This window comes from Acinetobacter sp. 25-47-122 (assembly GCF_056779695.1).
In genome coordinates this window covers 1-57,671 of the sequence record NZ_JBWYIJ010000015.1, presented here as the reverse complement: position 1 = coordinate 57,671, position 57,671 = coordinate 1, and the positions used below count along the sequence as shown (strand labels likewise).

The window sequence follows — 57,671 nt, the reverse complement described above, 5'->3', positions numbered from 1 at the left end:
GATATCTTCAGTCTGGAGGTCAGATACTCTAACCCGCGCTGTTTTAGGTTGTAAGCCAATCAGATGTTGTATCGCTGCGGAAGTTCGACCTTTAGCTCGTGCTTCTAGATATTTGCCTAACAAAATGAATGTAATAATGAGTGTTGCAGGTTCGTAATAGACATGCACTGACTGTTGTGGCAATAAACTTGGAAAGAACGTAGCAACAATAGAATATAAATAGGCAGCTCCTGATCCTAAACTCACCAAAGAATTCATGTCAGGATGTAAATTTATCAGTGACTTGATACCTTGTGTGAAAAAATGCCGTCCAGGTACAAAAATAACTAAAGTCGCAAGGATAAATTGGAATAACCAACTCTGATTTTGACTGATGTAAGTACCCATAAAATGATGAAATGAAGGCAAGAGGTGCGACCCCATTTCAATGATAAATATAGGTAAACTGAGTACGAGTGCGATAATAAAATGCTTGAGAATTTTTTTTGATTGAAGTTCGCGATCTGGAAGTGCTGTGATTGCTTTTTGTTCAAGTACAGCTTCAAACCCTGATCTTTCAATTCGCTCAATAACTTGATAAACAGGAACTTGATAAAGTAGATCAATGCTTGCTGTCTCAGTCGCCAAACTTACTTGTGCTGCCAATACACCTGGTACTTTTAGTAAAGAACTTTCAACTCGGCTCACACATGCAGCACAAGTCATGCCTAAAATTTTTAATTTTATTGTTGCCCATTTTTTAGTGTTAAAACCTGTTTTATTTACGGCTTGAATGATTTGTTGATCTTGTACATCTGTTGTTAACTCAATTTGAGCTATTTCAGTCGCGAGGTTCACACTGGCATCTTGAATACCATCGACTTTTTTCAATGAGTTTTCAACTCGGCTTACACAAGCAGCACAGGTCATTCCTTCAATGTTGATTTGAATAGATTTAGTTGAAGTAGAAGACATACTTAACTCCATATGCTGATTGAAATAAGGTCATGGTCATTCTAAACCTTCCCATTGTGGTAAGGTCAATAAGATTTGTTTCCTGTTTTATTATTACTGAATGGAATTCAAAATAGGCGTACGTTCTTTCCTCACTTAAATTAAAAACAATATTCCAAAAATCCATTTAAATTGAATAAATTTTCTTAAATAAAAAATCATCAAAACAAATCAGAATAAAAAATAACCATCAAAAAGAATTATCGATATGATCTAAAGCATTCAATTCAATTGATTAACAATCTTCAAAATTTCAGATATTTATAAAAAATGGGTAATGATATGAATGATAAATTAACTTTTGGTTTATTCGCGATTTTATTGAGTACCGTGGCATTAAGTTCTAATGCGCACAGCGCAGATTATAAATGGAAGATAAGAGGTGCGATTAGCAATATTGATCCCACATCTTCTCCAGGTAGTATTTTTAATCGAACATCACCAGTTACAATAGATGATGCTTGGGGAGTCACTGGTACGATCTCTTATTTTTATACACCAAATATCGCATTTGATGTGTTAGTCGGTTTGCCACCTGAACATAAAATTAATGTTGCTGGTAATGAAGTCGCAAAAACAAAACATTTACCTCCAATTTTCAGTGTGCAATATCACTTCTTGCCCAATGAAAAGTTACAACCTTATGTGGGTCTTGGCTTAAATTACACCTATTTTTTTAATGACCGATTATATAGTGGTGATAAGTTTGATCTCTCAGATTCTTTTGGCTTAGCAGGTCAAATAGGCGTAGATTACCAATTGAACCCTCAATGGAGTGTTGGTGCTGATATCCGATATGCGGATATCAAAACTGATGTAAAAGTAAATGGAGAAAAGGTAGGAAGTGTGGACGTAGATCCAACGGTGTATAGTTTAAATATCGGATATAGATTCTAAATATTAGGGTTTAAAAAAAGGAGTCAATGCCAAGACTCCTTTTTTATAAATATCAACAACAACCTTCAATTAGCCATTGATGATCCCAGTAACACCAGTCACGATCATATCGATGGCAATCGTACCGATAAGCAATGCAGCAACACGACCCACGATATCTACATATAAGTCGATATAATTAGAATATTTATGTTGTAAATTATCATGCAAATATTTCATTAATATCAAAAGACTACAAGTTAAGAATAAGGTCATAAAGATGACTGTAATCGTCTGCCATAAACTTAATTGAATGCCTGTAATCACAGATGCAGAAATCGTTCCTGGACCGATCATAAATGGCATGGCGATTGTACCAGCCAAATGATTTGGTGCTCCACGCATGACTCCAATCGTATCAGCACCTTCAAATACATAACGATAACCAATCACCAAGAAAATGATCCCACCAAAAATTTGGAAAGATTCAAATCGTGCATGAAGTACATCATTAAAAAAGGCTTCACCTGTTTTAGCAAAAATGACAAAAACCACAAAGCTAATCAAACTACCTTGGATCAGCGCCATATTAAAAACTTTTGCATCTGAATTTCGAATAATCCCAAGCATATAAATGCTCATTAAAAAGGGATTGAGCAACGAAAAAAATAGAGCAAAGGCGTTTAGACTTTCTGACATAGTCATTTTCCTTGTTTAGATGAGCTACTACTAACTAAATGTCACGATCAGGAAATTGTGGACGTTTACCTGGACTGATTCGGTTAATATGAAGGTACATCATATGACGTTCATATTTGTCCAAAATATCGTTAATCACTTGTTCTTTGTTGTAACCGACCAAATCATTACCTTGCGAACCTTCAAACAAGTAACTTTCTAAACGATAGTAATAACGCTTTGTTCGTTTAGCACGGGTACTAAAGTTAGGGGTGTCATAACGAACGGGCCAAATCTCATATACGAAATTTTCTTCTTCATTCAAGTGGATAATGAGGTCCAAATGATAAAGTTCAGCATTATCTTCAAGACGCTTAGTATTCACATCGACTTTGACACCTTTGGATAAAAGTTCCTGTGCCACGGCATCCATTGCAGGTTTACACACATCATCTAACATTTTTAATGTTTGTTCATGGCTGGGATGCAGCATTACGCGACTGAGTCGCTTTTTCCAATTGAGAATATCCACATTGCCCACGACTGGCGCGGCATTCAAGCTAGTACTGGCTTGTCTGAAATCTTCCAATCTCAAGGATTTGTATAAACCCGCCATCACAAAGAATATGACAAAGCTAAAAGGCAGACCCATGATGATGGTTGTGTTCTGTAAGGCAGTAATACCATTTGCCATCAGCATCGCCAAGGTGAGTAAACCAATGGCTATAGCCCAAAATACGCTGAGCCATCTTGGAGAGTCATGCTCGATATTGGTGAATTTTGTTGTGAAATTACCCAAAACAAGAGCGCCTGAGTCTGCAGAAGTAACGTAAAATAATAATCCTGTAATTGTTGCTATACCGGCTAAGAACGTAAAACCAGGATATTGTGCAAGTAGGTCATAGAAACCATGCGCTGGATTTTCTAAAACGGTTGTTGCAAGTTGTGCATTGCCATCAAACATTACATTGTGGAGCGCACTATTTCCAAATATGGATAGCCAAGTCAATGTAAATAGTAGAGGAATAATCAACGTACCAAATACAAATTCACGAATGGTACGACCACGAGAAATACGTGCTAAAAACAGACCGACAAATGGCGACCATGCAATCCACCAAGCCCAAAAGAAAAGCGTCCAACTGTTCATCCATTCTTTAGGTTGCTCGAAGGGAAAACTCATCAAACTCAATTTCGGAAATTGACTGAGGTAATCGCCTAAATTTTGGATTAAGCCCGCGAGTAAGAATTCTGTATTACCAATCAAAAGAATAAAGAGGAGTAACCCAATCGAGACATAGATATTGATTTCAGAAAGTACGCGAATCCCTTTATTCACACCTGCCGTTACTGAGATGACAGTAATAACCACTGCGATCCCGATCAGACCAGCTTGAATCCACAAATTTTCAGGTAGATCGAAGAGAACATGAAGACCATAATTGAGTTGTACGACACCAATACCACAGGTAGTCGCGATACCAAAAATCGTACCTAAGACGGCAGCTGTATCTACAGTGTGACCTATAGGACCGTTAATTTTTTTTCCAAAAATAGGGTAGAGAGCTGAACGGATCGTAAGGGGAAGGTTATAACGATAACTGAAGTAACCTAAGGCTACACCAACCAATGCATACATACTCCAACCAGTTAAACCATAATGAAACAAGGTCCATACCATGGACTGACGTGCTGCTTCAAAGGTTTGTCCTTCACCCACAGGTGGGTTCATGTAATGCGATAAAGGTTCAGCCACGGAAAAGAACATGAGATCAATACCAATACCCGCAGAAAAGAGCATTGCAGACCAACTCAGTAAACTAAATTCAGGCTTAGAGTGTTTAGGTCCTAATTTAATTTCGCCATATCGAGAGCATGCGATAAATACAATAAAGACAAAATAGAGTGTCGCAGCCAACAGGTAATACCAACTAAAGGTTCTGCTTACCCAATTGAGGGTTTGTGTAATGACGTTATTTGCAGCTTCATTAAACAAAATTGTGGTGATCGAAAACAAAAGTATCAATGATGCTGATACATAGAACACGACCTTATTCAAACTATCCTGCGTTTGATCATTTTTGTTATGCATAAATCAGTGACCATTCAATGAGTAATAAAATGATCTACAGCGCAGTTCGATTTATATCCTGATAGAAGCTTGCTTGATCCACAATTACAAACTTTTGCAAATACAAAACAAACTGAGCTGTACATCATGGAAGTAATAGCACTATAATTTTTATTGATTGAACGTTCAATTAAAAAAACGTTTACTAATGTTACAGCGTTCTTATTGATAAACGCTAATTATAATCTCCTGTAAGTTTAGGTCATCTTATGCCAAAAGTTGGTATGCAACCCATTCGTCGTCAACAATTGATTGATGCCACTCTCTCCACTGTAAATGAGCTCGGTTTTGCTGATGCATCCATTCAACAGATCGCGCAAAGAGCAGGTGTCTCCACGGGTATTATTAGTCATTATTTTGGTGGCAAGAATGGATTGATTGAGGCAACCATGCGCTATTTACTACAGCAACTTGGAGAAAGTGTAAGGGATCTAAAATCAGAGGTTGGACATTCTCCAGAAGATCGTTTAATGGCGATTGTTAAAGCCAATTTTGCAACTCCTCAGACCAATCAAGCCGCGATGAAAGTATGGCTCGCGTTTTGGGCTATTAGTTTGCATCAACCCGATCTACACCGATTACAGCAAGTGAATCACTGTCGTCTACATTCAAATTTAAAACATGAGTTTTTAAAACGTTTAACCCCCCTAAAAGCTGAGCAAGCAGCTCAAGGGTTGGCTGCATTAATTGATGGGTTCTGGTTAAGGGGCGCGTTAACAAGAAGTGAGATTGATACTGATCTTTCTATCCGTCTTTGCCATGCCTTTATCCAGCAGCAACTTACACAATAATTTTTAATATTTACTATATCTGAGGCTAATCGTATGAATAAATTCCCATTACAACGTCCTTATATTCATGGACAATTCGTCGATGCTCAATCAGGTCAAACTTTTGATTCGATTAATCCAGCCACGGGGCAAGTTCTCGCGACCATTCAAGCATGTTCTCAACAGGATGTGGATCAAGCCATTCTATCTGCCAAACAAGGACAGAAAGTTTGGGCTGAAATGACTTATATGCAGCGTTCAAGAATTTTAAATAAAGCTGTAGCTATTTTACGTGAAAGAAATGATGAACTTGCCACCATTGAGTCCTTAGATAGTGGTAAAGCATATAGTGAAACATCGACTGTAGATATTGTGACAGGGGCTGATGTACTCGAATACTACGCTGGAATTTTACCTGTACTCGAGGGTCAACAGATTCCTTTAAGAACAGATTCATTTGTCTATACACGCCGTGAACCTTTGGGAATTGTAGCTGGTATAGGAGCATGGAATTATCCAATTCAAATTGCCTTATGGAAGTCAGCACCTGCTTTGGCGGCGGGGAATGCAATGATTTTCAAAGCCAGCGAGATTACCCCATTAACAGCCTTTAAATTGGCAGAAATTTATACCGAAGCTGGAGTGCCAGATGGGGTATTCAATGTTGTAACAGGGGGCGGTGATATTGGTGCCTATTTAAGCCAGCATGTAGATATTGCGAAAATTTCATTTACTGGTGGTGTGAGCACTGGAAAAAAAGTGATGGCTCAAGCTGCAGAATCGAGTCTTAAAGAAGTCACGATGGAGTTGGGGGGGAAGTCACCATTAATTATTTGTGAAGATGCTGATTTAGACTTAGCTGCAGATATTGCAATGATGGCAAATTTCTATAGCTCTGGACAGGTATGTACGAATGGGACACGAGTATTTATTCCAGAATCATTACAGTCAAAATTTGAAGAAAAGCTCTTAGAACGTATTCCTTATATCCGCTTAGGTGATCCACTTGATCCGAAAACAAATTTTGGACCAGTATCTAGCTTTGCGCATATGAATAAAATTTTGGCATTCATCGATTCTGCTAAAAGCGAGGGAGCACGTTTAGTGTGTGGTGGTTCTAGAGCAACAGATGATCATTTAAAACATGGTGCTTTTGTACTGCCTACAGTCTTCAGTGATTGTCGAGATGAGATGACCATTGTTCAAGAAGAAATCTTCGGTCCTGTGATGAGTATTTTGACATATACATCAGAAGAAGAAGTGATTCGTCGCGCTAATAATACTTCTTATGGATTGGCTGCTGGCGTGGTTACCCCTGATATTGTCAAAGCACATCGAATCATTCATCAGATTGAAGCAGGTATATGTTGGATCAATACGTGGGGGGAATCGCCAGCTGAAATGCCAGTCGGTGGCTATAAGCATTCTGGTGTAGGAAGAGAGAATGGTTTGACGACTTTACAACACTACACGCAAATCAAATCCGTACAAGTGGAATTAAGTCCATTTCAATCTGTATTTAAAGCCTAAGGAGAACACTATGACATATGATTACATTATCATAGGTGCAGGTTCTGCTGGGAATGTACTTGCAGCGAGACTCACCGAAGATCCAGATATTAAAGTTCTGCTCCTTGAAGCGGGTGGCCCTGACTACCGTTTAGATTTTAGAACTCAAATGCCTGCTGCTTTGGCTTATCCTTTACAAGGTCGACGTTATAATTGGGCATATTTGACCGATCCAGAACCACATATGAATAACCGCCGTATGGAATGTGGACGTGGTAAAGGTTTAGGTGGTTCATCATTAATTAACGGTATGTGTTATATCCGTGGGAATGCCATGGATTTAGAACAATGGTCTCAAATGAAAGGACTCAGTCATTGGCGCTATGCTGAATGTTTACCTTACTATAAAAAAGCAGAGTCTAGAGATATTGGTGCAAATGAATATCACGGTGATCAAGGCCCAGTAAGTGTTGCTACGCCAAAGTCAGACAATAATGAGTTATTTCATGCAATGGTTGAAGCGGGTGTGCAAGCTGGATATCCACGTACGGATGATTTAAATGGATACCAACAAGAAGGCTTTGGTCCAATGGATCGTACGGTGACACCTCAAGGCAGACGTTCCAGTACCGCTCGTGGCTATTTAGATATGGCTAAAGGTCGTCAGAATTTAACGATTATTACGCATGCCACAACCAATCGAATCTTATTTGAAAAAAAACAAGCTATCGGTGTTGAATACATTCTTGGTCAAGATGCAACTAATTTACACAAGGTCTATGCTGAGCGAGAAGTATTGCTGTGCGCAGGTGCTATTGCATCACCTCAAATTTTACAGCGTTCAGGGGTAGGAGCTAAGTCATTATTAGAGTCACTGGATGTAAAGGTTGTACAAGATTTACCGGGAGTGGGTGAAAATTTGCAAGATCATTTAGAAATGTATCTTCAATACCAATGTAAGAAGCCCGTCAGTCTTTACCCTGCATTAAAATGGTATAACCAACCTAAAATTGGCGCTGAATGGCTGTTTTTGGGTAAAGGAATTGGTGCAAGCAATCATTTTGAAGCAGGTGGATTCATTCGCTCTAGTGATGAGTTTGAGTGGCCAAATCTCCAGTATCACTTTTTACCTATTGCAATTAACTACAATGGTACCAATGCAATCAATGAACATGGTTTTCAAGCACATGTTGGATCTATGCGATCGCCGTCAAGAGGAAGAATTCGCTTAACCTCGAAAAATCCTTTTGATCATCCGAGCATTTTATTTAACTACATGAGCACTGAGCAAGATTGGCGCGAATTCCGTGATGCAGTGAGAATTACACGAGAAATTATGCATCAGCCTGCATTAGATCAGTATCGAGGTAGAGAAATTAGTCCAGGTTCAGCATTAAAAACAGATCAGCAAATTGATGAATTTGTAAAAAATCATGCAGAAACAGCGTATCATCCTTCGTGTAGCTGTAAAATGGGCGAAGATGATTTAGCTGTTGTGGATGGTTACGGTCGTGTCCATGAAATAGATGGGTTGCGGGTGGTCGATGCTTCTATCATGCCGCTGATTATTACTGGTAACCTCAATGCAACGACGATCATGATGGCCGAGAAGATTGCAGATCACATTCGTAATCGACCTGCTTTAACCCCTTCAGATGCACCATTTTATCGTGCAGAAACTTCACCCTCATTTTCTTAATTATAAATTTTATGATGATTAAAACGACTCAAGCAGTGCTGTTGAGCACTGCTAGCTTTATTATTTTACCCAGTTATGCAAATTCTACGAGTCAAGAAACAAATTCACCAATTCAATTTGATGGATATGTCACATTAACCTCCAAATACATTTCACGTGGTTTAACAAATGCACCAGAAAATGATGACCTCGCAATTCAAACAGGTCTAAACCTCAGTTATAACAACTTCTATGTCGGGTATTGGGGTTCTACACTTGGCTACTCTTATGCTGAACTTCATGGTGATAAGCGCCGTAAAACTGATAAATTAGAGCACGACTTTATTGTCGGCTACAGTTTTGATACTGGTAGGACAAATTGGAATATTTGGAATGCCACTTATTTCTATCCGAACGCGTCAAATACAACTTCCAATGAAATGGGGGTAACTGCCACACACCAATTCAATGATAAAAACTCTTTATCAACCAGTTTATCTGCATATACATATGATGTCGTGTATGCAAACCAAGGGGATACTTATCTAAACGTAATATATACCCACCAACTCAATGATAAATTATCTGCTACAGCAAGTGCTGCAGCGAGCTATTTTAATGATAATGGGAAATATGAAGGTCTAGAGCTCGGTGATACAAAACGAGAATTTGCTTATCGCTTCTCATCTATCGGGCTAGATTATGCCTTGACACCAGAACTCGGATTGAGTGGACAATATATTTTTGGTGGTAAGAACCGCTATAACGAAAAACAGAAAAATTTAGGTGTAGTGTCTTTCACCTATAGTTTCTAATTTAAGAAAATCCACAAATGCTTAGGCTTAAATTCTGAACACCAAAATAGCCTAAGGAAAATTGTAATTTTTAAATTAAACTCATCAATAAATAAAATCTCGACACATAAGATATTATTGAAGAAACTTATCAACTTAGTATTTATTTAATGAGTAATAGAAGTGAGGATTGACCAAAAATAGGTCATGAATGTGACGAGGAGAGTAAAATTTTACGCAATTTTTTTATTCAAGAATCTATTCAGAAATAGTTATTGTTAAAAAAGTTCAATAAGATTTTTTGAGGTTACATAGATGACTATGCTCAAGTACTAACTGATTTCAGCCAAATTCATAAATCAACTAGATACCCATATAATTTATAACTCATGAAGGGCAATGAATTAAAAAAATTAATCTATGAATATTCATATTAAACATGAGGTTAGAATTTGATTCTCTCCAATATTAAAAAAGGGCTTTTGATTGCAATCTTCAGAGATAAACAACTAAACGTCTAATCTCATTTATTAAGTTTTAATATTTTGAAGAATTTTTTATCATCCTTAACGGCGCTATCGGAAAAATAGCTGAGATTTATGCAGTATACTTTTAATTGATTTTATTTTTATTACGCCAATCAATACTACAACTGCAGCTTACACACTTGTTACTATCAAATTAATGAACCCATTTCGCTTTTTGTACCAGTAAATTGTATTAAAATTAGAAATAGTCACTAAAAAATTCAAAATTTCAGGATGGAACTTCAGAGCTTTATTACTCAAAGCTCTGAAGTTAATAAGTTAACGTGTAATTTTCCACGTTTGATATGAATTATTGCTTTGACATCCAATCATTTGTAAGCGTGCCATACTATTTGCACCATCTGCGGCATCAAGGCATAGACCTGTTTTTAAGTTGATATATTGGCTTGTATGGCGGCTATACAGCCATCGTTGACTACTATCATTATTGCACGGCGCAACTTTAACAAAATTATCTTTAACATCGCCCATCAAACACGCATCCCGATGAGTTAAATATAAGCGATGGGTGTGATCCGTACTCAGACGTTGATTGCCGTTGTTGGGATCGCATGAATACAATCCCATTTGTTGACCACCATTCAAGCTATCTGCACAAAAACCTCGTGCACCATTTTTCAAAATGAAAGGTTTTTGCTGGGTGTAATTGGCATTATTCACAGTAGAAATGCAAGTAGAATCATCCGTGCAATGCGCTGATGCCACTTGTACACAATTTCCATAAGTTTTAGTCGTTTGTGATTTAGACTTAATTGAAGAGTTTGCTATTGCAGAATAGGTGGCAGAAACAGATGTATGAACATCATTACAACTGTTATAGCCATAAATACCGTTGGGTTGTTGGTGCTGTCTGAAATTTTCGGTAAATGTAGCTAAACTATCAAAACCACCCCAGGTCTGAGGCACATTGATTTTTGCAATTTCAAGTTGTTTACCAGCACTCATGTCTTTAACAAAAGCTGAGACTGTACTGTCATTATTTTTCACAATCTTAAAATTATATTTCGTGCCTTCTTTCCATTCATAAGGTAAGTCACATTGAACGCCATCACCTTCATGATCAAATTGTCTGCAATACGCAGGGTATCCTGATTTCCAAGATGTCGTTTTCCAGATTGAGAAATTTAAATACTTCTCATCATTGCTTCGTTGCTGTAATCCAACATAACCGATATTTCCATTTTTTAATGAAAATTGATTGGCCCAAAATGTATTACCATCATTTCCTGGCTCATTGGTAATGATGATTTGATTTTCGAGTGTTGCAAAGCCATTTGCAGGAATATTGTTCCAATGGTAGTCAGTCGAAACCATTCCGCCTGCAACCACGGCATACGCATTTGAAACTACAAGTAACACAGAAGTACTTAAAGTGGTACGAATAATGAGATCGTTCAAATTCATTGTTATATGCTCATATGATTATAAAAATTAAGTTATAGATTCTTTAGTTTTACTTATGATTCTATAGTGATGAATACAACTTAGAAACACTATAAATAAATTTTATTTAAGTTTAACTAAATAATAAACATATTGAAATGTTATAACATAACAATTATGATTTAGGTTATTTCAAAAATCAAGATCATTCATTGATTGCAATAAGCGATCAAATGATGTGGTTGAACATGAAAACGAGTAACTCACCATGAATATTGATTCTTCACAACCGTATAAATTACCTGTCACTGTGCTATCTGGATTTCTTGGTGCAGGAAAAACCACACTTTTAAATCATATTTTAAATAATAGAGAAGGAAAACGTGTCGCAGTAATTGTGAACGATATGTCAGAAGTCAATATTGATGCGGCTTTAGTCAGAGAAGGTGGGGCGGAATTATCACGAACGGAAGAAAAACTCGTTGAAATGAGTAATGGATGTATTTGCTGTACTTTGAGAGAAGATTTATTAGTAGAAGTAAGACGATTAGCGGAAGAGAAAAAATTTGATCAACTCGTCATTGAATCTACCGGAATATCAGAGCCTCTACCTGTAGCCGAAACATTTACGTTTGAAGATGAAGACGGCGTATCTCTAAATGAGTACGCTCGTTTAGATACCATGGTGACCGTAGTCGATGCATTCAATTTTTTACGTGATTATCGTTCATATGATCTTCTTCATGATCGTGGCGAATCACTTGGAGAATTTGACCAACGTACTGTTGTGGATTTACTGATAGATCAAATCGAATTTTGTGATGTTATTATTCTAAACAAAACTGATTTAATCGATGAGCATCAGAAGTCCCAGCTTTATGCGATTCTCAAAAAGCTTAACCCTAGAGCAAAAATTGAGTCATCCACATTTGGTCAGGTTGAACTCGATAAAATACTCAACACAGAGCTTTTTAATTTTGATGAAGCCTCACAAGCACCTGGTTGGTTAAAAGAATTAAGAGGAGAGCATAAGCCTGAAACTGAAGAATATGGAATCGAAAGTTTCGTATACAGAGCAAGAAGACCCTTTCACCCACAACGTTTTTACAATTTTATTCATTCAGAATGGAAAGGTGTTATACGCTCAAAAGGATTTTTTTGGCTTGCTGCGGAACCAACAATGGCTATGGCTTGGTCACAAGCTGGAGGTATGGCTCGGCATGGTCAAGCAGGATATTGGTGGGCTTCGGTACCACAAGAGGAATGGCCACAAGATACGCAATCTATTCAGGAAATTGAATCGAGTTGGCATCCAGAAACGGGTGATGCCAGACAGGAAATTGTTTTAATTGGACAAGAGATGGATAAAGAGCAATTAATCCAAAATTTTGATCAATGTTTACTTACTGATTCGGAGATGAGTTTAGGACCAATCGTTTGGTGTAATTTCTTTAATCCATTTGAAGCTGAAAAAGAATTACTCGCCTAAATTGAGCAAGGAATTCCTTAACAAATTAAGAGTAATCTGAGTTCTCCTGCATTTTCTTTTGGAGCACGGTGAACACAAGGAAGTGCTTTCTGATCAGGATGATCTACAGCCAAACGCCAGAGATGACCAATTCCTAAATTTAAAGGTGTTGCACCATTTTTAGGTTGATAGTGAAGATCCATATAGGTCTCTTCAAGAAAATCGTCAAACTCATGGTCTTCGCCATCAAACAATGATTTAATTTTTTGACGGATTTCTGGGATTAGAATTTTTTGTTCAACCTGTTCATTGGAAATAATATCGCTAGCCACCCCGTAATAGGTACACAAATATGTATCCGTTGCTAATGGCGATCGATCTACATGAAAAGAATATACATCAGTGCTGATAAAATCCAATTCTTCATCACGCTGATATTGCTTAATTAAGTTTAAAGACGGCGATGCGCCCAATTCGGTGAGCAACGTTACATCATTAATAATAATGTCTCTCGCTTTGCTTGCAGAGTCTGAAAGTTTGAGTTGCTCTAATTGAGCGATGGTAATTTCAGTAATATCTTCTATGAGTGTAAGTTTTCTAACGATTTCTTCGAAATTGAAGTCTAAATGCCTATACCAACATAAAGCATTGATAGGGTCTTCAAAAACTTCATTCGCTAATGCTTGGAAAGTATTCACCAATTTGGCTTGAGGATATGAGTGAATGAGTTCGAGCATATGATCTAAAACTTTTTAAAAACATATTATAGCTTTTAGCTCTAGACTTGATAAGACTGGATTTAGATGATTGATCGTTGTCCTATGTAGTAGGAGAGTGGGGCTTCCACCCATAACTACACACTGTCAACAATAACGATAGATACGCATTAAGGCTATTCTACAATTGGGTGTAAAAAGCTAAACATAGCTTAAGTTTTTTGTTGGCTACAATTTCTGTTTAGCTTTTTGACGGAGAACAAACAAATATAAGCTTTCAACTTTTTCACGTGCCCATGGTGTAGTTCGTAGAAATCGTAAAGATGATTTAACACTCGGGTCGATGCAAAAACAACGAATTTCAATTTTACGACTTAATCCTTCAAAGCCTCCGTAGTAATCCAATAACTCATCTAAAATGTCAGCAAGTTTTTTGCCATGTAAAGGGTCATTGGATGTGTTCATAATTGATCAACTGAATTGTGTAAGATGGGTATTATAACCTGAGCCAGTCAAAAATTAAGAACGTTGCTTTCTATACTCAATGAACCATCGATAATGACAGATTGTGTTTTGGTTTTAAATTTTTTTTCTAATGTGAATTCTAATCATTCGTTGTTTTATGCCATGTAACAAGACAATATCTAGTATTGGTGCGCTGTTAAAGATATCCTATTTAACATAAATTGAAGTTGTGTGACTTCAGAATGACGAAAAATTAAGGTAAAAATGGATTTAGAATATTCTTATCGAGAACTATTTAGTTTATGTGATAAAGCTAAGCTTGGTAGTGTAAAAAAAAGTATCTTTACACTTTATGAAAATGATTTAGCAAAACAATGGAATCCTGACTTAAACTCAGAATGGGTTTGCCGACATTATCTTGCATCAAAAATGATATTGAATGCTACAGTAATTTTGAATGCGCTAAATTTTTCTGAAGAAAATGGCATGCGTTTAGCAACTCCATATTTTGAATATTATGCAGCTTTATCGCTAACAAGAGCAGTTGCTTACACACTACCAGATAAAAAGTGGAATAATGGGGAACTTATTACTATTTCTCATAAAGATGCTATCAACTCTGCGTTTGATTGGCTAAAACGATTTAACTCTCCTATGGCTGAGAGTTTAAAGTCTGTGACATTAAAATTAAAAGCTCAACGAGAACTTATTTCTTATAGAATTCCATCAACTGGTGATCAAAATATTTCTAGAGAGCATGACCTAGAACAATTATTAACTATTCTTGCTGAAGTTGCTCAATTCAATTCTGAATTACTTAAGAAAGCAATTACTATGAATGCTGATCCTAAGACATTTATTGTTAATGATGGAGATATTGCCAATTTAGTTTTAGTTTCGATCGATGATCATGAATTTCCTGATCAATATGATTACTATAGATTAAATTATTTAAAAAGAAAAATGCCTTATCCTACATCTTTACATTACACGATGACAGAAGGTATGACCGAAGACTTTATTGGGTCTTGGGATGGAGAAGAAGGTACATCTTTTTCTAATGGTGGGCCAGGCAACTGGCAGTCTATTTTTGATATCCCATAATAAAAATTTAAGATCATCACGGTACTGAGCTGTAGCTACATACAGTGTTGTGTAGGCTACTAGTCTCAGAGATCTTATTTAACATAATATACATTATGCGAAATTGTGGAGAATCAATCTCTGGTCAATCGACAAATCAATATTTCATGTGTATACATATGCTTAGTCAATTTTAAAGAAAATCGATTATGGATAATCAAAAAAGAATTCATGCTTTCACGGATGATATATTAGGTACAAGTGATGCGATTGAGCTCTCAAACAGAATTCAATCTAAAGACATCTCAATTGATGAAGTTTTAAGAGCTACGATTGAACGCGCAAAATTCGTAAATCCTCTGCTAAATGCAATTGAATTCGAAAACTTCGAACAAATACTTAAATCGCCTACTTTTAAACCAAATCAGATTTTTTCTGCAATCCCTACATGTATTAAGGATAATTTGGATCTTATTGGTTTTCCTACGCAACAAGGATCAACATCGTTCAAATCCAAGGAAAAGATCAAAAACTCTAAAATTACTCAACAAATGTTAGATACAGGCTTAATTGCTCTGGGTAAATCCAAAATGCCTGAATTTGGCTTAAATGCTTCAACAGAATTTAAGTCTGGGGATTACACACGCAATCCTTGGCATACTGATTATTCGTGTGGAGCTTCTTCAGGTGGAGCTGCGGCACTCGTTGCATCAGGCGTAGTACCAATTGCACATGCAAATGATGGTGGTGGTTCGATACGAATTCCTGCAGCAAATTGCGGTTTAGTCGGTTTAAAGCCGACACGTGGTCGTTGGCATCCAAATGAAGGTTCGCGGTATTTACCAATTGACCTTGTTTCAGATGGTGTTTTAACACGTTCTGTGCGTGATACCGCGTTTTTCTTTGCTGAAATGGAAAAACAATATAAGCCAAAAAAATTAACCGAAATTGGCTTAATCCAGCATCCATCCAGCAAACCTTTACGGATTGGTCTTGTTTATGATTCATTGCAAACCAATACTGATGCTGAGACGCGTCAAACTGTTGAGTCTACTGCTCAATTACTCAGGAATTTAGGTCATCATATTGAAGAATTTTCACTTCCTATTTCAGATTCGTTTGTAGATGATTTCAGCCACTATTGGGGTTTTTTATCATTTATGATTCAACAGTTTGGAAAACCGCTACTTGGCAAAGATTTTAACGTGAATGAGTTAGATCATCTAACAGTTGGGCTTGCAAACTTGTACAAGAAAAATTTCTATAAAACCCCTTTATTTTTATACCGTTTAAAGCAAATCCAGCGCATCTATCAACAAATCTTCCAACAATATGATGTCATCCTTTCGCCAGTTTTAGCGCATGTTTCGCCTCAAATTGGATATCTTTCACCTCAACTCGAATTTGATGTTTTATTTGAGCGTTTAAGGAATTATGTGGCATTCACACCTATTCAAAATATCGCTGGAGCGCCTGCGATATCATTACCAATGGGTATGACCAAATTAGATTCAAGACCGATAGGTATTCAGCTTTCTGCTGATTTGGGACAAGAACGTTTACTGATAGATCTCGCTTATCAGCTTGAACAGATACAACCTTTTAAAAAAATATACGATTAAATTCATACACTAAGGATCATTAATCAAATTCTTGATGATCCTTATCAACAATACTCAGTGCTTGCTTATCACTTTTTATGCATAATATATACATAAATGTGATTTAGAGATTTGTATGGATTTAACGAAGCATTCTGTGGAACGAATCATCCCAGCTTGGAAATGGTTAAAAAAATACAATACTCAAGATTTTAAATCTGATCTCCTTGCATCTGTGATCGTACTTGCAATGCTTGTACCACAAGGCATGGCATATGCCATGATTGCAGGCTTACCTCCAATTATGGGGTTATATGCCAGTATTATCCCTATGATTGCTTATGCATTGATTGGAGGGAGTACTACCCTTTCAATTGGTCCAGTTGCATTAATCTCCATGATGACTTTTGCCACGCTACAGCCATTATATGAAGTGGGTTCACCAGTCTATATCCAAGCTGCCTATTTGCTAGCAGTAATGGTTGGCATAATTTCATTTTTATTGGGACTGTTTAGATTTGGTTTTTTGATTCGTCTCATAAGCCATCCTGTGATTAAGAGTTTTATCATTGCTTCTGCCGTCTTAATTGCGTTAGGTCAAATAAAATTTATTCTTAATATTCCATTGCAATCCAGCAATTTAATCGAATTTTTTGCAAGTTTGGCTCAATACATTTCTTTATATGATTTGGCCAGCTTATCTTTGGGTTTAGCTTCAATTTTAGCGCTCATTTATTTACCTCAATTACTTAAAATTTCAGCATTTTCAAATCATCAAAAATTAATGCAATTTGTACAAAAAGCATTACCGTTATGCTTAGTGCTATTTTCAATCTTACTGGTTCAATCCTTTAATTTAACTGCCTATGGAATTAAGACAGTAGGTGAAATTCCAAGTGGATTACCCCCTATTCAAATGCCGTACTGGACATGGGACATGGTGAAAATACTGCTTCCTGGTGCAGCAATGATCGCTATGGTGAGTTTCGTTGAATCTATTTCGATCGCGCAAGCTACGGCTTTTCAATCACGTAGCAATTTGAACAGTAATCAAGAGCTTGTTGCACTCGGTGTTGCAAATTTTGGCGCTGGAATCAGTGGCGCATTTCCTGTCACTGGTAGCTTATCACGTACAGTGGTCAATGCTGATGCTGGTGCTAAAACACCTATGGCTGGCGTTTTATCCTCCCTACTTATTATTGTGGTCAGTCTATATTTTACAAGCCTATTTGAATATTTACCTTTAGGAGTATTGGCTGCAACAATCATTGTGTCGATATGGAAACTTGTTGAAATTAAACCTTTTATAACGGCTTGGAAATATTCTAAAGCAGATGGTTTAGCAATGGCACTCACATTTTTAGGAGTGCTGTGTGTAGATATTACGACAGGCTTAATGGTGGGTATTATTTCAACATTCGTGTTGCTGTTATGGAGAATTAGCCGTCCACATATTGCAGTGATTGGTCTCGTTGAAGGCACGCAGCATTTTAGAAATATTTCAAGGCACCAAGTCATTACCAGTAAAAGGCTCGTTTCGGTGAGAATTGATGAAAATTTGAGTTTTCTCAATGCAAACACCCTGAAGGAATTTATTATTTCAGAGGTTAGCCAACATGATGAGCTTCAACATGTTGTCATTAACTGTTCCAGTATTAGTAATATTGACTATTCAGCTTTAGAGACTCTTGAAGAAATGAATTCTGAGTTATCTAAACTCAATATTCAACTACACTTAAGCGAAGTTAAAGGTCCTGTTATGGATCGCTTAAATTCAACCAATTGGATACAACATCTGACAGGTAAAATATACCTCACTCATTTCCAAGCAGTATATGAATTAGACCCGCATTTCAGCGAAAATAAATCATCTTTTGCATAAGAATTTGATATTCTTAAGTAAGAATTATCAAAAAAAATCCAGTGATTTGATTCACTTAATTTTTATTATGAATAAGTTTTATATTTAAAATCATTTTTAAGTATAGAATACCCCACTTATTTATCCGATTTTAAGCCAGACTCGGCATTATTAGGTTCAGTTATGTTCACTGCTCTAGCACGTTTGAGTTTAGTCACCAAAATCATTATCGCCATTATTCTTGGCGTTTTGGTGGCTATATTTTTTCCTCAAGTTGCACCACAATTAAGCTTGCTGGGTGATTTATTTATTAAAGCCCTTAAATCTGTTGCACCAATTCTTGTTTTTGTTTTGGTCCTTTCTTCGATTGCAAACTTTAAAGTTGGTGATAGCAGCAGTGCGAAAATCAAACCCATTATGATGATGTATGCCGTAGGTATGTTTTTATCTGCGTTAACTGCTGTCATTGTGAGTAATTTATTTCCAAGCACTCTTTTCTTAGATGTCGCTGCGCAAGCTGATTTACAACCACCTGGCAGCTTGACTGAAATTCTTAAAAATTTATTACTCAGTTTTGTTGCGAATCCTATCGTCGCATTAAGTGAAGCAAACTTTATTGGGATTTTGGGTTGGGCTGTTGCATTGGGTATAGCATTTCGTCATGCCACAGACACCACAAAACAGTGTCTGACGGATGCTGCGAATGCCGTGAATCACGTGATTCGTCTTGTCATCAGTTTTGCACCTTTCGGTATTTTTGGACTTGTTGCAGTGACTTTTGCAGATGCAGGTCTTCAAACCTTAGCAAGTTATGCACAATTATTGTCTGTTCTATTAGGGACTATGTTCTTTGTTGCACTTGTAATTAACCCAATTATGGTGGCATTTGTTACGCGTTCAAATCCTTATCCATTGGTTATTCAATGTCTACGTGAAAGTGGGATCACCGCATTTTTCACCCGTAGTTCAGCAGCAAATATTCCGGTGAACTTGGATCTTGCCAAGCGTTTGGGCGTGAATGAATCGACAGCGAGTGTAGCAATCCCGTTGGGTGCTGCAATTAATATGGCGGGCGCATCAGTAACGATTACCGTATTAACATTAGCAGCGGTGAATACACTTGGTATTTCTGTTGACTTTACCACGATGCTTGTTCTTTCTGTTGTTGCTACAGTTTCTGCTTGCGGGGCTTCTGGTGTAGCAGGTGGTTCACTGTTATTGATTCCTGTCGCTTGTGGGCTATTCAATATTTCACCTGATGTGGCTATGCAAGTCGTAGCAATAGGTATGGTGATCAGTGTTCTACAAGATTCAACTGAAACAGCCCTCAACTCATCTACAGATGTATTGTTTACTGCTGCGGTTGATCGCGCTCCTTCAAAATAATATATTCATGGCATAAACTTTTAGAATGAAAGATATGCCATTTCAATTCCTTCCAAACTGGGTACAATTTGGGGCTTTCATGCTTGCAGTAAATGCAGGCATGATCAACGTTTTGGGTCTCATTTCTTTATTACATCAGTCAGTTTCACACATGACAGGCAATGCAAGTTTGCTTGCCATCGGTCTTATTGACCATGATTTTAAAGCTGTAATTTTTCTTATTCTTATTATCCTGAGTTATGTTTTAGGCTCTAGTTTTAGCGGTCTGATATTGGGGAATAGTCAATTTAAACTCGGACGCAGATATGGTCTACCATTGAGTTTAGTGACTTTTTTTATTCTGCTCTGTTGGGTATTTATTCCCTATTATCCTCGTTATGCACTGCTATGGGCATGTTGTGCGATGGGTGTACAAAATGCCATGGTAAGTCATTATAAAGGTGCGATTATTCGCACGACTCACCTTTCTGGTGTCTTAACCGATCTTGGTTTAGCATTTGGATATTTTGTAAGAGGTCTTACAACGGAATCCAGAAAAGTTATTTTGCATTTAGTGATTTTATTTGGTTTTATTATTGGCGGTACTGTTGCGGCATTCAGCTATCCTTATTTACAATTAGAAGCATTTCTAATTCCTGCAGGTTTAAGTTTTTTACTGACCCTGATCTATTGGATTTTATATTTCCGTCATTGTTATTTTCAAAAATCGTAGTTGGTATTACTCATGGTAAAAAATGCCTTGCAAGCACAATTGCTCAAAGCTGGTTTAGTCGATCAAAAAAAGGCTAAAAAACTTTCTAAACAAGCTGTGCATGAGCAACGCACGGGTCAAAGCAATGAAGCTGAGATTAAAGCTAAAATTGAACAAGATTTAAAGCAAAAACTAGAAAAAGATCAGAATCTTAATCTTGAAATCAAACGCCAGCAAGATGAAAAAGCATTACGTGCAGCAGTAGTGCAAATGATTGGTCAACATAAAATCAAAGATATTGATGGTGAAATCAGCTACCAGTTCGTTGATGAAAATAAAATTAAGAAAATTTATATTAATCAACAAGTTTACAATGCACTCGTGGCAGGCACATTAGTTATCGCCAAAGATCAAGCTAGCTATGCAGTTCTACCAAGAGCGTTATCTGAGCGGATTAATGAAAAAGTCGAAGGATTTATTATTGTGAATAACGCTGAGAAAAATGAGGCTATTACAGATGAGGAAGATCCATATGCAGCTTATGTTATTCCAGATGATTTAATGTGGTGAATTCCTCAAAAGCCTAATTTATTAGGCTTTTTTTACGCTTGATGTGTGATTCAGATTGCGGTGTAGCGGGTATAAATTCATGATTAAGATGCTTTAAGTCATATTGCTGCGTCCAACCATCACGAGAAGACTCTATCAATTTTCTGCGCTCGTCTTTTATTCTCTGATTCGATTTTTTTCAAGCGATGATATTTTGGAGAGCTCAAAAATCAATGGATTGATTTTCTCGCATTATTTTTTCATTTTCTAACTGCTGAAGATGAGCGAGTTCAATAATACTTCTTTCAGGACCTTTCGTGTAAGTTAAGAATACAGTGAGATTGAGAATGAAAAAAATCTGGTTACAAGATAAGCTTTATAATTTAAAAATGTAATAACGATAATCTACGAAATTTTATAGTGTGACTTATTTCACATTAATTTTATTTAAAATAGAAGTTCATAAAATGTATTTCAAGTAATTAATTTAATCTATTCTGTTTGATAAACGTTAACTCTAATAAATTTAATAACTTAAACCATTAAGCTAATGCCAATTCATTTAGAGGTGATCAAGTTGGACAGATTAAATTTTGTAACTCAAATCCAAGAATGGTCAGATCAATTTCCTTGGTTAGAGATGTTGACCTCTCTGAGCATTCTTATTCTCATTGCATTTATCGCAAATTTTATTGCTAAACAAGTGGTCGTCCGTGGTATTCGCAAAATTATTAGCAAACTACGTTTTAGTTATAGTGATGTCTTAGCGGAACATAGCGTTATTCGAAGAATTGCAAACATTGTCCCAGCATTGGTAATTATGAATGGGATTGTGACGGTTCCTCACCTGTCTGAAAAAGTCATTACATTGATTCAGATGTTTGCACAAGCCTTCATTTTCTTAACCATTGCCTTGGCAATTAGTCAGCTTCTCACCATTTTTAATATTATTTATCAACGTAATCCTAAATCTCACAATAAGCCAATTAAGGGTTATTTACAGTTAGTTAAACTCATTATTTTTGTTGTTTGTGCACTGATGGTCATAGGAACATTTCTTAAAAAAGATGTTTTCACGCTATTGGCAGGTTTCGGGGCAATGGCAGCAGTGCTGATGCTGGTTTTCCAAAATACAATTCTATCTCTAGTGGCTTCAGTTCAAATCTCTTCATATGACATGGTTCGAATTGGTGATTGGATTGAAATGCCAACCTTAAATGCGGATGGCGATGTCATTGATATGTCATTACATACGGTGACCGTACAAAACTTTGACAAGACCTATACCACTATTCCGACCAATCGTTTGGTGACAGATACTTTTAAGAATTGGCGAGGTATGCAAGAGCAAGGTGTTCGCCGGATTAAACGTGCACTTTATATCGATCAAAATAGTGTTCACTTCTTATCGGCAATGGAATATAGCAAGCTCAAAGAATTTCTGATTTTAGAAAGATACCTAGATGAGAAACAAACTGAGTTAAAAAACTTTAATCAGCAATATGCAAATAATGGGGTCAATAACCAACGTCGTTTAACTAATTTAGGAACATTCCGCGCATATATTGAATACTATTTAAAAAATCATCCAGGTATTGCACAAAATCAGTCCTTAATCGTTCGTCAATTACAACCGACAGGTGAAGGTTTGCCTATAGAAATTTATGCTTTTACAAATACGACAGCTTGGGTGGCTTATGAGGCGATTCAATCTGATATTTTTGATCATCTTTTGGCGATTCTTCCTGAGTTTGGATTAAAAATATTCCAGATTCCTTCTGGGAATGATTTCAAGATCCCTCAAGACACAGTAAACTGAGTTTTGATTAGATGAATTAAGATTGATTGTATGCTGCAGTGGTTTGAAAAACTCGTTGATCCATATCCATCCAAAGATTTAAATCAGCCCTTGCCGAAGAAATTTTTTCCATTTGTTTGGCAAGCAGCATCAGGAGTTAAGCGTTATCTCTTGGTATTGGTGTTATTTACTGCAGCAACAGCTTCATTTGAAGCAATTTTCTTTTCCCAAATTGGTCATTTAGTTGATTGGTTATCCGCATCGACGCCTCAAAATTTTCTCGAAAATAACCAAACAAATCTAATGATTTTATCTGGTTTTCTACTGGCTAATATTTTCTTTGCAAGTTTGCAATCAATCATAAGGCATCAGATATTATTCAGTAGCTTTCCAATGCGCTTGCGTTGGCGTTTTCACAATTTATTACTTCTTCAAGGCTTAGACTTTTTTCACAATGATTTTGCAGGTCGATTGTCAGCTAAAGTCATGCAAACTTCACTTGCTGTTCGTGAATTTTGGGTAATTTTGGGGGATATCGTTACTTATGTGGTGATTTATTTTATTACCATCAGTGTGGTTTTAGGAAACGTCTCCCCTCTACTCCTTATTCCGCTTATGGCATGGTTGATTTTATTCATTGGCTCGGCATCCTTCTTTATCCCGCGACTTGGAAAAATTTCAAAAAAGCAGGCTGATGCACGCGCGGTGATGACTGGTCGTGTGACTGATGCTTATACAAATATACAAACAGTAAAATTGTTTGCACATGCTGGTCGTGAAAGCCAATATGCCAAAGAGTCTATGCAACTTTTTATGAAGACGGTGTATACCCAGATGCGTCTGGGAACTGCTTATGAAATTAGCATTAATCTACTGACCGCAATTTTATTCTTTGGCGTTTTAGGTACAGCAGTTTTGCTTTGGTTTATTGGTGAAGCCAACATCGGCGTGATCGCCGCAACGACAGCCATGATTTTAAAGCTGAATAGTATGGCTTCTTTTATGATGTGGCAAACTTCAGCCTTATTTGAAAATATTGGTACCATTCAAGATGGGATGAACACGCTAGCAAAACCAATAGCAATTGAAGACAAAGAAGCTGCACTGCCACTCGAGGTACACTCTGGTGCGATTAAATTTGATAATGTGAGCTTTGCTTATAATCAAAAAAATGTTATTAATCACTTGAATTTAGAAATCAAACCGGGTGAAAAAATTGGAATTGTCGGTCGGTCTGGTGCTGGAAAATCGACACTGATCCAACTACTACTTCATTTTTATCAAACCCAACAAGGTAAAATTTATATCGATGGTCAAGCGATTGATGAAGTCACCCAAGATAGTTTAAGAAAAAACATTGCTCTCGTGACGCAGGATACTTCTTTGCTGCATCGAAGTGTTGCTGAGAATATTAAATATGGTCGACCTGAAGCGACTGATGAAGAAATGTATGAAGCTGTCCGTAAAGCTCGATCAGAAGAGTTTATTCCACAGCTTACAGATCTACGTGGTCAGACAGGATATGACGCTTATGTTGGTGAGCGTGGTGTAAAATTATCTGGAGGGCAAAGACAGCGTATAGCAATTGCACGGGTATTCCTAAAAGACGCTCCAATTTTGATTTTAGATGAAGCAACCAGCGCACTCGATTCAGAAGTGGAGGCTGCGATTCAGGCAAGCCTTGATGACTTGATGGAAGGTAAAACGGTAATTGCAATTGCACACCGCCTTTCAACCATTGCTCAAATGGATCGATTAATTGTTTTGGATCAAGGAAATATCGTAGAACAAGGATCTCACGATGAGCTGATCCAACAGAATGGAATTTATGCCCAACTTTGGCAACGCCAAACGGGTGGATTTTTAGTTGAACAAAAAGTGAAAGACAAGGAATTAGACGAAGATGCTTTATCTTGATGATTTAAAAGTGGGTGATCAGTTTAAAAGTCGTGAATATGAGTTAACACTCGAAGAAATTAAAGAATTTGCACAAAAATATGACCCTCAAGTCTTTCATACTGATGAAGAGGCCGCAAAAGATCATCCTATTTTTCAAGGTATCGCAGCCAGTGGTTGGCAAACTTCAGCCATTACCATGCGTCTCTGGACTGAATGTTTTCCAATTGCCAAGGGGCTTATCGGTTCAGAGTCAAGCTTAAGATGGCCAAAACCAGCTCGTGCAGGTGATCGTTTGCATGTGGAAGTTGAAATTGTTGCTATCAATCCTTCTAAAACAAAGCTAGATCGTGGAATTGTGAGTTATGTCACACAAACAAAAAATCAGTATGGTGATGTTTTGTTGATTTCAACCACAAAAATTGTCGTTTTTAAGGCTTAAACATCGGTTTCACATTAGATTTGTCCGACAAAATTGGTATTTTCTATCTGGAATTTATGTCAGTATTATTTTCACCAAAAATTATGAAAAAAATTGTGTAAAGCAATGGATCGCACATGAAAACAGTTTCAGTTCGCCCAGATTTAGGCATTCCAGGTGTTTACGGACTCTTACTTTTAGATGTTGTTTCTCGTTGGGGTTATAGTGCTGAGTCGCTATTCGCTCCCTTTGGATTCACCAACGAGCAACTTGCCGATCCTGAATTTAGAATTCCACTCCATGTAGCGAATGAGATGATTATTCTCGCGCGCAAAATGACAGGTGAAAGTTCTCTTGGTTATCATCTTGGTAACCAAATGCGGATTTCTATCCATGGTTTTATTGGCTATGCCATTATGACCTCGAATGAGATTACTGATGCACTTATTTTAGCCAATCGCTTTATACAACTGCGTATGCCTTTTCTGCAATTTCATTTCTCGACATTTACAGAACAAGTTTCTTTGCAGTTACAATGTGATATTGATCTTGAACCGCTGAGAACTGAAATTGTCATGGCTTTGACTTTTGGCGTCATTACAATGGCGAAAGCACTGACAGGCATTAATGACTTGTATGGCGAAATTAATTTCGATTTCCCGAAACCTGAAGGCTTTGACAAATACATCAGTCGTCTACACCCCAAAACGATTATTCATTTTGATCAAACACATTTTCTGGCTAGTTTCGATAAAAGTTATTTAGGCTTGAAAATGGTTAACGCAGATCCGATTGCCAGTCAAATTGCAATTAATCAGTGTGAAGCAGAACTATCAGAGCTGGGCGAACGCCGTCGAATTTCAATGCGTGTTCGCGATATTTTGACACATTCTGAACAACACTATTTAAGTATTGAAAATGTGGCAGATCGCCTGCATATGTCTGATCGTACACTGAAACGTCAGTTGGCTGCAGAAGGAACTTCTTTTTCAACCTTAGTGGATGAAGTTCGATATCGTCATGCAACCTCCCTACTGTCACGTACTGACTATTCACTCGAACAAATCGCAGATGAACTCGGTTATTCAGATGTTGCGAATTTCAGTCGTGCATTTAAACGTTGGAGTGGTCGAAGTCCAAGCAGTTGGCGTAAAGATCCATATTTATAGAACTTTCGTTTTTAAATAAAACACTGTATAACACAAGAAAATTTTTCAAATCGAATTGAGGAGTCGTGATGAATCATCCTTCAGAGCTTAAATATGCTCGCACACACGAATGGGTACGTATTGAAGGTGATCTCGTAGTTACTGGGATCTCAGATCACGCACAAGATGCATTGGGTGATCTTGTCTATGTAGAAGCACCTGAAGTAGGTCGTGAATTGACTGCTGGTGAACAAGCGGGTGTAGTTGAGTCTGTAAAAACAGCTTCTGATATTCATGCTCCTGTAAGTGGTGTAGTTGTAGAAATTAATGAAAATCTAGAAGATGATCCAGATTTTGTAAATGATGATCCCTATGGCAAAGGCTGGATATACAAAATCAAACCATCTAATTTGGCAGATGTAGAACAACTTCTCTCAAATACAGATTATGAATCAGGTTTGTAATATGTATGACCAGTCTACGGACTGGTTTTTTATTTATACATTTTCGGATGAATGGCTCACTTTTTGCTGTAATTTTCATGTAATTTGATTATAATTAATTCAACTTCTCTCCCTACTTCATTGCTGACCAAAACCAAAAATAATTTTATTTGGCACAGATTGAAGCTTTTAATGGTTCAATATTTCAAGGTTGTCTATGTCTTCTATACATGCTGAGCATCTATGGAATAAATCTTTTATTCTGTGTCTAATTAATAACTTATTTATTTTCATCTTCTATTTTGCTCAGACAACGATATTGCCAATTTATATTTTGAATGATTTAAATCGTAATATTACCCAAGCTGGGCTTGCACTGACTTTATTTCTAGCTTCATCAATCGCAATACGACCGTTTACCGGTCTCATTATTGAGAAGATTGGGTTGAAAAAAGCACTTTATATCTCTGAGTCATTTTTTGTACTGCTCTCTTTCGCTTATATCTTTGCAGATAATCTAACCCTATTACTGGTCATTCGATTATTACAAGGAATTTGGTTCAGTATTTTGACCACTGCCATGATACCAATCGTCAATGACTTCATTCCAAATCAGCGTAAAGGTGAAGGCATGGGATATTTTGTCATGTCAGTCAATCTTGCCATTGTACTAGGACCCATGTTGGGCTTAATTCTCATTCAACCATGGGGATATATTCCAGTGGCAACACTTTTAGCTGCAATTGTCTTTATTGGTTATTTGTTCTGCTTTTTAATTCCGATTCAGACACAATTTCAAACTGTTAAGCGCAAAACAAAAATTAGTGTTCATGATTTTGTTGAGATTAAAGCTTTACCTGTTGCGATGATGGCGATGCTCATCTCATTTTCTTATGCAAGTATCATGTCTTTTATCTCGACATATGCTGAATCAAAAAATTTATTGACCTATGCGAGCTTATTCTTTGCTGTTTTTGCAATTTCCATGATGCTCTTAAGACCCTTCACAGGAAAGTTATATGACTCTAAGGGTCCTGCCTACGTTGTCTATCCAGCGATTGTGAGCTTTAGCATTGGGCTATTCATTCTAAGCCAAATTCATTCTGCTGCCGGATTATTGATATCTGCTGTCTTTATTGGTATAGGCTTTGGGTCAGCACAGCCATGTCTCCAAACGCAAGCCATTCAAGCTGTAGCACGTGAACGAGTTGGACATGCGAGTTCAACTTTTTACACCTTTTACGATATTGGCATCGCATTAGGTTCTTTTATTCTAGGTATTGTGATCACATACTATCAGTATTCGATTGCCTATATGTTATGTGCGATATTGACGCTATTAAGCTTGCTGTTTTACCGCTTCGTTGTTCAAACTAAAGTAAAAGTGGTCTAGAGAGCTAAAAATTTGTCCAAAAAAAAGCCTTCAGATGAAGGCTTTTTTATTCAATTAGCTCTCTGCATCTTCATCAAACATACTGAAGGTTTGTGAAGAGGTTTCAGCATTCTCTCGGACGCGTGAACTTTTTAGCTTAATTTGCAGACGTAATTCATTTTTAGAGTCAGCATTACGAATGGCTTCATCATAACTGATCGCACCTTCGTTATATAAATCAAACAATGCTTGGTCAAATGTTTGCATCCCCAGTTCTCGCGACTTGGTCATAATTTCTTTCAACTCATGAAAGTTACCTTTCAAAATCAAATCAGAAACTAAAGGTGTATTTAGCATGACTTCTACAGCAGCTCTACGTCCGACACCATCTTCAGTTCGGACTAAACGTTGAGAAATAATGGCTTTCATATTTGATGAAAGATCCATAAGTAACTGATTACGCCGTTCTTCAGGGAAAAAGTTGATGATTCGATCTAAGGTTTGATTGGCATTATTCGAATGCAACGTGCCTAAGCACAGATGACCAGTCTCTGCAAAAGCGATCGCATGCTCCATGGTCTCAGTATCACGGATTTCGCCAATTAAAATTACATCTGGTGCCTGACGAAGTGTGTTTTTAAGCGCATTATGCCATGAGTGACAGTCCACTCCGACTTCTCGGTGAGTGACCATTGATTTTTTATGTTTATGCACGTATTCAACTGGATCTTCTACAGTAATGATGTGCCCTGCTGAGTTCTCATTACGGTAATCAATCATGGCAGCAAGTGAAGTAGATTTACCCGATCCAGTGCCACCAACCACTAGAATTAAACCTCGCTTTTCCATTACCACATCTTTCAATGTTTCTGGTAATTTCAACTTTTCAAAGTTTGGAATTTCAGAGGTAATGGTACGAATGACCATCCCTACATTAAGTTGCTGTTGAAAAACATTCACGCGAAAGCGCGATACATCTGGGACATTAATGGCAAAATTACATTCTAATTCACTCTCAAATTCTGCTCTTTGTTTTTCATTCATTAAGCTATAAGCGAATAGTTTTGTTTTTTCTGCAGTCAAAGCTTGAGAACTTAAAGGCTTCATTGAACCTTGATGTTTCATACTTGGAGGAAAATCAGCTGAAATAAATAAATCTGATCCCTCATGGTCAAAAACGCTTTTAAGCAATCTGAACATGAATTGCCGAGCTTCGCTAAGTAATTCATTACTGAACATTAATTTCCCCAAGTTATAAATATTAAATACTTAAAATACTAATAGAAATATAAGGTTATTTCAGCTGTTTCATCAAATATTTAATGCTTTGAACAAACATTCAAATCTTAAAGGCAAAAAAAAGAACCCATATTTCATGGGTTCTTTTTTACGAATTATATTAGGAGAGTTGTTGAGCAACATCCAAAATCAATTGCTCTGTACTTAACCAACCCAAGCATCCATCAGTCACTGATTGACCATAAGTCATGTGATCAGAAATTTTCTGATTGCCATCGACTAAAAAGCTTTCTAGCATGACGCCACGGACTTGTGTTTGAGGTCGTTCATTCACAATTTGCTTTAATACAGCAGGTTGATTCAATGGATTCTTAGCGCTGTTTCCATGGCTACAATCAATAATCAAAGCTGGTAGTACATGGTTATTGTTTTCTAGAATCTTTTTAATTTCAGATAATTGGTAATTTGTACCCTGATTCGATCCACGTAAGATCAAATGTGCATGCGGATTACCCTTTGAAGATAAAATGCTTGGACCACCATCTTGACTTAAACCAAGAAATTGATGCGGTTGTGAAGCGGACTGAATCGCATCCAATGCAATTTGGATTGATCCATCTGTACCGTTTTTGAACCCAATGCTATAAGGCATATGGCTAGATATTTCACGGTGAATTTGCGACTCGCTTGTTCTCGCCCCAATCGCGCCCCATGAAATCAAATCATCAAAATATCCTGTTGCCATTGGGCTTAAGATTTCTGTGGCCAACGGCAAACCCATTTCAGCAATTTGAATGAAGAGTGATCTAGACTGTTCAAGTCCTTTTTGCATATCTGCTGAACCATTTAAATCTGGATCATACAAGAAGCCTTTCCATCCTACAGTGGTGCGAGGTTTTTCAATATAAGTACGCATCACGATGAAAATCTGATCTTTGACTTGTTCTTGCAGTTGTTTTAATTTTTGTGCGTATTCGAGGGTTGCTTTAGGATCATGAATCGAACATGGACCAGTAATGACCAATAAACGTGGATCATGACCCGCTAAAATGTCTTGTATTGTTTGGCGATGTTGACGAATTTGAAGTGAAACTATCGGACTAACTGGTAAAGCTGATTTTAGTTCTAATGGTAAGCTTAATTTTTTTTCTAAAGTATGTTGAGCTGTGGTTATAAGCTGAGAATTAATTGCATTCATCTTGAATTCCTTTGGGCAGCAATTGCCCTATCTTTTATTTGAGCGTGAGGTGTCTATTGGCTGGGTTTTGTTCTTGACTAAAATAGAACCAATAACCGTTGCTAAAATAAAAAGTATTCAATGTTTTCATGAGATGCTCCTATATTTGTTGAGATGAAAAAAAACCTGATTGGTGTTGCCAATCAGGTATAAACTTGATGGGCAACATTTTTGTTGCCCGAACGCGTCTAGGCAACTAGATGTTAAATTGCCAAAAATAATAATAAGCGTTAGTAATCAAGTGTGTCGTTTTCATCAAATTATCTAAAATATAACCCTTAAAAGTAAAATACGCATAAATAGACTGATTGACAAGCAATTTATATAAAAAATATTGTTATATCAATCATAACTCAAATATATCAATGGTTTATTGCTTATCTGTAGGAAGCCAATCTTTTATAGCACATACTTGTTTGAGCATCAGTTGCTCAGCCTCAGACTTACAAATCGCTTGGCTAAATAAAAAGCCTTGACCATATGCACAGCCAACATCCTGAAGACTTAAGAGCTGTTGGCATGTTTCGACACCTTCTGCGATCACATCCAATGACAGAATAGGTCCGAGCTTAGCAATGCCCTCTACAATTGAATTGATTGACTTCTCCTCATTCATTCGATTCACAAAAGCATAATCAATCTTGAGACAGTCGACAGGATAATCTCTTAAATGCGTCATTGAAGAATGACCGGTTCCGAAATCATCCAATGAGATTCGAAGACCATAATTTTTGAGCTTTTGTAGTGCTCGAATCACAAATTCTATTCCACGCTCAGCCAGAATATGTTCTGTAATCTCAACCTCGATTAAATGAGCAGGAATTTGATGTCGTTCTAAACGTTGAATTAACAATTCTGCATAATTGTCACGCATGAATTCAACTGGAGAGGCATTAATTGAGATCGGTACAAGTTGAACGCCCTTAGACATCCAATCTGCCATGTCACTGAAAATCTTTTGATGCATGATTTCACTGATTTTACTGGCCAGCTCATAATCGTTAAACGCTTCTGAGATTGAAGCTGGATAATGAAGTTGCTGCTGTGTATCATGCCAACGCATCAAAGCCTCAAATCCGATTAGCTGACAGTTATCTAAGCGAACCTTAGGTTGATAATACGGTTCGATTAAATTGTCCTGTATGATATAGCGAGCAGTATCAAGTTGTTGCATCTTCTTTTCAGCAAGTGCAAACATTTCGTCATCATACATACGATACCCACCACGACCTTTTTCTTTAAGATCATTTAGAGCGGTATCCGCACATTTCATCAATCCGAATACATCTTGAGCATCTTTAGGATAAATGGCACATCCAATACTCATCCCACTATTAATCACTTTTCCTGCATAAGTGATGGGGGCAATATTTTGTTTAAGCACTTTCTGTGTGGTTTGATGTAATTCTTCTTCTGAGGTCATCCCTGGGACAATAATTGCAAATTCATCTCCACCTAAACGTGAAACAATACACTTGCGATCCAAACTCTTTTGCAGACGTTTAGATAAGACTTTAAGTAGATGATCTCCAGCAGGATGACCTAAAGTATCGTTAATGTTTTTAAAATGATCGAGATCAATAAACATCATACCAATAAGTGTTTTTTCACGATTTGCTTGTGAAATCGCCGCTTTTAATTTATTTTTGAAGGCACGACGATTCATCAGACCAGTCAGATCATCATATTCACTGCTGATTTTTAGTTTAGCTTCGGCAACACGTTGACGGGTAATATCACGTGATACACAGAGAATACTGGTCGTATTTCCTTGTTCATCATGCACAGGTGTTAAAATATTATCCCAATACATCACAGTATCGCCGTGTGTGCTCATCCCCGCAAAACGGGCATTCTTCCCTCGAGCTGCTGTTTTAATCGCTTTTGCCCCCTGTTCACGTACTTCAGGTGGTAACAGCGTTAACCAATCCATTCCAAATTTCTTAACACGCTCTTGACCCAGTAATGCCATGCATCCAGATTTGTTCATGTGTTCAAGCTTGCCATCTGGTGTGATAATTTTTATACAGTCTACGCTGACATCGAGCATATCTGTATTCGCACGCAAGGCCTCAGCAGTTTCACGCATTTTGATTGTACGATCATGGATATTTGTGCAACTTATCATCCAATTTTGCTGGTTGGATTGAATCACCTTAGGTTCAGCAAGCATTAAGAACCAAAGATATTCACCTGATTTATTTTTTATACGACACTCTTTTTCAAATTTCTGACCGTTTTTTTGAGCATCATTCCAAATCTGATAAAGATGTTCAGCATCATCAGGATGAACAAATTTAAGCCAGTCTACGTCACGTAAGATTTGCGTATCCGCACCGATATATTGTTTAAGTGCGAGATTACAATACCCTGAGTTGGTGTGACTGACCCAAATCAAATTGGGCAGTAAATCGAGTGCAAATTTAAAGTCATCTGACAGTGTTAGATGCAAAGGCACAGCTTTGGACTGTAAATGATCAGCTCTATTCAGATCCAGAATGCTCATAGTTCACCTATTCGAAAATAACAACCCATCAAAATGACGAATACAAAAATCAGCGTAAAAATTTAGAATTTAATTAATCAGTATTTAAATTTAGTTAATAATGATTATTAATCATCATTAATTTTAAAATACGTGATAATAATAACAATTAAATGGACTAAATTAATACAAATACCATTTCTGCATGATACATAATTTTTATCACTTGTGAATATTAAATAGACAAAATGCATAAAAAATAATGAAATACGACACAATAATGAATTTATTTGATAATTCGACATCTTAGAATTAAACAATTCCGATTTTAATTAAAAAAATACCTACTTATATTAAGTAGGTGTTGAATAATATAAAAATAATCTAAACTTATTATTAATTTATTATAAAAAATCTTTAATGTTTTTGATCACCTCACTTGGTTTTTCTGCATGTAACCAATGTCCAGTGCCATCAATCGTCACAAATTTAGCTTTAGGATATTGGAACCGAATAAGATCGTTATCACGCTCGAGATTAATATAATCGGATAATTCTCCTTTTAAAAACAAAGTTTCATTCGATTGTGGATTAAGACGTTCCCATGACAAAATCTGAAAATATTGTTGTTTAAGTGCATCTAAGTTGAATAGCCAATGTCCATTGCGGAAAGATTTGAGCAGAAATTGAATAACGCCAATTTCATTAATATATTTCTGCATCAACTCGGTTGCCTCCTTTCTTGAAACAACTTGAGCTTTTTGAACTTCTTCTAAAGCTTTGAAAATTTGATCATGATGAGATTTTTGATAAGCGACGGGTGCCATATCAAGTACAATCAACTTAACTACTCGATGTGGTACAAGGTTTGCTAAGTGCATGGCAACTTTCCCCCCCATCGAATGACCAATGATGTGAAATTGTTGCACATTCATATCATCTAAAGTTTCTACAACATCTTGCGCCATGAGTTGATAACTCATTTGATTAGAATGAGGTGATAAACCGTGATTACGCAAATCAATTTGGATGACATCATGCGTTTCCTGAAATGCTCTCGCGAGCATGCCGAGGTTCGATAAACTACCAAAAAGACCATGAATCAGAACAAGAGCAGGTTGACGTTGATTCGCATTTGATTTGGTGATCTCAGCATTTAGTCGCATATATATACTCAAATAGCTTTAAAAATGTGATTCAAATTCTAACAGTAGAGTTTGTATTTTGGTGTTATTTTAATTTTTATTTATATAATTCAGTAAATTAAAGACAATCAAAAAAATTCGGTTATAAGTAAAAGTATTGAGTTTTATAAAAATTAGTCCTGTAATTCGATCTTGTGATCGTGCGGAAATTATATATATTATCCGATTAAACTTTTTACTTTGAACATTTTAGGAAATTTAGACCATGTTTCATCATGTAGATGCTTATGCAGGTGACCCTATTCTTTCACTTATGGAAGAATATAGTAAAGATGAGCGTACTCAAAAAGTGAATTTGAGTATTGGTCTATATTATAACGAAGACAGTATTGTACCTCAGTTAAATGCGGTCAAAGCTGCGTACAAAAATATTGAACCGAGCAACGATAAAGTTAAACTTTATTTACCAATGGATGGTTTGAAATCTTATAACGAAGCGACTCAAGCATTAGTTTTAGGTCCTGATAGTCAAGCGCGTAAAGATGGTCGTGCTGTCACGATTCAAACACTTGGTGGCTCAGGTGCACTTAAAGTTGGTGCTGATTTTTTGAAAAAATATTTCCCTGAGTCAGATATCTGGGTAAGTCAGCCAACTTGGGATAACCATATCGCAATTTTTAATGGCGCTGGTATCCAATCTCATTTCTATCCTTATTTTGATGCTGATACAAATGGCGTTAACGTTCCAGCAATGCTTGAGGAATTAAAAACACTAAAAGCAAAAAGTATTGTTTTGCTTCATCCTTGCTGCCATAACCCAACTGGTGCAGATTTAACGCCAGCAGAATGGGATCAAGTGATCGAAGTACTTAAGACGAATGATCTTATTCCATTCCTTGACATCGCTTACCAAGGTTTCGGTAAAGGTCTTGAAGAAGATGCATACCTTATTCGTGCTTTAGATAAATCAGGTATGAATTTCATTGTGAGTAATTCATTCTCAAAAATCTTCTCACTGTATGGTGAGCGTGTCGGCGGCTTAACATTTGTCTGTGATGATAAAGCTACTGCTCAAAAAGTGCTTGGACAATTAAAAGCAACTGTACGCCGTATTTATTCTAGTCCAGCAAGCACAGGTGCATTGTTGGTTGAAAACGTGTTAAACAACGCAGATCTAACTGCTCAATGGCAAGCTGAATTACAAGAAATGCGTGAACGTATTATTAAAATGCGTGAATTGTTAAATGCTAAATTGAGTGCGGCTCTGCCTGAACGTGACTTTAGCTATCTAGTAAAACAACAAGGTATGTTCAGTTATACAGGTTTGACTGGCGAACAAGTGGATATTTTGAAAGATAAATATGGTATTTATTTAGTCCGTAGTGGCCGTATGTGCGCAGCAGGATTAAACTTGAATAATATTGATTATGTGGCTGAATCAATTGCAGAAGTTTTGAAAGCTACCGCTTAAAAACAAAAAACGGGCATATCGCCCGTTTTTTATTGCCCAATTAAAAATGTACAACTGTACGGATTGATTTACCTTCGTGCATTAAGTCAAAGGCTTTATTAATGTCTTCTAGCCCCATAGTATGAGTAACAAAAGGTTCTAATTGAATGTCACCCTTCATCGCATCTTCAACCATTTTTGGTAATTGAGTACGACCTTTTACACCACCAAATGCTGTACCCATCCATTTACGTCCAGTCACTAATTGGAATGGACGAGTTGAGATTTCTTGACCTGCACCAGCCACACCGATAATGACAGATTGCCCCCAACCACGGTGTGCACATTCAAGCGCTGAGCGCATTACGTTTGTATTACCGATACACTCAAATGAATGATCAACACCCCAGCCAGTCATCTCTACAATGACTTGTTGAATAGGTTGATCATAGTCCTTAGGATTGAGGAAATCTGTAGCACCAAACTGCTCAGCCAATTTAAATTTTTCTGGATTAGTATCCACTACAATAATTCGGCCAGCTTTGGCTTGTTTAGCACCTTGAACAACTGCTAAACCAATACCACCTAAACCGAACACAGCAACAGTATCACCTTCCTGTACTTTTGCAGTATTGTGAACCGCACCAATACCAGTCGTCACGCCACAACCCAATAAACAAACGTGTTCAGGGTTTGCTTCAGGATTAATTTTTGCTAACGATACTTCGGCAACAACTGTGTATTCACTGAATGTTGAACACCCCATATAATGGTAAATAGGTTCGCCGTTATAAGAGAATCGAGTCGTTCCATCAGGCATAACACCTTTACCTTGAGTGGCACGTACAGAGACACATAAGTTTGTTTTATTTGATTTACAGAACAAACATTCGCCACATTCTGCAGTATAAAGTGGAATGACATGATCACCTGGTTTTACACTGGTCACGCCTTCACCAACTTCAACCACAATACCTGCACCTTCGTGACCAAGTACCGCAGGGAATACGCCCTCTGGGTCTTCACCAGAAAGTGTAAATGCATCAGTATGACAAACACCTGTATGCGTAATTTTCACCAATACTTCACCAGCTTGTGGTGGAGCAACATCTAATTCAACAATTTGTAATGGCTGACCTGGACCGAATGCCACCGCTGCACGAGATTTCATGATGAAAACTTCCTTTGTAAATTAAGATTTAACAGATAAGTTACAGTAACCGCTTTTGATAAAAACATTCAACTATTTGATTGATGATATTATAGCCATACAACTGAATAATAAGATTTAGGAACGACAGCTTTGATGCTTATGTTGCGACATATATTGTGTTTACTCACATTCTTTATTTTAACTGGATGTAATTTGGCGATGAATACAAGTATAAAACAAGCCCCAATCCAACCTCATACCGCACTTTGGCTCAGTAATACACCAGAAACAAAACGCAATATTGAACAAGGTTTAACTGCATTTTTACCACTTCATGATCCTTTTATGAGTATGGCTTCACGTGTTCATTTAATACGTGAAGCAAATCATACGATCGATTTACAGTACTATATCTGGGAAAATGATGTGATAGGTCAGCATTTATTGTCTGACCTACTCAAAGCAGCTGATCGTAATGTGAAGGTTCGACTGTTAATTGATGATCAAAATGGCACTCAATTAGACTCGACCTTAAGTGCATTGTCTAAACATCCTAATATCGAAATTAAGCTATTTAATCCCTACAAATTTCGCAGCTTTAGAGTTTTGGATTATGTGTTTCGCTTTAATAAAGTCAATCATAGAATGCATAACAAACTGATTATTGCTGACGGAGCGATTGCTGTTACTGGGGGGCGTAATATCAGTAATGAATATTTTGATGCCAGTGACAATTTTCAATTCGCGGATATGGATATTTTATTTGCAGGGCAATCAGTTTCAGCTGCAAACACGGTGTTTCACCAATTTTGGAATGATGAGCTGAGTTATAATATTCAGCAAATAATTCCTCAGTCTCAAAAAGAATTAGCGTATTTAAGATCGTATTATTCAACCAAGCAAAATTTTCAAGGTGCTGAAACTAAAAAACGTATTGATCAAGCAGAACGTTTTTTAGAAGAAAATTTAAAAAAACATCCTATTCGTTGGTCTAAAGCTCATTTTGTTGCAGACAGCCCCAATAAAATCAGAGCGAAAGCTCAATCTCATGAACTGCTGTTTAATCAGTTCAAATCCATTATGGGGAAACCTGCTCAAGAAATAAACTTGGTGTCTGCCTATTTTGTTCCTACTGTTCATGGTGAGTCTTTCCTCAAACAATTGAGTGAGCAGAATGTCAAAGTTCGAGTTTTAACAAACTCATATTTGGCAAATGATGTCTCGATTGTTCATGCATTTTATCAAAAATATCGAACCCCACTCTTAAGGTCAGATGTAAAACTTTACGAGTTTAAACCTTATATTGAACGGTCTGATCGGACTTGGTATGAAATTATGACGGGTAATGTTATTCCTGCGAAAGGAAAAAATGCGTCGCGTCTTCATGCTAAATTTTTTACTGTAGATGATAAAGTTTTTATTGGAACATTCAATTTTGATCCACGTTCAGCGTATTTGAATACTGAACTTGGACTGATCATTGAGTCAGCCGATTTTAAAACAGAGATATCTCAATCTTTAGATGAAAATCTTCCCAAAGTTGCCTATCAACTACATTTGGATGCACATCAAAACTTAAGATGGGAAGAACAACGAGGTGAAGAAAAGTTAATACATGATCATGACCCTGAAACGACTCGTTTTCAGAGATTTATGTTCAAGTCTTTGTCCTATCTCCCAATCGAATGGATGATGTAAATTCTTTGTTGTGACTGGTTTGTACAACCAGGATAAATTGCATTATTATTCACGTTTTATTTTTTGAACCCTTGGTTCTACTCTACTCCCATGCAATTTTTTGATCTTAGTCGACAGTATAATCTGAACGACATACTCACCCCTTTTTTATCACTTGAAGATTTATCTCAGCATGAATGGTATTTAGCTAAAATTAGTGTTGATTATGATTGCCTTACTGATGAAGACTTAGTTGAAGGTTCTATCACGTTAAAATCTAACCATAATGTTCAAATTGATTTGGCTTGGTTAATTTTAGACAATGGTCATGAGTTACAAGTTTTTTTCAAAGGCATTGAAACCTCTGTCTCAGAACAAACGCTCGTGATTGTGAAGGGTGCCCGCTTAGTTGATGAAGAAGGACAAGAATTATCTGCTCAAGCATTATCTTTATGGATTGATGGTACTCTACTCAATATGCTTCCACATATTCGTAAAGAAATTAAATCACGTTTAAACTTGTGGGATTATGTAGATTATGATGTGTAATAAGCATCTCGATTGACTTTAACAGGTTGTTAAATTAATCCAATTGACTGGAAAAGTTCACGATAGTATTCGGCTTTCTTTTCAAGAGCTAAAGGATAAGCTCTTGAAGAAGATGGCATACGATGAATTCGGATATCTTTGTTATCAAATTGCAGATCCACGACTGTACCCATTTTAACTTTAGTGTGTACAGACGCATTCATTGACTTTAATAAGGTCTCAGTTGCTTTATCACCTGTGGTCATAATATCTCGACAATATGGAATTTTTTTAAGCAATAGAAACATATCTGTCGGTGTAACGATTTCTAGAAATTGATCTGAGGCATTGTCTTTCAAACGCCGTACTTGATAGGCTGTATCAAATATTGCAATGCCCAACTCATTTAGAAAATCTTTCAGCATTTGCTCTTTGAATTGTTTATTTTCACGGTCTAGAAAATAATGAGAGTCTTGAAAAAAGATCAACCCATATATTTTCCACATATCATTTTGAAAATTCGGATAATAAAAATCCATTTTCCATCTTGCTTTCGGCGGAGGAAAACTGCCAAGCATGAGCAATTTGGCTTGTTGAGGTACAAATGGCTCAAGTGGATGTGTTTCGATATCACTCATATCAAATTTCGGTCTAACTTTTCGATCTACAGTGATTTTGAATAATCGAACTAATTTTTTTTGCCCAAAGCTGATAGATTTCTTTACTTGGATGAAATCCATCCTCAGCCATCTTCAAATTGAGTTGTTTATACTCATCCAAATCATATTTAACCAATTCAAATTTTGGTTGTGGTTCAATCCAATTTTCCAATTCAACATTCATTTGATGAGCATATTTTCCAAACAACCAAGCTAAAGGATTTGGTAATGCAGGAAACTCATTCATCGGTGGAACTCCAGTCGCGATAATGAGCTTGGGTGAAAATTTCTCAGCGATCAGTGAATATAATTGTTCTTGTAGGCAGATCCATTTTTGTGGTGAGATGAGCTGTGTTACATCATTGACCCCTATCGAAGTTACTACAATATCAAACTGATCGTTATTAATAGCCTGTATAGTTCGAATTACATCTGAAGTACGATTTCCAGTTTTTGCAATTAATGACCAGCGAATTTGAAAATGATCTCTTAGTTCTTGTAACAATGTTCCGCTTAGCGCATCTTCTTGAAATTGCACACCCACACCAGCAGCAGCTGAATCACCTAAAATTAAAATTGATATTTGAGGGCCATTACCAACCAAACCATTTCTTTCCCCCAAAGCTTCTGCTAAACGAGGTGTATTTTTCTTGACTTGGTAACCTTGCACAAGTAAAGCTGGAATGAGTGCGATTGTCGCTAATTTAAGAAACATGTATTTGATTTTAGGTTTTGATATTTCCTATTTTAAACGATTTTTTGATATTTTCATTGCTATTTATTATTGAAAATAATTATCATTTACAATGATTAATTCAAAGCTAAAATCCATGAATCATCCTATCAAATTTTTTTCTATATTGATGTTAATGAGTACCGCAGTAAGTGCTGATCTTTCTGTAAATCATTCATTACAAGTCAGCACTCAACCTTATGCCCCTGCATGTGAAGATATGGATGCCAAAAGTAAGGTGCTTCAGCAAATCCAAAACAAAATTCAGATGCATCCTGAGCAAAAAAATCATCTCCTCGATCAATTTTGGTCGGAAATTCGTAAAAATCAAACCCCAATAATTGAAGATTTTAATGAAACACACCAACGTGTCATTTATTTATATCGTGGTGCAAAACACAATGTGCGATTAATCGGTGGTCCGAGTAATGATCATGAGTGGTTAACTCGACTTAAAGGTACTGATATTTGGTTTAAAGAAAGTATTGTTGATTCAAGATTTATCGGAAGTTATAGTTTTGCTGTGGATTCACCGAATATCGATGGATATTTATCAAATTACTGCCCACATTTAAACCCAAATTTAAAAGAATCTCGAGATCAGCGTCGATCTATTTTAAAGGTACAACAACTCGACCCTTTCAATCCTCATAAGTGGTTTGATTCTAAAAATATTGCCTTAAAAACGAATACCACGCTGAGGAATGAAAATATCGCAAAACTCAGTCGAGCGCCCAATTTTATTGATCCAACTCAAATGGCTGAAAAAAGTGAAAAACAATTAACTTATTCCGTGTTGAAAAGTAAAGTTTTGGGAAATGATCGTCTTATCCAGATTTATGCGACTCCACCTCAAGTCGGAAAATCATATATCACACTGATTTTTTTTGATGGTGAGCAATATGCGCATTTAGTTAAATTTCCCCAGATATTAGATCAGTTGGTTCAACAACAGCAACTCCCACCTATACAGGCTGTTTTTGTTGGACATCCTAATGATCAATTACGTGCTAAAGAACTTAGCCCCAATCCAGAATACACACAGTTTTTTCAAGAAGAATTATTGCCTTGGATGAGTCAACATTTGCCCTACCAACGTGATCACAACAAAACAGTCTTATTGGGTTCAAGTTTAGGTGGTCTGAGTTCTGCTTATTTGGCGTTAAAAACATCCAATGATATTAGTCACGTCGTGCCACTTTCTGGTTCATTTTGGTGGAAATCTGATCCAAACGATACAATCAATGGTATGAGTAAACTGATCAGAGCTTCAACATTAGACAATATAAAGAAACTCAATTGGTATATTTCAGCCAATAGCTATGAATATTCGAGACAAAATAATAGCTTAAGCATTCTAGAAACCTCTCCGATTGTCGCTCAGGATTTAATCGATCAGGGACACAATGTTCACTATCAAGAATATATAGGCGGACATTCATATGCCGTTTGGCAAATCGTCATACAAGATGCTTTGAAATATTTCTTTAAAAATAAATCCCACTAAATGTGGGATTTATAAGACGTTCTTTTAACTCAGCTTATTGACGAGCTGAAGCGGTAAAACCTTCATTGCAAAACCCAATGGCAACCATGGCCACTTTGGTACATATGCTTTGACTGGTTGCTTTTCGATTGCTTCAGCTAATAGTCGTGATCCTGTGGCTTGATCGACCTCAAAAGGTAATTTTCCAGCACCTTCATTAATTTCAGTTCGAATGTAACCAGGATAAATCGTTGAAACTTTAATTGGTGTTCCAAGAAGTTCAGCTCGAATCCCTTCGGCTAAATGCGCAATTCCCGCTTTACTGGCAGCATAAGCTGTAAGATGTTTTGGCATACCACGCAAAGCACTCATCGACGAAATTACAACTAAATGTCCTGAATTTTGAGATCTAAAAATTTCGACCGCTGCTTCACATTGTGCCATCGCAGAAATAAAATTAGTTTCAACTGTTGCTTTATTAATCGCAAAATTACCTTTACCGATACGACGTCCTTCGCCCACACCAGCATTGACTATCACTCGATCGATAGTGCCTAGCTCATCTTTAAACTCTTTAAATACACGGAAGACTTGCTCATCATCCGTGACATCCAATACCTTCGCACTTACTTTTACCTGATAGCGTTGTTCTATTTCGTCTTTTAAAGCATACAACCTTTCTAAACGACGTGCACAGATCGCTAGGTTATATCCTTTTTTTGCAAACTCTTGTGCCATCCCAGCACCGATACCTGAGCTTGCCCCTGTAATTAATATAGTTTTGTTCATTCCATTTTCTCTCTATGGCATATAGCCTTGATCAAATCCAAGTGAGCAAATCACGATCTTGTTCTTTTAAATAATGATGTTCATTTAAACTGAGTAATTGTGGTTCTGTACCAACCAATCTTAAGGTGGTAAAACTGGTATTAGTGATTGCCCAGTTCAATGCAAAAGTTTTGTCTGAACTTAAACCAAGTAAATGCCCTGCAACAACAGATATAACACCACCAGACGTATAAACTACGGCATAGCGAGGTTTTTCCTTTTCAAGTTGTACACATAGTTTGTTCAAGCCTTGAAGTACTCTTTGCTGAAATTGAGGCCAGCTTTCGTCATAATCATGATGATGATCCCCCTTGGTCCAACGTTGAATTGCACCTTCAAAAATTTTTCCTAAATAGGCACGTGGATCTACCGCTTGACTAACATCTTTTTTAAGTAATGCAGGATCTGCAAAACGTGGTTCATATTTTGCAAACACTTGTTGATGATTGAATTCGTTCCAATGTGGATCGATATCAATCTGACTGTCAGGAAAACACTCTTTCAAAGAGATATCCGCCGTCTGCTGATGACGTTTCATCGAGCCAGCTAATACATAGGGCTGCTCTTGTATTAACTTTTGAAAATATTGTCCCAACACACGTGCTTGAACTTCACCTTTCTGAGAAAGCTGATCATAACTTTCAGCACCAAATGAAGCTTGACCATGTCTGACCAAATATATTGTCGTCATCTTGGCAGAATATCCTGTAATTTTGCGAGATAAGTTTTTGCAATTTCATTCGCTTCAAGCTTTTGTATACCTATGAGTTTTAAAGCACGAATATGTAATGCATGAATCACAATCCAAAAATCCTTAAATGCAGGATTATCCGTTTGTTTATGGTAATAACGATAATAAATTTGTTGTGCTATGACCGCTAATCTAAAGATCCCAAATACTTCATAGAACGTCCAGTTAGATGGCTTTAGTCCTGTTTTTTCTAGGTAATAATCCACAACTTCTTTACGTGTAAACATACCTTTAAGATGTGTAGGTTGTCGACGTGTCGATTTAAAGATCATATTGTCGTTTTCTTCAACCCAATATGCTAAGGCTGATCCTAAATCCATAAGTGGATCACCAATTGTCGCCATTTCCCAATCCAACACCCCGATGACCTCAGTAGGCTGTTGAGGATTCAAAATGACATTATCAAAACGCCAATCGTTGTGAATAATACAGTTGGTTGAATCCTCAGGAATATTGTCTTTAAGCCAATTTCGTACAAACTTAAAGGTCGGTACATTGATGGTATGGGCTTTTTCGTAGCGACTGTCCCAACCTTCGACCTGACGACGGCAGTAACCTTCACCTTTTCCAATTTGTTCAAGTGCTGTTCCTTGATAAGGAACTTGGCGCAATTCAATCAATTTGTCTAAAACATTTATACAAAGCTGATGTACATCAAATTCAGTGAGTTTTAGTTCTGGTGGAAGCTTTGCCCTTGGTATAATTCCCTCGATTCGCTGCATCACATAAAAATCGCATCCGAGTACAGATTTATCCTGACACAATGCCAACATATTGGGCACGACTGGATATAGATCTTTTAAAGCTTTCTGAACATTATGTTCTCGAACCATATCATGAGCAGATTTGGCTTTGGTTCCTGCGGGTGGTCTTCTTAATATCAGATCTGCATTGCTATATTTTAGCCGGTATGTCCAGTTTGAAGCTCCACCAGAATATTGTGTAACTTCTACAGGCTCAATCACTTCCACACCATTTTGATTTAACCAGTTTGTGACTGAAACGATATCGAGCTCTTCACCACGTCTGACTTGCCCTGCTGTATCTATAACTGACATATTTCTTCCTTAAATCGAGTGCTCATCTTATTGATAAGGACGAGTTGAAAAACCACGTTTCGCAATTTCCAATTTTGCAATCATGCCTTTATGCACCTCATCTGGCCCATCTGCCAAACGTAATGCACGTGCTTGTGCAAAAAAACCTGTCAATGGCGTATCTCTAGACAGACCAGCACCGCCGTGAATTTGCATTGCCATATCGACAACTTTTTCCAAAACACTAGGTGCAACGACTTTAATTGCAGAGATTTCAGTGAGTGCAGCCATATTGCCCAGTTTATCCATTTTATATGCCGCATATAAGGTCAAAAGACGTGCTTGATCGATGGCAACACGCGCTTCCGCGACTCTTTCCAAATTACCACCAAGTTTCAAAATTTCCTTGCCGAATGCTTTTCTTTGCATTCCACGATCAATCATTAATTCCAATGATTTCTCAGCAGCCCCGATACAACGCATGCAATGATGAATACGTCCTGGACCAAGTCGCCCCTGTGCAATCTCAAACCCTTGACCTGCTCCACCAATAAAATGAGTGACTGGAACACGAACATTATTAAAGGTTACTTCTCCATGACCGTGTGGCGCATCATAATCACCAAATACAGGTAACATTCTTTCAATTTTCACGCCCTCAGTTTCAACTGGAACTAAAACCATTGAATGTTGTTGATGTCGACCTTTATTTGCGTCTGGTGTATGTGCCATAAATATAATGAGTTTTGCATTAGGATCGCCTAAGCCTGACGACCACCATTTGCGTCCATTTAAAACAATTTCGTCTCCCTCAATTACAGCAGTGGCTTGCATATTCGTTGCATCTGAAGAAGCAACTTCTGGTTCAGTCATGCAAAATACGGATCGAATTTTTCCGTCTAAAAGAGGTTTTAACCATTGCTCTTTTTGTTGTGCTGAGCCATAACGCCAAATTAACTCCATATTACCGCTATCTGGCGCATTACAATTGAAAACTGTAGGAGCCAATAAATTACGGCCAGTTAACTCAGCAATGTGTGCATATTCTTGAACTGTTAAACCTTGACCAAATTCTGGGTCTGGTAAAAAAAGATTCCACAGATTTTGTGATTTAGCTTTTTGTTTGAGTACTTCAAGTTCTGCTGGCCACATCCATGATGTCCAATCATCACTTGGATTTAATTGATGAACTTTATGCCAAAATTCTTGTTCTATAGGCTCTATTTCGTCTTGAATAAAGCGTTGTGCTAAATCGTAAAAGTGTTTAGCTTTTTCCGTTAATTCAAACATTAATCCCTCAAACTATATTCTCGTCACGCTTTACATCAACATAGCTTGAAATCTACTATGAATAAAATGATTTATTTAAATATTACTTTATGAATAGAATTCATCAGGAATCTGTGGATCTGAGCGCTTTTTCACACATTGATATCAATCTATATCCATTATTTATTGCGATATACGAACATCAAAGTATCAGCAAAGCCGCAAATATGATGTGTATTACACAATCTGCAGCCAGTCATGCTTTACAGCGATTAAGATTACAATTGAAAGATGATCTTTTTATCCGAAGTGGTATAAAGATGGTTGCGACACCTTTTTCACATCAAATTTATCCACGAATAAAAGAAACATTAATCGCAATTCAGCATATCTCGACTCATCATATATCTTTTGACCCATTGACGATTCAATCTATCCGTATAGCAATTCATGATGAAATTGAGCCTTTAATTTTTCCGCAGTTAATTCGTCATTTTCGTGATTTAGGACTAGCGACACGGTTTCAAAGTATCAAATTAGATCGAACTAATTGGGCAAAAGATTTATTGTCACAGCAACTTGATTTAGTGGTTGATCTTCAACAGAAAGTTGATGAGAAAATTTATTTTAACCCTTTAGTGAATGATCGCTTTGTGATATGTGGTTTGACAACCATCGAAAATTTAGAACAATACAAACATGCCCAACATATTGGTGTTTCATCAAGGCATTCTGGTGTGCTTATTGAAGATTTACATTTTAAAAAGTTGAATATTCAACGTGATATTTTTTTACGCTGTCAACATTACTCAACAGCACTACAAATTTTGAAGGAATATCCTGATACATTGCTAACCTTACCTTTTAGTATTTTAAAAAATTTGAAATTACCTCAAGATTTAAAAATTTCTGAACTCCCTGTTGAATTTCCTTTAATGAAAATGGGAATTTATTGGAATTCACAATTAGCATCACATCAAAAGTACGAGTATTTAATTTCAGAAATTAATAAAATTTTTGCTTAGGCTATTTGTGGCGGTGATAGATGATAAAACTTAGGCTATTTACTTGAAAATCTGTGTAAACACCATCTGTTCAATATTAAATCAAACACTCACTTCGAGTTGATTTATCATATTAAGGCTTGTTTTCTCTTGTGTTTTCTATGTTTGATCAACTCCCTGCATCATGGCTTATTGGGCTAGGTGCGATTTTATGCTTATTACTTCTTATCATTTTTAGACAAGTAAGAATTTATCTTCTTCAAGTATTTAAACCTTTTAAAAAAGGAAAAACTTATTGGTGCCGTGTTACAGCGGTGAGTGATGGTGACACCCTCTCCTGCCACCGTTTAAATTTAAGACGTTCTAAAACTAAATTACGCTTTGCTTTTGTAGATGCGCCTGAATCTAATCAAAGTTACGGGCTTGAATCCCAACGCTTAGTTAAGAAAATGGTTCAAGGTAAAATTGTTCGTGTAAAAATCACGGATATTGATCGTTATGGACGTTGCGTGGGTGTGGTCTACCGTTATCGCAAGAATATGAATGAAGAATTAGTGAAGCGTGGTGGTGCGTGGGTTTACGAAGAATACATACGTGATCCAAAGCAATTAAAATATATGATCTCGCTACAAGATAGTGCAAAACGCAATAAACGAGGTCTCTGGCGCGGGACCCGTCCTATTCGACCAAGTACTTTTAGAAAACAAAAAAACTAATATTTTCAGTACCCTGATTATCAATAAGTGCATTACGCTTGATTCATCTAATAATTGAGCGTAAATTCAAGCCAACAAACTAGTTAGCTTGGTTAACTATATGCAAAACTCTCCCAAATTCCGTGTCGTATTGCTGCGAAGTGCGCGACTCTTTAGTGACCGTTTAAATGATATCTTGGCTCAATACCAACTGAACTATTCAATGTGGCAGTTGATTTATCATATCTATGATCATGACTCCATCACTTCAATTGATTTGGCTCGTGAACTCAATGTTTCTAAACCATCAATTGCAAAACGCATTAATACTTTACATAAATTAGATGTTATTCAGTTTTTAGAATCATCTGATAAACGCCAAAAATTAATTCAATTAACTGAAAAAGGTCGAGATCTTTATCAAATTTGTACAATTCAGATTGATCAATTTGAACAACAGTTTTTGAATCAAATAAATCCTGAAGACATCGCTCAAAGTGCTGAGACACTTCAACTGTTTTTGTCTATTTTAGAGCGTGATAAAAGTTTAAATATCGTGGAGGAGTTATGAGTATTTCCTCAAATCAAGTTGATCAGCCTCTTTGGACACGTAATTTTATTTTGGTCAGTTTAATTAACTTTCAATTGGTACTGACTTTTTATCTTCTCGTCATTGTCATTGTGGGATTTTCGATAGCAGAACTTGGAGCGACGACGGCGCAGGCTGGTTTAGTATCAGGACTTTTTATTGTGGGTACACTGATTGGTCGTTTATTGGTTGCTAAATTCCTCGTTAAATTCGGTTCTAAAGTCACCATGTTGGTCGGACTCACTGGATTTCTCATATTTTCAGGCTTTTATTTTCTTCATTTAGAGGTTGGAACTTTATTAATCGTTCGATTCTTTCATGGCTTTATGATGGGGGTTGCCTCCACCGTATTTGGCACAATTATCGCTCAAATTATTCCAGCAACTCGTCGTGGTGAAGGTATAGGTTACTACAGTATGAGTAGTACTTTAGGAACTGCTATTGGACCATTTTTGGCAATCTGGCTAATGCTTCATGTCAGTTACAACATTATTTTTGCCCTATCTTCAATCCTTGCAGTTTTATGTTTAATTACAGCATTATTTATTCAAGTTCCTCAATTGCATCAGGTTTCTTTTATACCTGATCAGATTCATACTCAAAACAGTTTTCTATCTCAATATATTGAAAAGAGCGCCTTACCCATTGCTCTGATCATGTTGGTAAGCTCCCTCTTTTACTCTGGTGTTCTATCGTTTATTAATTTTTATGCCAAAGAAATTGATCTGGTTGAAGCAGCATCATTTTTCTTTCTCATTTATGCGTTGACGATTCTGCTCTCTCGTCCTATTACGGGACCACTGATGGATAAGAAAGGCGAAAATATAATTATGTATCCGGCCTTTCTCATTATGGCACTTGCATTCTTCTTGTTGAGCCAAGCTAACAGTTCGGGCCTTTTGTTGATTTGCGCAGGATTATTAGGTTTAGGCTACGGTAATATCCAGTCAATTTGCCAAACGATTGCAGTGAAAAGTACTAGTTTGGAACGAATGGGATTTGCAACCTCAACTTATTTTATCTTTTTAGATGCAGGTTTGGGATTCGGTCCTTATTTCTTAGGTTCAGCTTTAGACTTGATCAGTTACCAACAACTCTATTTATATAGTGCTATTGGTACTTTATTTTGCATTGTCTTATATTATGTATTACATGGGAAAAACGTTCGAAATATGAATATTGCTTAGGCTATTTATGGGTTTAAAAAAAGCACTCCAATGAGTGCTTTTCCATATTTTATTTAAACACTTTAAAACGTGTGGCGTCGTCAATATAGCCTTTATCGAAAGCTTCACTTTCCTTAGATCCAAATACCAATTGTGCGCGTAGTTTCCACGAAGCTGGTACAGCCCATTCAGTTTGGACTTGATCATCTACAATCGGATTATAATGTTGAAGGTTTGCACCTAAACCTTCTGTATGCAAAGCTGTCCAAACCGCAAACTGTGCCATTGCTGTTGAATGTTCCGCCCAAATTGGAAAGTTTTCCGCATAAGATGGATATTTATCTTGTAAGTCAGTGATCGTATCCATTTCTTCGAAAAATAATACAGTGCCTACGCCTGCAGCAAAGCTATCCATTTTTGCAGAAGTTTTTGCAGCACTCGCCTCGTCCTTTGCATATGACTTTAGCTTCTCTTTCACAAAGCCCCAAAATTTTTCATGTTCAGCGTTAAATAAAATTACAGCGCGCGAAGATTGAGAGTTAAAAGATGATGGGCTTTGTTTAATCGCATTCTGAATAAGATCTGTTAAGTACTCAGGAGATTGTTCAACTGCTTTTCCTAAAGCATAAATCGTACGGCGTTTTTGAATTAAATCTAAAAATTGATTCGACATTTTTTGAAATCCTTTGGTATTTCCTCGGGGAAATACGATACCCTGACTTTCAATTCATTAGAAATACTTAACCAAAGATTAAATATTCAACAAATCAAATATGTTGTAGTGTTACATTAAGCATTTATCAGACCAACATCTATCCATTTTGAACCCTAATTCGAAGATTTGATTTTATTCGTATTTTTTTTACCCAATAGTAAAAAGCCCTCCATGATAGAGGGCTTGTCTTCGCATATGTAAGCTTAAAATTTAGCTTCAAGAACCTGAGCCGATACTTGGTTTTTCCATAGGGAGCGTAAGGTTGGCAAATAGAATTTTTCACCTAACTCCACTAATTCAGCATCAATCGCCGTATGAACTTCATGCATGAACAAATAGTCTAAATCTACCATACTGAGCTTAGGTTGTTCTTTAGAAAACTTTGCTCTTTTTTGTTGACCAGTTTTTACTAGCTGATCTGCAAATTCACGATTTTTGAATTGTGTAATGGCATTCAGACGCAATTCAATAACACCCCAACCTGTCAGTAGGAGTTTGAACGTTTCAAAATCTTTTGTTGTTGATTCCCACGTCATGTCTTCTATATTTTCATCTTTAGGCAGAATAGGAAGTAGTAATTCCATGATACTTGGGAAGATTTTTTTAAAGTTAAGAATAAATTTAACAGGATGTTCACCTGGATAATCTTGAAATTGAACATTTTTTTGAACATCTGTTAAATATATATCGAGCATTGAAAATTTCCGTAGATTGGCTATAAGGTCGCCCAGAAGACTGAGACCAGAAAGCAATTAATATGTATACATATTTTAACTAATGTTCTGTGTTTATCAATTCTGATTATATAAATTTTAATTGAACATGAAAATTTAAAGAAATATTAAATACAAAAACTCTATCAATATTTCATAAATTGCCAAATTTAACGGCATCTTCAGTTAATACTTTAACTTGCATTAATATTAAAATTAAATTGAAGAGGTTAAATAAATTTTTAATATTCTTCAATTTCATATATTTACAAGAGTGACTGACGAAAATGACTAAATTATTATTAACTACAATTGCCGTAATGTTCCCTATTGCTACTTTTGCAGCACCAACCGTAACTTTTCAAGGTGAAGTTACTTCTCAAACTTGCAAATCCTCAATTAATGGACAAACAAATTCAACCGTTTTATTACCCACGGTACCTACTTCAGAATTAGCTGCAGCTGGTAATACGACTGGAATCACTCCCTTCACTATCGAGGTATCTGACTGTCAAGTAGACACGGCGGATGTTGATATTACGACTAAGTTTTTAGGTCACAACGTAACCTCTACAGGTAATTTAGGCAATATTGCTACTGCTGATCCAGCGGAAAACGTTTCTATTCAATTAACTACAGATGCTGCTGGTAAAACACCTGTTGTTCTTAACGGTGTAACCGCTGTGCCAGGTTTAACATTAACAGCTGGAGAAACATCAGCAAGCCATCAATTCGGCGCTCAATATTATGCTGAAGATGCTGTAACCGCTGGTGCTGTAACCGCTGTAACTGAGTACACCCTTAGCTACAACTAATTTTAAAAAGCAATAACACGACTTAATTTCTTGTTCTGCTATTGAATCGTACTTCTCAGTAGCAGGACTTTCTTTCCTTTAAAAAGAGAGTTCCGTTTTGAAGACAGCAATCAAATCCAAAAATTTATTATTGGCAGCGATATGCATTTTCCATTCAGCTTCACATGCAGCTGTGGTTATGACGGGTAAACGAATCATCTATCCTTCTAATCAAAATGAAAAAACCATTCAACTACAAAATAAAGATCTAACACCCAATATTGTTCAAGTTTGGCTAGATAGCGGATTTGAAGACTCAACTCCAGATCATGCTGAAGCACCGTTTATAGCGAATCCCCAAATATTTAAAATTCAACCAAATCAAGGTCAAATGGTTCGACTAGTTTTTACGGGTGAAAAAAATGAATTACCCAAAGACCGAGAAACGCTTTACTACCTAAACTTTTCAGAAATTCCTGCAACCACAAATGATTCAGTAAACAAGAATAAACTCATGGTGGTGTTCAAGAATCGAGTCAAAGTATTTTATCGACCAGAGAAACTTAAATTTGAATCTCATAAAATTTACGAACATATTCATTATGAACTCATTAACAGTCCAACGCTCCCTAAAGTTAAACTCACGAACAACAGCCCTTATTATGCCAATATCGCTCAAGTTCTATTAAATCGAGCGTCTCGAAATACTCAAATTTCTAAAAACAGTATGATCGAACCATACAGTAGCCTCGACATACCGTTATCTCCACGTGACGCGAAAATTCAGAATTTCAAGATTCATCTTAATCTCATCAATGATTACGGGATTATTGTATCCAATGAAATTCGACCGAAAGTGGAGTAATGCGACCATGCAATCCTTCCCTTTTGTCTATTCAAATTCTAGTTCGAACATTTTACTAGGCTTGTTAACCCTTATTACAAGTGCAAGCTTTGCGTACGATATACCAACTCGATCAGAAATAGGAAATAAACCAATCGCAAACGCTCCCAATAACAACGGTGAGTTAAATGCCAATTTGAAAAAACATGAAAATGTAGAAAACTACATCTTTGATCCTGCCTTTTTTCAAGGTTCTAAATTAAACCAAAAAGCTTTGATCCGTCTTAGTAAAGGTAATGAAATTAGTGCAGGGATCTATAAGGTTGATATTTACATCAACAATAAATTTATTGAAAATACTAATATTCGCTTTAAAGAAATCAGTGATAATGAAGTTGAACCGTGCTTCGAACTTGAGCAATTAGAGCGTGCGGGTGTTATTTCCCAGTTTAAGAGTGATAAAGAAACGCAAATTTCTGCATGTGAACAATTAACCCATTATGTAACAACAAGCTCAACAAAATTTAATCAAGCCCAATTAAGATTAGACCTCAGCATTCCGCAAAGTTTGATTAAAACCCTGCCTCGAGGCTATGTTCTTCCATCCCAATTAGATGATGGCGCTTCCATTGGTTTTGTGAATTATTACGCAAACTATTATCACAATAGCTATGCGGGTTATGGACAATCCCATCAACAAAACTCTGCTTATCTATCATTGAATGGTGGGATGAATTTTGGAAAATGGCAATATCGTCAACAGTCAAGTTTCACTAGTCAACAAGATAAAAACCAATGGCACAATATTCGAAGTTACATAAAACGACCGATTACCACACTGCAAAGTGAATTTTCAGCTGGACAGTTGAGCTCAACAGGACGTTTCTTTTCTGGTCTAAGTTTTAATGGAATGAATTTGAGTTCAGACGAAAGAATGCTCCCTGACTCCGTCCGTGGCTATGCACCTGTTGTACAAGGTACAGCTCAAACTACCGCTAAAGTTTCCATTCTGCAAAATGGTCGAGAAATTTATCAAACCACCGTAGCGCCAGGCCCATTCAAAATATCAGACCTCTATCCAACCAGTTACAATGGTGATTTAGAAGTAGAAGTACTTGAAGCAGATGGAACTCGTCAGACATTTAGAGTGCCATTTTCTGCTGTTCCTGAATCTATCAGAAAAGGGGCATTTAGATACAACTTAGACATAGGCCGTACCCGTGATATCGGTGAAGATACAAACTTTAGCAACATCACAACTCAATATGGATTAAGCAACGCACTTACCCTCAATAACGGTTTTCGTCTTGCTGAAGGATATCAATCTGCCTTAGTTGGTGGTGCTTTCACGACATATTTAGGTGCTTTCGGTATAGAAACCACTTACTCACGTGCAAAACTATTGAATGAAGATTATTTACAGGGTTGGATGTTTGGAGCCAATTACAGTAAAACATTCCAAAATACCAATACGACTATTGCACTTGCAGGATATCGATTTTCAACTGAGGGTTATCGAGATTTAACAGATGTCATTGCACTTCGAAAATCAATCAAAGATGGTTCAACATTTAATTCGAATACTTACCAAGAACAATCTCGGGCAACTATTCTACTCAATCAGTTATTAGGTGATTATGGCACCATTTATTTATCTGGTTCAGCTTCAAGATATCGAGATGACAAGCCAAATGATTACCAACTCCAACTGGGCTATGGTAAAACTTTAAGCAATGGAATCAACCTCAACCTATCTGTATCACGTCAAAAATCGATTTATCAGAACTCTTATAATGCCCAGCACGTTCTGGATAGAGCATACCCATATGATCAAAAAAATCAAACTACGGTAGGCTTATCGATTAGTTTTCCTTTGGATAAAAACAATTTAGCAAAAAATCTAAATTTAAATTATAACCACAGCGATCAGCAGAATACTTACCAAGCCACAATTGATGGAAATATCGAACGGATCGATAACTTAGACTATACCCTTGGAGTTCAATACGATGATTTTTCTGAAGTTACATTATGGAATGCAAGTTTAAATAAACGCTTCAATGCTGCCAATACCTCTTTCAACATTTCTAAGGGGAATGACTACTGGCAAAGTTCAGCCAATATTCAAGGCGCTTTAGCTGTCCACCCTGGCGGGATTACATTTGGTCCTTTCCTCAGTGATACCTTTGCCCTTATTGAGGCTAAAGGCGCATACGGTGCGAGTGTATTAAATGCTCACGGCACTAAAATTGATAAAAAAGGTTTCGCACTTGTGCCCGCGCTTACACCCTATCGATATAACAGCATTGCCATTAATCCTGAGGGTATGTCTTCTCAAACAGAAATCGATGCAGGTAATACCAAAGTTGCACCGTATGCGGGCTCAACGATAAAGATCAATTTTAAGACTAAACAAGGTCATGCTGTCCTGATCCAAAGCAAACTCAGCTCTGGAGGTACTATCCCACTAGGCTCAGATGTATTAAATGAGAAGAAAGAAAATATTGGTATGACTGGTCAAAATGGGCAAATTTATTTTAGAACTGAGCAACCCGCTGGAAACGTGCAAATCAGATGGGGAGAACATTATGATGAAAGGTGTTCAATCCATTACAACATTCCTGACACTGAAAAAGACAAACATATCATTCGTTTGAATGAAGTCTGCAACGTAGAGAACTAAACGATGAAATATATGATTCAAATTTTAGTACTTTTAGTGACTTTAACTGCGGTTACTACCTCCTATGCACGTTGTGTACGTAGTTATCTCGGTATGAGTGCAACTGATTCAAATGCAACACCTTTAGATTTTGGAAAACTAAACTTGACCTCGGCTTATTTGCAACCTGTAGGGAGTGTATTAGGTCATACGGTCGTTCCACCAACACACCGAGGTATTCCACTCTCCACCGTTTTATGGACATGCGATGAAGCTGATTTGCCCCATATTTATTTTTTAGTTGCCACCAATGGTGATGAACCCTTCGGTGGACATGTAGAAACAGGTGCCAGTGATGGCTTGAGTGGTGTTTACGCAACATGGTGGCAATACATTGGATTGAAACAGAGTATGGCAGGTGTCACGCTTTCCAGATATTGGCAGAAAATTAACATTGAAAACTACCAAAAAGCAGATGGTAAAATTCAAATTCGATTGATGGATATTCCTCCTCTCGAAGCGACTTTATACAAAATAAGTAGCCTCCCATCATTTACAAGAGGGACGCTGTGCAACCGAAATATGATTGTGAGTGGCTCATACAAAAGTGGAAAATTATCTACAATAGGAACTGCAAGTTGTAATCAGCCTAGTGCATATATTCAATTAGCAGGTAACAATAATGTCAATATAGTTCCACACCATGATCAAATCGGTGAAGATTCTAATATTAATTTTGCATTCTGGGGAGCCAATAATGGCTTTGCTTATGGATTAAACACTTCCACAAACTCCAACCTCTCACAAGTTCAAACATGCGTTGCTCGAACAGCAACACCTACGGTTTTATTTCAGGCTATTCCTGCGCAGCAAATTAACAATGGTTCGACCGCTGAAGCTAATTTTAATGTCGAAGTTGAATGCAGTAATGCTGCGAAATCAGGTGTTGCCACAGACCACACAGCAATCGGTTTTCAACCCTCTAATGCAGCATATGTAAATGCTCAAAAGTTAGGTTTAATCAACTCAAATGGCTCAGTTCAATATTTAGTTTCAGATCAATATCAACAATCTACTTATGCTAAGGGCGTAGGAATTCAACTCGAAAATTCAACGACAGGAACAAAGATGCATTTTCTCAATCAATATGCAATTTCTGGAGGTGGACAAAGTGCAGGCTGGTATCCAGTATTAGAAGGTGACCCGAGCCCCATCGGTTCTAATCAATCTGGATATCGAAGTTACGTACAGCAATATAAAGCGATTCTTAAGAAGATTCCTTACCTGGATGTAAAACCAGGGAAAGTTAAAGCAACAGCTACTGTTGTGGTGAAAATTCAATGAAAATTCGACTTATAATCATAACACTATTTTTGAGTAATCTACTGACAATATTGTGTCATGCTGGGGTACTAGCGTCATCTACTAGGATCATCTTTGAGGAAAAAACAACTGAAAAAAGCTTGATGCTGGTGAATACCAATGCTTACCCTGTTCTGACCCAGATCTGGGTAGACGATGGGGCATCGGGTCCTGACTATGATACACCTTATCTTATTTTACCTGCTGTATTTAAACTTCAACCAAATGAAATTAGAGGTATTCGTATTATTTATAATGGTCAAAAATTAGCAAAAGATCACGAGTCGCTACATTGGCTTAATATATATGAAATCCCTGCTACTTCTAGTCAGATAGAAAATAATAATTACATAAATTTAGCAATGAATACCCAGATGAAACTATTTTATCGTCCTGATTTTTTAAAAAATTACAATATTGATAAAATTATTTCAAAATTAGAATTTAAAATTATAGAAAATAGTTCAATAATGGAAATTATAAATCCAACCCCTTACTTTATCAGCTTATCAAACATTGAGCTAATTAATATAAATAAAAAAAATAATTATCAATCTAAACACAATTTAATTAAACCGTTATCTAAAATTGAATTACCAATAATTGACTCTAACATTAAAAAAATAGAATTCCGTGTAATTGATGAAGAAGGGCTAATAAAAAGTTATAGAAAGATTCTATAAAAACTAAAGTTAATTGATCATCCCTTATTACCTTCTTTCCATTGCATAGGAGTTTGACCTGTCAAACTTTTGAAAATTCGGTTAAAAGAAGTCTGATCTTTATATCCAAGCTTAGTAGAGATATCTGAAATACTTAAATCACTAGATTCCAAATATTTCTTAGCCACATTTAAACGCACATTTCTGAGTATATTCTGAAAGCACAAATTCCTTGCTTGTAATTCAATTTGAAGCAGTCTTGGAGACATATTTAAATAATCAGCAACAATATTTATTCTTGGATCATTTTTATTAATAGCTTTAAGTGTTGCGTAATTAACCAAATCTATAAAATCTTTATTTATAGGATATAAGTTTAACATTAGATCAGCCTGTTTCTTTAAAATTTCAAATAATACAGGATCTTTTCGCAGAGGTATATTAGATCTCTTTCATAAATCAAAAAACGATCTATTTCTTGCTGATTATTTGTACCGAAGAATTTTAAATATTCATGCATAATCTGCGGA

51 protein-coding genes (1 of these 51 running past the window's edge) are annotated in these 57,671 nt (G+C 36.7%); 31 read left to right on the top strand and 20 right to left on the bottom strand.

Features of this window, described 5'->3' with window-relative positions:
- Nucleotides 1-954, bottom strand: partial view of a heavy metal translocating P-type ATPase gene (locus AC1M9P_RS13365; protein WP_481587934.1) — the beginning only. 1,500 nt of this gene lie to the left of the window's left edge; only the first 954 of its 2,454 coding nucleotides appear in the window; the start codon lies at nt 952-954; its stop codon lies off the left edge, out of view.
- Between the two features lie 321 nt (nt 955-1,275).
- Between AC1M9P_RS13365 and AC1M9P_RS13360 the strand changes: the two genes are divergently transcribed.
- Nucleotides 1,276-1,890, top strand: a complete 615-nt coding sequence (locus AC1M9P_RS13360) for an OmpW/AlkL family protein (protein WP_481587933.1) — start codon at nt 1,276-1,278, stop codon at nt 1,888-1,890.
- 69 nt (nt 1,891-1,959) lie between these two features.
- Here AC1M9P_RS13360 and AC1M9P_RS13355 read toward each other — a convergent pair whose 3' ends face one another.
- Together AC1M9P_RS13355 and AC1M9P_RS13350 are read right to left on the bottom strand one after the other, a co-directional pair.
- On the bottom strand, nt 1,960-2,568 hold the full coding sequence (locus AC1M9P_RS13355) for a MarC family protein (RefSeq protein ID WP_035268656.1): 609 nt from the start codon (nt 2,566-2,568) through the stop codon (nt 1,960-1,962).
- A gap of 34 nt (nt 2,569-2,602) precedes the next feature.
- Nucleotides 2,603-4,639, bottom strand: a complete 2,037-nt coding sequence (locus AC1M9P_RS13350) for a choline transporter (RefSeq protein ID WP_481587932.1) — start codon at nt 4,637-4,639, stop codon at nt 2,603-2,605.
- 248 nt (nt 4,640-4,887) lie between these two features.
- Here AC1M9P_RS13350 and betI point away from each other — a divergent pair, with 248 nt between their 5' ends.
- Genes betI through AC1M9P_RS13330 form a run of 4 tightly spaced genes read left to right on the top strand, consistent with a single transcriptional unit; the run spans nt 4,888 to nt 9,450 of the window.
- Nucleotides 4,888-5,469 (top strand): transcriptional regulator BetI, encoded by a 582-nt coding sequence (gene betI, locus AC1M9P_RS13345; protein WP_481587931.1) that lies wholly within the window; start codon nt 4,888-4,890, stop codon nt 5,467-5,469.
- Between the two features lie 33 nt (nt 5,470-5,502).
- Complete coding sequence (gene betB, locus AC1M9P_RS13340; RefSeq protein WP_481587930.1) at nt 5,503-6,978, top strand: betaine-aldehyde dehydrogenase; 1,476 nt, start codon at nt 5,503-5,505, stop codon at nt 6,976-6,978.
- 10 nt (nt 6,979-6,988) lie between these two features.
- Entirely contained in the window at nt 6,989-8,656 is a 1,668-nt protein-coding gene (betA, locus tag AC1M9P_RS13335) for a choline dehydrogenase (protein WP_481587929.1), read from the top strand.
- Between the two features lie 14 nt (nt 8,657-8,670).
- Nucleotides 8,671-9,450: a TorF family putative porin gene (locus AC1M9P_RS13330; protein WP_481587938.1), complete on the top strand. Its 780-nt coding sequence runs from the start codon at nt 8,671-8,673 to the stop codon at nt 9,448-9,450.
- A 785-nt stretch (nt 9,451-10,235) separates the two neighbouring features.
- Here the strand turns inward: AC1M9P_RS13330 and AC1M9P_RS13325 are convergent.
- Nucleotides 10,236-11,381 (bottom strand): RICIN domain-containing protein, encoded by a 1,146-nt coding sequence (locus tag AC1M9P_RS13325; protein ID WP_481587928.1) that lies wholly within the window; start codon nt 11,379-11,381, stop codon nt 10,236-10,238.
- Between the two features lie 247 nt (nt 11,382-11,628).
- Between AC1M9P_RS13325 and zigA the strand changes: the two genes are divergently transcribed.
- Nucleotides 11,629-12,849: a zinc metallochaperone GTPase ZigA gene (zigA, locus tag AC1M9P_RS13320; protein WP_481587927.1), complete on the top strand. Its 1,221-nt coding sequence runs from the start codon at nt 11,629-11,631 to the stop codon at nt 12,847-12,849.
- A gap of 17 nt (nt 12,850-12,866) precedes the next feature.
- Here the strand turns inward: zigA and AC1M9P_RS13315 are convergent, their stop codons facing one another.
- Entirely contained in the window at nt 12,867-13,565 is a 699-nt protein-coding gene (locus AC1M9P_RS13315) for a DUF1826 domain-containing protein (protein ID WP_481587926.1), read from the bottom strand.
- A 207-nt stretch (nt 13,566-13,772) separates the two neighbouring features.
- Entirely contained in the window at nt 13,773-14,009 is a 237-nt protein-coding gene (locus AC1M9P_RS13310; protein WP_481587925.1) for a VF530 family protein, read from the bottom strand.
- Between the two features lie 264 nt (nt 14,010-14,273).
- Here AC1M9P_RS13310 and AC1M9P_RS13305 point away from each other — a divergent pair, with 264 nt between their 5' ends.
- The 12 genes from AC1M9P_RS13305 to AC1M9P_RS13250 all read left to right on the top strand — a co-directional run bounded on the left by AC1M9P_RS13305 (nt 14,274) and on the right by AC1M9P_RS13250 (nt 28,279).
- Nucleotides 14,274-15,113: a hypothetical protein gene (locus tag AC1M9P_RS13305; protein ID WP_481587924.1), complete on the top strand. Its 840-nt coding sequence runs from the start codon at nt 14,274-14,276 to the stop codon at nt 15,111-15,113.
- 188 nt (nt 15,114-15,301) lie between these two features.
- Nucleotides 15,302-16,714 carry an amidase gene (locus tag AC1M9P_RS13300; RefSeq protein ID WP_481587923.1) on the top strand — a complete coding sequence of 471 codons (1,413 nt, stop codon included), beginning with the start codon at nt 15,302-15,304 and terminating at the stop codon, nt 16,712-16,714.
- Between the two features lie 115 nt (nt 16,715-16,829).
- Entirely contained in the window at nt 16,830-18,575 is a 1,746-nt protein-coding gene (locus tag AC1M9P_RS13295) for a SulP family inorganic anion transporter (RefSeq protein ID WP_481587922.1), read from the top strand.
- Nucleotides 18,576-18,737: 162 nt separating this feature from the next.
- Nucleotides 18,738-19,940, top strand: coding sequence for a serine/threonine transporter SstT (gene sstT / locus AC1M9P_RS13290; RefSeq protein WP_481587921.1), 1,203 nt, complete (start codon nt 18,738-18,740; stop codon nt 19,938-19,940).
- 34 nt (nt 19,941-19,974) lie between these two features.
- On the top strand, nt 19,975-20,652 hold the full coding sequence (locus tag AC1M9P_RS13285; RefSeq protein ID WP_481587920.1) for a YoaK family protein: 678 nt from the start codon (nt 19,975-19,977) through the stop codon (nt 20,650-20,652).
- Nucleotides 20,653-20,664: 12 nt separating this feature from the next.
- Nucleotides 20,665-21,201 carry a DUF2058 domain-containing protein gene (locus AC1M9P_RS13280; protein WP_481587919.1) on the top strand — a complete coding sequence of 179 codons (537 nt, stop codon included), beginning with the start codon at nt 20,665-20,667 and terminating at the stop codon, nt 21,199-21,201.
- Nucleotides 21,202-21,757: 556 nt separating this feature from the next.
- Nucleotides 21,758-22,999, top strand: a complete 1,242-nt coding sequence (locus AC1M9P_RS13275; protein ID WP_481587918.1) for a mechanosensitive ion channel family protein — start codon at nt 21,758-21,760, stop codon at nt 22,997-22,999.
- Nucleotides 23,000-23,029: 30 nt separating this feature from the next.
- Entirely contained in the window at nt 23,030-24,895 is a 1,866-nt protein-coding gene (locus AC1M9P_RS13270; protein ID WP_481587917.1) for an ABC transporter ATP-binding protein, read from the top strand.
- The gene (locus AC1M9P_RS13265) at nt 24,882-25,316 is read left to right on the top strand and encodes a MaoC family dehydratase (RefSeq protein ID WP_179997979.1); all 435 of its coding nucleotides are present in this window, start codon (nt 24,882-24,884) and stop codon (nt 25,314-25,316) included. The genes AC1M9P_RS13270 and AC1M9P_RS13265 overlap by 14 nt, the downstream gene beginning before the upstream one ends.
- Before the next feature lie 116 nt (nt 25,317-25,432).
- Nucleotides 25,433-26,464: an AraC family transcriptional regulator gene (locus tag AC1M9P_RS13260; RefSeq protein ID WP_179997980.1), complete on the top strand. Its 1,032-nt coding sequence runs from the start codon at nt 25,433-25,435 to the stop codon at nt 26,462-26,464.
- Nucleotides 26,465-26,532: 68 nt separating this feature from the next.
- A complete protein-coding gene (gene gcvH, locus AC1M9P_RS13255; protein WP_035267502.1) occupies nt 26,533-26,907 on the top strand; it encodes a glycine cleavage system protein GcvH in 375 nt (124 codons plus the stop codon).
- 196 nt (nt 26,908-27,103) lie between these two features.
- Nucleotides 27,104-28,279: an MFS transporter gene (locus tag AC1M9P_RS13250; protein ID WP_481587916.1), complete on the top strand. Its 1,176-nt coding sequence runs from the start codon at nt 27,104-27,106 to the stop codon at nt 28,277-28,279.
- A 54-nt stretch (nt 28,280-28,333) separates the two neighbouring features.
- Here the strand turns inward: AC1M9P_RS13250 and AC1M9P_RS13245 are convergent, their stop codons facing one another.
- The 4 genes from AC1M9P_RS13245 to AC1M9P_RS13230 form a co-directional block, all read right to left on the bottom strand.
- The gene (locus AC1M9P_RS13245) at nt 28,334-29,497 is read right to left on the bottom strand and encodes a PilT/PilU family type 4a pilus ATPase (protein WP_481587915.1); all 1,164 of its coding nucleotides are present in this window, start codon (nt 29,495-29,497) and stop codon (nt 28,334-28,336) included.
- Nucleotides 29,498-29,657: 160 nt separating this feature from the next.
- Nucleotides 29,658-30,695: a 3-deoxy-7-phosphoheptulonate synthase gene (locus AC1M9P_RS13240; RefSeq protein WP_481587914.1), complete on the bottom strand. Its 1,038-nt coding sequence runs from the start codon at nt 30,693-30,695 to the stop codon at nt 29,658-29,660.
- Between the two features lie 409 nt (nt 30,696-31,104).
- Entirely contained in the window at nt 31,105-33,240 is a 2,136-nt protein-coding gene (locus tag AC1M9P_RS13235) for a sensor domain-containing protein (RefSeq protein ID WP_481587913.1), read from the bottom strand.
- Between the two features lie 383 nt (nt 33,241-33,623).
- Nucleotides 33,624-34,385 carry an alpha/beta fold hydrolase gene (locus AC1M9P_RS13230; protein ID WP_481587912.1) on the bottom strand — a complete coding sequence of 254 codons (762 nt, stop codon included), beginning with the start codon at nt 34,383-34,385 and terminating at the stop codon, nt 33,624-33,626.
- Nucleotides 34,386-34,629: 244 nt separating this feature from the next.
- On the opposite strand from AC1M9P_RS13230, the gene AC1M9P_RS13225 reads away from it, so the two are divergent.
- Nucleotides 34,630-35,835, top strand: coding sequence for an amino acid aminotransferase (locus AC1M9P_RS13225; protein ID WP_481587911.1), 1,206 nt, complete (start codon nt 34,630-34,632; stop codon nt 35,833-35,835).
- Between the two features lie 40 nt (nt 35,836-35,875).
- On the opposite strand, the gene AC1M9P_RS13220 is transcribed toward AC1M9P_RS13225, so the two are convergent.
- Nucleotides 35,876-36,985 (bottom strand): S-(hydroxymethyl)glutathione dehydrogenase/class III alcohol dehydrogenase, encoded by a 1,110-nt coding sequence (locus AC1M9P_RS13220; RefSeq protein ID WP_092766302.1) that lies wholly within the window; start codon nt 36,983-36,985, stop codon nt 35,876-35,878.
- Between the two features lie 201 nt (nt 36,986-37,186).
- Between AC1M9P_RS13220 and AC1M9P_RS13215 the strand changes: the two genes are divergently transcribed.
- Entirely contained in the window at nt 37,187-38,665 is a 1,479-nt protein-coding gene (locus AC1M9P_RS13215; protein ID WP_481587910.1) for a phospholipase D family protein, read from the top strand.
- A 90-nt stretch (nt 38,666-38,755) separates the two neighbouring features.
- On the top strand, nt 38,756-39,193 hold the full coding sequence (locus tag AC1M9P_RS13210) for a hypothetical protein (RefSeq protein WP_481587909.1): 438 nt from the start codon (nt 38,756-38,758) through the stop codon (nt 39,191-39,193).
- A 29-nt stretch (nt 39,194-39,222) separates the two neighbouring features.
- Here the strand turns inward: AC1M9P_RS13210 and AC1M9P_RS13205 are convergent, their stop codons facing one another.
- Nucleotides 39,223-39,810, bottom strand: a complete 588-nt coding sequence (locus AC1M9P_RS13205; RefSeq protein ID WP_481587908.1) for a uracil-DNA glycosylase family protein — start codon at nt 39,808-39,810, stop codon at nt 39,223-39,225.
- Between the two features lie 13 nt (nt 39,811-39,823).
- Nucleotides 39,824-40,546, bottom strand: a complete 723-nt coding sequence (locus AC1M9P_RS13200; protein WP_481587907.1) for an SGNH/GDSL hydrolase family protein — start codon at nt 40,544-40,546, stop codon at nt 39,824-39,826.
- Between the two features lie 154 nt (nt 40,547-40,700).
- On the opposite strand from AC1M9P_RS13200, the gene AC1M9P_RS13195 reads away from it, so the two are divergent.
- A complete protein-coding gene (locus tag AC1M9P_RS13195) occupies nt 40,701-42,071 on the top strand; it encodes an alpha/beta hydrolase-fold protein (protein WP_481587906.1) in 1,371 nt (456 codons plus the stop codon).
- A gap of 24 nt (nt 42,072-42,095) precedes the next feature.
- Here the strand turns inward: AC1M9P_RS13195 and AC1M9P_RS13190 are convergent, their stop codons facing one another.
- Genes AC1M9P_RS13190 through AC1M9P_RS13175 form a run of 4 tightly spaced genes read right to left on the bottom strand, consistent with a single transcriptional unit; the run spans nt 42,096 to nt 45,956 of the window.
- Nucleotides 42,096-42,839: an SDR family oxidoreductase gene (locus AC1M9P_RS13190; RefSeq protein ID WP_179997992.1), complete on the bottom strand. Its 744-nt coding sequence runs from the start codon at nt 42,837-42,839 to the stop codon at nt 42,096-42,098.
- Nucleotides 42,840-42,870: 31 nt separating this feature from the next.
- Complete coding sequence (locus AC1M9P_RS13185; RefSeq protein WP_481587905.1) at nt 42,871-43,569, bottom strand: histidine phosphatase family protein; 699 nt, start codon at nt 43,567-43,569, stop codon at nt 42,871-42,873.
- Nucleotides 43,566-44,687, bottom strand: coding sequence for a phosphotransferase family protein (locus tag AC1M9P_RS13180; RefSeq protein ID WP_481587904.1), 1,122 nt, complete (start codon nt 44,685-44,687; stop codon nt 43,566-43,568). Before AC1M9P_RS13180 ends, AC1M9P_RS13185 begins: the two co-directional genes overlap by 4 nt.
- Before the next feature lie 27 nt (nt 44,688-44,714).
- Complete coding sequence (locus AC1M9P_RS13175; protein ID WP_481587903.1) at nt 44,715-45,956, bottom strand: acyl-CoA dehydrogenase family protein; 1,242 nt, start codon at nt 45,954-45,956, stop codon at nt 44,715-44,717.
- Nucleotides 45,957-46,045: 89 nt separating this feature from the next.
- Here AC1M9P_RS13175 and AC1M9P_RS13170 point away from each other — a divergent pair, with 89 nt between their 5' ends.
- From AC1M9P_RS13170 to AC1M9P_RS13155, 4 genes are all read left to right on the top strand, one after another.
- Nucleotides 46,046-46,960 (top strand): LysR family transcriptional regulator, encoded by a 915-nt coding sequence (locus tag AC1M9P_RS13170; protein ID WP_481587902.1) that lies wholly within the window; start codon nt 46,046-46,048, stop codon nt 46,958-46,960.
- A 140-nt stretch (nt 46,961-47,100) separates the two neighbouring features.
- On the top strand, nt 47,101-47,655 hold the full coding sequence (locus AC1M9P_RS13165) for a thermonuclease family protein (RefSeq protein WP_481587901.1): 555 nt from the start codon (nt 47,101-47,103) through the stop codon (nt 47,653-47,655).
- A 100-nt stretch (nt 47,656-47,755) separates the two neighbouring features.
- Complete coding sequence (locus tag AC1M9P_RS13160) at nt 47,756-48,205, top strand: MarR family winged helix-turn-helix transcriptional regulator (protein WP_481587900.1); 450 nt, start codon at nt 47,756-47,758, stop codon at nt 48,203-48,205.
- Nucleotides 48,202-49,410 (top strand): MFS transporter, encoded by a 1,209-nt coding sequence (locus AC1M9P_RS13155; RefSeq protein WP_481587899.1) that lies wholly within the window; start codon nt 48,202-48,204, stop codon nt 49,408-49,410. Before AC1M9P_RS13160 ends, AC1M9P_RS13155 begins: the two co-directional genes overlap by 4 nt.
- A gap of 49 nt (nt 49,411-49,459) precedes the next feature.
- Here the strand turns inward: AC1M9P_RS13155 and AC1M9P_RS13150 are convergent, their stop codons facing one another.
- Entirely contained in the window at nt 49,460-50,062 is a 603-nt protein-coding gene (locus AC1M9P_RS13150) for a nitroreductase family protein (RefSeq protein WP_481587898.1), read from the bottom strand.
- Between the two features lie 245 nt (nt 50,063-50,307).
- Nucleotides 50,308-50,799, bottom strand: coding sequence for a hypothetical protein (locus AC1M9P_RS13145; protein ID WP_481587897.1), 492 nt, complete (start codon nt 50,797-50,799; stop codon nt 50,308-50,310).
- A 305-nt stretch (nt 50,800-51,104) separates the two neighbouring features.
- Here AC1M9P_RS13145 and AC1M9P_RS13140 point away from each other — a divergent pair, with 305 nt between their 5' ends.
- The 5 genes from AC1M9P_RS13140 to AC1M9P_RS13120 all read left to right on the top strand — a co-directional run bounded on the left by AC1M9P_RS13140 (nt 51,105) and on the right by AC1M9P_RS13120 (nt 57,162).
- Nucleotides 51,105-51,632: a fimbrial protein gene (locus tag AC1M9P_RS13140; RefSeq protein ID WP_481587896.1), complete on the top strand. Its 528-nt coding sequence runs from the start codon at nt 51,105-51,107 to the stop codon at nt 51,630-51,632.
- A 178-nt stretch (nt 51,633-51,810) separates the two neighbouring features.
- Nucleotides 51,811-52,476 carry a fimbrial biogenesis chaperone gene (locus AC1M9P_RS13135; RefSeq protein ID WP_481587895.1) on the top strand — a complete coding sequence of 222 codons (666 nt, stop codon included), beginning with the start codon at nt 51,811-51,813 and terminating at the stop codon, nt 52,474-52,476.
- Complete coding sequence (locus AC1M9P_RS13130; protein WP_481587894.1) at nt 52,451-55,138, top strand: fimbria/pilus outer membrane usher protein; 2,688 nt, start codon at nt 52,451-52,453, stop codon at nt 55,136-55,138. The genes AC1M9P_RS13135 and AC1M9P_RS13130 overlap by 26 nt, the downstream gene beginning before the upstream one ends.
- A gap of 3 nt (nt 55,139-55,141) precedes the next feature.
- Nucleotides 55,142-56,461 carry a fimbrial protein gene (locus AC1M9P_RS13125; RefSeq protein ID WP_481587893.1) on the top strand — a complete coding sequence of 440 codons (1,320 nt, stop codon included), beginning with the start codon at nt 55,142-55,144 and terminating at the stop codon, nt 56,459-56,461.
- A complete protein-coding gene (locus AC1M9P_RS13120; RefSeq protein WP_481587892.1) occupies nt 56,458-57,162 on the top strand; it encodes a fimbrial biogenesis chaperone in 705 nt (234 codons plus the stop codon). The genes AC1M9P_RS13125 and AC1M9P_RS13120 overlap by 4 nt, the downstream gene beginning before the upstream one ends.
- A gap of 17 nt (nt 57,163-57,179) precedes the next feature.
- Here the strand turns inward: AC1M9P_RS13120 and AC1M9P_RS13115 are convergent, their stop codons facing one another.
- Nucleotides 57,180-57,524 carry a helix-turn-helix transcriptional regulator gene (locus AC1M9P_RS13115; RefSeq protein ID WP_481587891.1) on the bottom strand — a complete coding sequence of 115 codons (345 nt, stop codon included), beginning with the start codon at nt 57,522-57,524 and terminating at the stop codon, nt 57,180-57,182.
- Nucleotides 57,525-57,671 lie beyond the last annotated feature (147 nt).

Coding starts and splice junctions, on each gene's coding strand:
- AC1M9P_RS13360 (WP_481587933.1), top strand. CDS start 1,276: ATGAATGATAAATTAACTTTTGGTTTATTCGCGATTTTATTGAGTACC.
- AC1M9P_RS13355 (WP_035268656.1), bottom strand. CDS start 2,568: ATGTCAGAAAGTCTAAACGCCTTTGCTCTATTTTTTTCGTTGCTCAAT.
- AC1M9P_RS13350 (WP_481587932.1), bottom strand. CDS start 4,639: ATGCATAACAAAAATGATCAAACGCAGGATAGTTTGAATAAGGTCGTG.
- betI (WP_481587931.1), top strand. CDS start 4,888: ATGCCAAAAGTTGGTATGCAACCCATTCGTCGTCAACAATTGATTGAT.
- betB (WP_481587930.1), top strand. CDS start 5,503: ATGAATAAATTCCCATTACAACGTCCTTATATTCATGGACAATTCGTC.
- betA (WP_481587929.1), top strand. CDS start 6,989: ATGACATATGATTACATTATCATAGGTGCAGGTTCTGCTGGGAATGTA.
- AC1M9P_RS13330 (WP_481587938.1), top strand. CDS start 8,671: ATGATTAAAACGACTCAAGCAGTGCTGTTGAGCACTGCTAGCTTTATT.
- AC1M9P_RS13325 (WP_481587928.1), bottom strand. CDS start 11,381: ATGAATTTGAACGATCTCATTATTCGTACCACTTTAAGTACTTCTGTG.
- zigA (WP_481587927.1), top strand. CDS start 11,629: ATGAATATTGATTCTTCACAACCGTATAAATTACCTGTCACTGTGCTA.
- AC1M9P_RS13315 (WP_481587926.1), bottom strand. CDS start 13,565: ATGCTCGAACTCATTCACTCATATCCTCAAGCCAAATTGGTGAATACT.
- AC1M9P_RS13310 (WP_481587925.1), bottom strand. CDS start 14,009: ATGAACACATCCAATGACCCTTTACATGGCAAAAAACTTGCTGACATT.
- AC1M9P_RS13305 (WP_481587924.1), top strand. CDS start 14,274: ATGGATTTAGAATATTCTTATCGAGAACTATTTAGTTTATGTGATAAA.
- AC1M9P_RS13300 (WP_481587923.1), top strand. CDS start 15,302: ATGGATAATCAAAAAAGAATTCATGCTTTCACGGATGATATATTAGGT.
- AC1M9P_RS13295 (WP_481587922.1), top strand. CDS start 16,830: ATGGATTTAACGAAGCATTCTGTGGAACGAATCATCCCAGCTTGGAAA.
- sstT (WP_481587921.1), top strand. CDS start 18,738: ATGTTCACTGCTCTAGCACGTTTGAGTTTAGTCACCAAAATCATTATC.
- AC1M9P_RS13285 (WP_481587920.1), top strand. CDS start 19,975: ATGCCATTTCAATTCCTTCCAAACTGGGTACAATTTGGGGCTTTCATG.
- AC1M9P_RS13280 (WP_481587919.1), top strand. CDS start 20,665: ATGGTAAAAAATGCCTTGCAAGCACAATTGCTCAAAGCTGGTTTAGTC.
- AC1M9P_RS13270 (WP_481587917.1), top strand. CDS start 23,030: ATGCTGCAGTGGTTTGAAAAACTCGTTGATCCATATCCATCCAAAGAT.
- AC1M9P_RS13265 (WP_179997979.1), top strand. CDS start 24,882: ATGCTTTATCTTGATGATTTAAAAGTGGGTGATCAGTTTAAAAGTCGT.
- AC1M9P_RS13260 (WP_179997980.1), top strand. CDS start 25,433: ATGAAAACAGTTTCAGTTCGCCCAGATTTAGGCATTCCAGGTGTTTAC.
- gcvH (WP_035267502.1), top strand. CDS start 26,533: ATGAATCATCCTTCAGAGCTTAAATATGCTCGCACACACGAATGGGTA.
- AC1M9P_RS13250 (WP_481587916.1), top strand. CDS start 27,104: ATGTCTTCTATACATGCTGAGCATCTATGGAATAAATCTTTTATTCTG.
- AC1M9P_RS13245 (WP_481587915.1), bottom strand. CDS start 29,497: ATGTTCAGTAATGAATTACTTAGCGAAGCTCGGCAATTCATGTTCAGA.
- AC1M9P_RS13240 (WP_481587914.1), bottom strand. CDS start 30,695: ATGAATGCAATTAATTCTCAGCTTATAACCACAGCTCAACATACTTTA.
- AC1M9P_RS13235 (WP_481587913.1), bottom strand. CDS start 33,240: ATGAGCATTCTGGATCTGAATAGAGCTGATCATTTACAGTCCAAAGCT.
- AC1M9P_RS13230 (WP_481587912.1), bottom strand. CDS start 34,385: ATGCGACTAAATGCTGAGATCACCAAATCAAATGCGAATCAACGTCAA.
- AC1M9P_RS13225 (WP_481587911.1), top strand. CDS start 34,630: ATGTTTCATCATGTAGATGCTTATGCAGGTGACCCTATTCTTTCACTT.
- AC1M9P_RS13220 (WP_092766302.1), bottom strand. CDS start 36,985: ATGAAATCTCGTGCAGCGGTGGCATTCGGTCCAGGTCAGCCATTACAA.
- AC1M9P_RS13215 (WP_481587910.1), top strand. CDS start 37,187: ATGAATACAAGTATAAAACAAGCCCCAATCCAACCTCATACCGCACTT.
- AC1M9P_RS13210 (WP_481587909.1), top strand. CDS start 38,756: ATGCAATTTTTTGATCTTAGTCGACAGTATAATCTGAACGACATACTC.
- AC1M9P_RS13205 (WP_481587908.1), bottom strand. CDS start 39,810: ATGAGTGATATCGAAACACATCCACTTGAGCCATTTGTACCTCAACAA.
- AC1M9P_RS13200 (WP_481587907.1), bottom strand. CDS start 40,546: ATGTTTCTTAAATTAGCGACAATCGCACTCATTCCAGCTTTACTTGTG.
- AC1M9P_RS13195 (WP_481587906.1), top strand. CDS start 40,701: ATGAGTACCGCAGTAAGTGCTGATCTTTCTGTAAATCATTCATTACAA.
- AC1M9P_RS13190 (WP_179997992.1), bottom strand. CDS start 42,839: ATGAACAAAACTATATTAATTACAGGGGCAAGCTCAGGTATCGGTGCT.
- AC1M9P_RS13185 (WP_481587905.1), bottom strand. CDS start 43,569: ATGACGACAATATATTTGGTCAGACATGGTCAAGCTTCATTTGGTGCT.
- AC1M9P_RS13180 (WP_481587904.1), bottom strand. CDS start 44,687: ATGTCAGTTATAGATACAGCAGGGCAAGTCAGACGTGGTGAAGAGCTC.
- AC1M9P_RS13175 (WP_481587903.1), bottom strand. CDS start 45,956: ATGTTTGAATTAACGGAAAAAGCTAAACACTTTTACGATTTAGCACAA.
- AC1M9P_RS13170 (WP_481587902.1), top strand. CDS start 46,046: ATGAATAGAATTCATCAGGAATCTGTGGATCTGAGCGCTTTTTCACAC.
- AC1M9P_RS13165 (WP_481587901.1), top strand. CDS start 47,101: ATGTTTGATCAACTCCCTGCATCATGGCTTATTGGGCTAGGTGCGATT.
- AC1M9P_RS13160 (WP_481587900.1), top strand. CDS start 47,756: ATGCAAAACTCTCCCAAATTCCGTGTCGTATTGCTGCGAAGTGCGCGA.
- AC1M9P_RS13155 (WP_481587899.1), top strand. CDS start 48,202: ATGAGTATTTCCTCAAATCAAGTTGATCAGCCTCTTTGGACACGTAAT.
- AC1M9P_RS13150 (WP_481587898.1), bottom strand. CDS start 50,062: ATGTCGAATCAATTTTTAGATTTAATTCAAAAACGCCGTACGATTTAT.
- AC1M9P_RS13145 (WP_481587897.1), bottom strand. CDS start 50,799: ATGCTCGATATATATTTAACAGATGTTCAAAAAAATGTTCAATTTCAA.
- AC1M9P_RS13140 (WP_481587896.1), top strand. CDS start 51,105: ATGACTAAATTATTATTAACTACAATTGCCGTAATGTTCCCTATTGCT.
- AC1M9P_RS13135 (WP_481587895.1), top strand. CDS start 51,811: ATGACGGGTAAACGAATCATCTATCCTTCTAATCAAAATGAAAAAACC.
- AC1M9P_RS13130 (WP_481587894.1), top strand. CDS start 52,451: ATGAAATTCGACCGAAAGTGGAGTAATGCGACCATGCAATCCTTCCCT.
- AC1M9P_RS13125 (WP_481587893.1), top strand. CDS start 55,142: ATGAAATATATGATTCAAATTTTAGTACTTTTAGTGACTTTAACTGCG.
- AC1M9P_RS13120 (WP_481587892.1), top strand. CDS start 56,458: ATGAAAATTCGACTTATAATCATAACACTATTTTTGAGTAATCTACTG.
- AC1M9P_RS13115 (WP_481587891.1), bottom strand. CDS start 57,524: ATGTTAAACTTATATCCTATAAATAAAGATTTTATAGATTTGGTTAAT.